The organism is Streptomyces sp. NPDC088124, assembly GCF_040685895.1.
Classification (GTDB): Bacteria; Actinomycetota; Actinomycetes; order Streptomycetales; family Streptomycetaceae; genus Streptomyces.
In genome coordinates, this window is the sequence record NZ_JBFBJB010000028.1 from 1 (window position 1) to 57,671 (window position 57,671).

The 57,671-nt window shown below is 70.6% G+C and carries 48 protein-coding genes and 4 tRNA genes; 5 read left to right on the top strand and 47 right to left on the bottom strand.

Translation table 11 applies throughout. From position 1 onward, the window contains the following. Positions 1-110 precede the first annotated feature (110 nt). From AB0P17_RS23215 to AB0P17_RS23255, 9 genes are all read right to left on the bottom strand, one after another. Positions 111-183: transfer RNA gene (locus AB0P17_RS23215), tRNA-Ala, on the bottom strand. Between the two features lie 139 nt (positions 184-322). After that, positions 323-505, bottom strand: a complete 183-nt coding sequence (locus tag AB0P17_RS23220; protein WP_365813875.1) for a hypothetical protein — start codon at positions 503-505, stop codon at positions 323-325. A 323-nt stretch (positions 506-828) separates the two neighbouring features. After that, positions 829-901, bottom strand: a tRNA-Ala gene (locus AB0P17_RS23225). Positions 902-1,045: 144 nt separating this feature from the next. After that, positions 1,046-1,699: a histidine phosphatase family protein gene (locus AB0P17_RS23230; RefSeq protein ID WP_365813876.1), complete on the bottom strand. Its 654-nt coding sequence runs from the start codon at positions 1,697-1,699 to the stop codon at positions 1,046-1,048. Beyond that, on the bottom strand, positions 1,696-2,178 hold the full coding sequence (gene rsfS / locus AB0P17_RS23235; protein ID WP_365813877.1) for a ribosome silencing factor: 483 nt from the start codon (positions 2,176-2,178) through the stop codon (positions 1,696-1,698). Before rsfS ends, AB0P17_RS23230 begins: the two co-directional genes overlap by 4 nt. 186 nt (positions 2,179-2,364) lie before the next feature. Then, positions 2,365-4,176 (bottom strand): LCP family protein, encoded by a 1,812-nt coding sequence (locus AB0P17_RS23240; RefSeq protein ID WP_365813793.1) that lies wholly within the window; start codon positions 4,174-4,176, stop codon positions 2,365-2,367. Positions 4,177-4,195: 19 nt separating this feature from the next. Further along, complete coding sequence (gene nadD / locus AB0P17_RS23245) at positions 4,196-4,762, bottom strand: nicotinate-nucleotide adenylyltransferase (RefSeq protein ID WP_365813878.1); 567 nt, start codon at positions 4,760-4,762, stop codon at positions 4,196-4,198. A gap of 143 nt (positions 4,763-4,905) precedes the next feature. Further along, entirely contained in the window at positions 4,906-5,067 is a 162-nt protein-coding gene (locus tag AB0P17_RS23250; protein ID WP_365813794.1) for a hypothetical protein, read from the bottom strand. Between the two features lie 116 nt (positions 5,068-5,183). Beyond that, positions 5,184-5,336 (bottom strand): hypothetical protein, encoded by a 153-nt coding sequence (locus tag AB0P17_RS23255; RefSeq protein ID WP_365813795.1) that lies wholly within the window; start codon positions 5,334-5,336, stop codon positions 5,184-5,186. Positions 5,337-5,496: 160 nt separating this feature from the next. On the opposite strand from AB0P17_RS23255, the gene AB0P17_RS23260 reads away from it, so the two are divergent. Further along, positions 5,497-6,663 (top strand): M48 family metallopeptidase, encoded by a 1,167-nt coding sequence (locus AB0P17_RS23260; protein WP_365813796.1) that lies wholly within the window; start codon positions 5,497-5,499, stop codon positions 6,661-6,663. A 34-nt stretch (positions 6,664-6,697) separates the two neighbouring features. Here AB0P17_RS23260 and AB0P17_RS23265 read toward each other — a convergent pair whose 3' ends face one another. The 5 genes from AB0P17_RS23265 to proB form a co-directional block, all read right to left on the bottom strand. Further along, positions 6,698-7,810: a hypothetical protein gene (locus AB0P17_RS23265; RefSeq protein WP_365813797.1), complete on the bottom strand. Its 1,113-nt coding sequence runs from the start codon at positions 7,808-7,810 to the stop codon at positions 6,698-6,700. A gap of 227 nt (positions 7,811-8,037) precedes the next feature. Next, positions 8,038-8,643, bottom strand: a complete 606-nt coding sequence (locus AB0P17_RS23270; RefSeq protein ID WP_365813798.1) for a hypothetical protein — start codon at positions 8,641-8,643, stop codon at positions 8,038-8,040. A 112-nt stretch (positions 8,644-8,755) separates the two neighbouring features. Next, positions 8,756-10,039, bottom strand: a complete 1,284-nt coding sequence (locus AB0P17_RS23275; RefSeq protein ID WP_365813799.1) for a glutamate-5-semialdehyde dehydrogenase — start codon at positions 10,037-10,039, stop codon at positions 8,756-8,758. Positions 10,040-10,242: 203 nt separating this feature from the next. Further along, complete coding sequence (locus tag AB0P17_RS23280; RefSeq protein ID WP_365813800.1) at positions 10,243-10,791, bottom strand: hypothetical protein; 549 nt, start codon at positions 10,789-10,791, stop codon at positions 10,243-10,245. A 152-nt stretch (positions 10,792-10,943) separates the two neighbouring features. After that, complete coding sequence (proB, locus tag AB0P17_RS23285) at positions 10,944-12,080, bottom strand: glutamate 5-kinase (protein WP_365813879.1); 1,137 nt, start codon at positions 12,078-12,080, stop codon at positions 10,944-10,946. A gap of 484 nt (positions 12,081-12,564) precedes the next feature. Between proB and AB0P17_RS23290 the strand changes: the two genes are divergently transcribed. Further along, a complete protein-coding gene (locus tag AB0P17_RS23290; RefSeq protein ID WP_365813801.1) occupies positions 12,565-14,607 on the top strand; it encodes a glycosyltransferase family 2 protein in 2,043 nt (680 codons plus the stop codon). 78 nt (positions 14,608-14,685) lie between these two features. After that, on the top strand, positions 14,686-15,285 hold the full coding sequence (gene rfbC, locus AB0P17_RS23295) for a dTDP-4-dehydrorhamnose 3,5-epimerase (RefSeq protein ID WP_365813802.1): 600 nt from the start codon (positions 14,686-14,688) through the stop codon (positions 15,283-15,285). Positions 15,286-15,381: 96 nt separating this feature from the next. Here the strand turns inward: rfbC and AB0P17_RS23300 are convergent, their stop codons facing one another. From AB0P17_RS23300 to AB0P17_RS23420, 25 genes are all read right to left on the bottom strand, one after another. Continuing rightward, positions 15,382-16,176, bottom strand: coding sequence for a class I SAM-dependent methyltransferase (locus AB0P17_RS23300; protein WP_365813803.1), 795 nt, complete (start codon positions 16,174-16,176; stop codon positions 15,382-15,384). A gap of 84 nt (positions 16,177-16,260) precedes the next feature. Then, positions 16,261-17,205, bottom strand: a complete 945-nt coding sequence (gene rfbD / locus AB0P17_RS23305) for a dTDP-4-dehydrorhamnose reductase (RefSeq protein ID WP_365813880.1) — start codon at positions 17,203-17,205, stop codon at positions 16,261-16,263. 26 nt (positions 17,206-17,231) lie between these two features. Further along, on the bottom strand, positions 17,232-18,218 hold the full coding sequence (gene rfbB, locus AB0P17_RS23310; RefSeq protein ID WP_365813804.1) for a dTDP-glucose 4,6-dehydratase: 987 nt from the start codon (positions 18,216-18,218) through the stop codon (positions 17,232-17,234). After that, the gene (locus AB0P17_RS23315) at positions 18,215-19,282 is read right to left on the bottom strand and encodes a glucose-1-phosphate thymidylyltransferase (RefSeq protein WP_365813805.1); all 1,068 of its coding nucleotides are present in this window, start codon (positions 19,280-19,282) and stop codon (positions 18,215-18,217) included. Before AB0P17_RS23315 ends, rfbB begins: the two co-directional genes overlap by 4 nt. Positions 19,283-19,540: 258 nt before the next feature. After that, complete coding sequence (locus AB0P17_RS23320; protein ID WP_365813806.1) at positions 19,541-20,779, bottom strand: glycosyltransferase family A protein; 1,239 nt, start codon at positions 20,777-20,779, stop codon at positions 19,541-19,543. 174 nt (positions 20,780-20,953) lie between these two features. Next, on the bottom strand, positions 20,954-23,017 hold the full coding sequence (locus AB0P17_RS23325) for a hypothetical protein (RefSeq protein ID WP_365813807.1): 2,064 nt from the start codon (positions 23,015-23,017) through the stop codon (positions 20,954-20,956). Between the two features lie 286 nt (positions 23,018-23,303). Beyond that, on the bottom strand, positions 23,304-24,809 hold the full coding sequence (locus AB0P17_RS23330; RefSeq protein ID WP_365813808.1) for a bifunctional cytidylyltransferase/SDR family oxidoreductase: 1,506 nt from the start codon (positions 24,807-24,809) through the stop codon (positions 23,304-23,306). A 329-nt stretch (positions 24,810-25,138) separates the two neighbouring features. Then, on the bottom strand, positions 25,139-26,575 hold the full coding sequence (gene obgE / locus AB0P17_RS23335) for a GTPase ObgE (protein ID WP_365813809.1): 1,437 nt from the start codon (positions 26,573-26,575) through the stop codon (positions 25,139-25,141). Between the two features lie 156 nt (positions 26,576-26,731). Next, complete coding sequence (rpmA, locus tag AB0P17_RS23340; protein WP_365813810.1) at positions 26,732-26,986, bottom strand: 50S ribosomal protein L27; 255 nt, start codon at positions 26,984-26,986, stop codon at positions 26,732-26,734. 14 nt (positions 26,987-27,000) lie between these two features. Beyond that, on the bottom strand, positions 27,001-27,321 hold the full coding sequence (gene rplU, locus AB0P17_RS23345; RefSeq protein ID WP_329827115.1) for a 50S ribosomal protein L21: 321 nt from the start codon (positions 27,319-27,321) through the stop codon (positions 27,001-27,003). Between the two features lie 262 nt (positions 27,322-27,583). Further along, positions 27,584-31,717, bottom strand: a complete 4,134-nt coding sequence (locus AB0P17_RS23350; RefSeq protein WP_365813811.1) for an Rne/Rng family ribonuclease — start codon at positions 31,715-31,717, stop codon at positions 27,584-27,586. Between the two features lie 233 nt (positions 31,718-31,950). Further along, complete coding sequence (locus AB0P17_RS23355; protein WP_365813812.1) at positions 31,951-32,733, bottom strand: TIGR03936 family radical SAM-associated protein; 783 nt, start codon at positions 32,731-32,733, stop codon at positions 31,951-31,953. 108 nt (positions 32,734-32,841) lie between these two features. Continuing rightward, complete coding sequence (locus tag AB0P17_RS23360; protein ID WP_365813813.1) at positions 32,842-34,017, bottom strand: hypothetical protein; 1,176 nt, start codon at positions 34,015-34,017, stop codon at positions 32,842-32,844. Positions 34,018-34,032: 15 nt separating this feature from the next. Further along, positions 34,033-34,566, bottom strand: a complete 534-nt coding sequence (locus AB0P17_RS23365; protein ID WP_365813814.1) for a GNAT family N-acetyltransferase — start codon at positions 34,564-34,566, stop codon at positions 34,033-34,035. Positions 34,567-34,684: 118 nt separating this feature from the next. After that, positions 34,685-36,610: a TIGR03960 family B12-binding radical SAM protein gene (locus tag AB0P17_RS23370; RefSeq protein ID WP_365813815.1), complete on the bottom strand. Its 1,926-nt coding sequence runs from the start codon at positions 36,608-36,610 to the stop codon at positions 34,685-34,687. A gap of 130 nt (positions 36,611-36,740) precedes the next feature. Beyond that, positions 36,741-38,327 (bottom strand): CYTH and CHAD domain-containing protein, encoded by a 1,587-nt coding sequence (locus AB0P17_RS23375; protein WP_365813816.1) that lies wholly within the window; start codon positions 38,325-38,327, stop codon positions 36,741-36,743. A 63-nt stretch (positions 38,328-38,390) separates the two neighbouring features. Next, positions 38,391-39,590, bottom strand: a complete 1,200-nt coding sequence (gene rodA / locus AB0P17_RS23380; protein ID WP_365813817.1) for a rod shape-determining protein RodA — start codon at positions 39,588-39,590, stop codon at positions 38,391-38,393. A gap of 3 nt (positions 39,591-39,593) precedes the next feature. After that, positions 39,594-41,768 carry a penicillin-binding protein 2 gene (mrdA, locus tag AB0P17_RS23385; RefSeq protein WP_365813818.1) on the bottom strand — a complete coding sequence of 725 codons (2,175 nt, stop codon included), beginning with the start codon at positions 41,766-41,768 and terminating at the stop codon, positions 39,594-39,596. A gap of 79 nt (positions 41,769-41,847) precedes the next feature. After that, entirely contained in the window at positions 41,848-42,516 is a 669-nt protein-coding gene (gene mreD, locus AB0P17_RS23390) for a rod shape-determining protein MreD (RefSeq protein WP_365813819.1), read from the bottom strand. Positions 42,517-42,527: 11 nt separating this feature from the next. Continuing rightward, a complete protein-coding gene (gene mreC / locus AB0P17_RS23395) occupies positions 42,528-43,610 on the bottom strand; it encodes a rod shape-determining protein MreC (protein WP_365813820.1) in 1,083 nt (360 codons plus the stop codon). Between the two features lie 168 nt (positions 43,611-43,778). Continuing rightward, entirely contained in the window at positions 43,779-44,798 is a 1,020-nt protein-coding gene (locus tag AB0P17_RS23400; RefSeq protein WP_329827104.1) for a rod shape-determining protein, read from the bottom strand. Positions 44,799-45,046: 248 nt separating this feature from the next. Beyond that, positions 45,047-45,460, bottom strand: coding sequence for a nucleoside-diphosphate kinase (gene ndk / locus AB0P17_RS23405; RefSeq protein ID WP_365813822.1), 414 nt, complete (start codon positions 45,458-45,460; stop codon positions 45,047-45,049). Between the two features lie 99 nt (positions 45,461-45,559). Next, positions 45,560-45,913: a DUF4233 domain-containing protein gene (locus AB0P17_RS23410; protein ID WP_365813823.1), complete on the bottom strand. Its 354-nt coding sequence runs from the start codon at positions 45,911-45,913 to the stop codon at positions 45,560-45,562. A 5-nt stretch (positions 45,914-45,918) separates the two neighbouring features. Continuing rightward, a complete protein-coding gene (locus AB0P17_RS23415) occupies positions 45,919-47,451 on the bottom strand; it encodes a Mur ligase family protein (RefSeq protein ID WP_365813824.1) in 1,533 nt (510 codons plus the stop codon). A gap of 149 nt (positions 47,452-47,600) precedes the next feature. Further along, entirely contained in the window at positions 47,601-50,222 is a 2,622-nt protein-coding gene (locus tag AB0P17_RS23420; RefSeq protein ID WP_365813825.1) for a valine--tRNA ligase, read from the bottom strand. A 134-nt stretch (positions 50,223-50,356) separates the two neighbouring features. Between AB0P17_RS23420 and AB0P17_RS23425 the strand changes: the two genes are divergently transcribed. After that, positions 50,357-51,340 carry a hypothetical protein gene (locus AB0P17_RS23425; RefSeq protein ID WP_365813826.1) on the top strand — a complete coding sequence of 328 codons (984 nt, stop codon included), beginning with the start codon at positions 50,357-50,359 and terminating at the stop codon, positions 51,338-51,340. Positions 51,341-51,364: 24 nt separating this feature from the next. Here AB0P17_RS23425 and AB0P17_RS23430 read toward each other — a convergent pair whose 3' ends face one another. From AB0P17_RS23430 to AB0P17_RS23460, 7 genes are all read right to left on the bottom strand, one after another. Next, positions 51,365-51,655: a helix-turn-helix transcriptional regulator gene (locus tag AB0P17_RS23430; RefSeq protein WP_365813827.1), complete on the bottom strand. Its 291-nt coding sequence runs from the start codon at positions 51,653-51,655 to the stop codon at positions 51,365-51,367. Positions 51,656-51,666: 11 nt separating this feature from the next. Next, positions 51,667-52,047 (bottom strand): type II toxin-antitoxin system RelE/ParE family toxin, encoded by a 381-nt coding sequence (locus AB0P17_RS23435; RefSeq protein WP_365813828.1) that lies wholly within the window; start codon positions 52,045-52,047, stop codon positions 51,667-51,669. Between the two features lie 102 nt (positions 52,048-52,149). Further along, positions 52,150-53,442, bottom strand: coding sequence for an ATP-dependent Clp protease ATP-binding subunit ClpX (gene clpX / locus AB0P17_RS23440; RefSeq protein ID WP_365813829.1), 1,293 nt, complete (start codon positions 53,440-53,442; stop codon positions 52,150-52,152). Between the two features lie 168 nt (positions 53,443-53,610). Continuing rightward, a complete protein-coding gene (locus tag AB0P17_RS23445; RefSeq protein ID WP_365813830.1) occupies positions 53,611-54,285 on the bottom strand; it encodes an ATP-dependent Clp protease proteolytic subunit in 675 nt (224 codons plus the stop codon). An 86-nt stretch (positions 54,286-54,371) separates the two neighbouring features. Then, the gene (locus AB0P17_RS23450) at positions 54,372-54,977 is read right to left on the bottom strand and encodes an ATP-dependent Clp protease proteolytic subunit (RefSeq protein ID WP_329827430.1); all 606 of its coding nucleotides are present in this window, start codon (positions 54,975-54,977) and stop codon (positions 54,372-54,374) included. A 394-nt stretch (positions 54,978-55,371) separates the two neighbouring features. After that, complete coding sequence (tig, locus tag AB0P17_RS23455) at positions 55,372-56,832, bottom strand: trigger factor (RefSeq protein WP_365813831.1); 1,461 nt, start codon at positions 56,830-56,832, stop codon at positions 55,372-55,374. A 180-nt stretch (positions 56,833-57,012) separates the two neighbouring features. Next, positions 57,013-57,089, bottom strand: a tRNA-Pro gene (locus AB0P17_RS23460). Positions 57,090-57,229: 140 nt separating this feature from the next. On the opposite strand from AB0P17_RS23460, the gene AB0P17_RS23465 reads away from it, so the two are divergent. Then, a tRNA-Gly gene (locus tag AB0P17_RS23465) sits at positions 57,230-57,303 on the top strand. An 87-nt stretch (positions 57,304-57,390) separates the two neighbouring features. On the opposite strand, the gene AB0P17_RS23470 is transcribed toward AB0P17_RS23465, so the two are convergent. Then, positions 57,391-57,585 (bottom strand): hypothetical protein, encoded by a 195-nt coding sequence (locus tag AB0P17_RS23470; protein ID WP_365813833.1) that lies wholly within the window; start codon positions 57,583-57,585, stop codon positions 57,391-57,393. Positions 57,586-57,671 lie beyond the last annotated feature (86 nt).

Sequence of the window (57,671 nt, forward strand, 5' to 3'; positions counted from 1 at the left end):
CGGGCCCCCCACCCTCACTTTCCGCTTAATGCGCAACACTTCCTTTCGGGGGGCCCCCCCCCCCCCCCCCCCCGCTTCTTGCGACCTTCTTGTGATCTTCTGAGAGCTTGTGGAGCTAAGGAGAATTGAACTCCTGACCTCCTGCATGCCATGCAGGCGCTCTACCAACTGAGCTATAGCCCCTTGCGGTCCGCCGCCCCGGGGTCTCCCCCTCGGCGGCATCGCCAACATTAACGGTCCCTGTGCCCCTCCGCCAAATCGATTCCGCCCGGGGGCCGCTCGGGGCCCTGGTGGCGGCCGACCGGGGGCCGACGGGCGCCCTTCAAGCGGTCGCGAAGGAGTAGAAGCGCTTGAGCGTGCAGTGCTCCTCCAGGAGCCGGCCGTAGATCGGCTCGCCCTCCAACTCCCGGTAGGTCTCGATGGGGTCGCCTTTTATGATCAGCGCCCGCGCGCACTCCTCGCACCAGTACTGGTACTCGGGGTTGAGCGGGTCCATGTCCCGCACAATCGGCGTACCGCTGCCGCACCAGTCGCATTTACGCCTGTGCGCACCCATCGATCAGCTCCAGATGTGGCCGCAGCAGGCCGTGCACACGTAGGAAAGTCCGGAATTGTCACCGGCCACGTGGTCAGCCGGGGACAGATGGTACGAGGGACAGCCGACACTACTGGCGGACATCGCGCTCTCCCTCCCGGTCCGGCCCCTGACCCCCATCCGGTCGTCCGATTCTGCCACGCCGGAGAGTGCTGGTCAGCCTGAAATGGCGTCCGTACAGCAGAAATCCCGCCCCCCAAGGGGGGACGGGATCGGGTTCGTGATGCTGATTGTGGAGCTAAGGAGAATTGAACTCCTGACCTCCTGCATGCCATGCAGGCGCTCTACCAACTGAGCTATAGCCCCTCGTGTTCCCCGCGCTTCGCGCTGCGAACAAGAAGAACTTTAGCCTGCGACCTGCCGGAAAGCGAAATCCGGTGGCTCCCCGTCCGGCGGCCCCGCCGCCGGACGTCCGGTCGCCGGGCCCCGGGACGCCGCGCCACAGGGGCCTCAGTCGTCGTCACCGAGGACCGGCTCGGGGAGGGTGCCCGCGTTGTGCTCCAGGAGCCGCCAGCCGCGCGCCCCCTCGCCCAGGACGGACCAGCAGCAGTTGGTGAGCCCGCCGAGCCCTTCCCAGTGGTGCGCCTCCAGGCCCAGCAGCCGGCCGATGGTGGTGCGGATCGTCCCGCCGTGGCTGACCACGACCAGGGTGCCGCCGTCGGGCAGCTTCTCGGCGTGGCGGAGCACCACGGGCGCGGCGCGGTCCGCGACCTCGGTCTCCAGCTCGCCGCCGCCGCGCCGCACGGGCTCGCCGCGCTTCCAGGCCGCGTACTGGTCGCCGTACCGCTCGACGATCTCCTCGTGGGTCAGGCCCTGCCAGGCGCCCGCGTACGTCTCGCGGAGCGCCGCCTCGTGTGTGATGCCGAGGCCGGTCAGCGCGGTCAGCTCGCGGGCCGTGGCGGCGGCCCGCCGCAGGTCGGAGGCTATGATCGCGGCCGGCTTGAGGGAGGCGAGCAGCCGGGCGGCCCTGCGGGCCTGTCCGGCGCCCTCCTCGGTCAGCTCGATGTCCGTGGAGCCCTGGAAGCGGCGCTCCAGGTTCCAGGCCGTCTGGCCGTGCCGCCACAGGACGATACGGCGGCCCCTGCCGCCCTTGGAGCCGTTCAGCTCAGCTCACCGTCCGGGTCACCGGCGATTCCGGCGTGCTCGCCCACCGTCGCGGCGTGCTCCTGGCCCTTGCCGCGCGTCTTGACGGCGTCCTCGGGCAGCTCCAGTTCGGGGCAGTCCTTCCAGAGCCGCTCCAGCGCGTAGAAGACCCGCTCCTCGCTGTGCTGGACGTGGATGACGATGTCGACGTAGTCGAGGAGGATCCAGCGCGCGTCACGGTCGCCCTCGCGGCGCACCGGCTTGGCGCCCAGCTCCTTCTGGAGGCGCTCCTCGATCTCGTCGACGATCGACTTCACCTGGCGGTCGTTGGGCGCCGAGGCGAGCAGGAAGGCGTCGGTGATGGACAGCACATCGCTCACGTCATACGCGATGATGTCGTGCGCGAGCCGGTCCGCGGCCGCCTGGGCGGCGGTCTTGACGAGCTCGATGGAACGATCAGTAGCGGTCACTGGCAGGCTTTCGTCGGCGGTGGTGGAGATGCCCAGGATCTCACGGACCACCGACAGCCCGCACAGCCGTTCTTCCGCCGCGCGGTCCTGCGCCCGGAAGACACCGCCTCGCCGGTCGGGCGGCGGAAGAACGGCTGTGCGGGCCGACCGTCGGCGCCGCGTGACCGGCCGGCCAGGGCCTGGTCGGCGGCCCAGGGCCGCTCGTGACGAAAGACCCTAGTCGGCCTTGTAGTCCTGCCCCAGGACGACGGAGACATCGGCGTTGGCCGCCGTCTTGCCCTTCTCGACCGCTCCGGCCGGCAGTTTGAGCGTCTTGGCGACCTCTTCCGCCTGCTCCTTCTTGGCGTCGTCCCCGTAGGTGACCCGCGAGGCCGTCAGGGCGTCGGCCGTACCGGCGTCCACGAAGCCGTAGCCGCCGTTGACCAGCGCGATCCTGGCGGACTCCGCCGCGTCCTGGTTCCCGCTCGCGTTCTTCACACCGACCCGTACGGCCGCGCCCTGCTCGGGAGCGGACACGGAGCCGCCCAGGATGTCCTTCACCACACTGTCGGCGGACTCCTCGCTGAGCCGGCCGTCGGTCTGGACGGGCAGGAGCATCGACCGGTAGTCGCCCACCTTGGCGTGCTCGGCGAGCTTGGCCAGGGCCGCGCCCAGGTCCTTCTCGGTCAGCGACGGGTCCAGGATCTGCGCCAGGGTCTCGACGGTGACCGTCGCGGCCTTCGGGTCGTCCGAGATCTTCCGCAGGACGCCCTGGAGCACCTGGCCGAAGCGCGTGAGCTGCTTGGCCTCCTCCTCGCCGGGAGCGCGGTACGTGGCGTAGCCGACGGCCGCCCGTCCGTTGAGGGTCTCCTTCTCGCCCTTGGGGACGAGCGGATCGTCGCCCTCCTTCGCCGCGGGCACCTCGACGTCCGTTGTCACTTCGATGCCGCCGACCAACTCGACGAGGTTCTCCAGGTAAGGCGTGTCGAGCCGCCACGTGCCGGAGATCTTGGTGCCGAGCAGGGTGCCGATACCCTCGCGGGTGCCGTCGGAGCCGTCGTCGTCGACGGACTTGCCGAGCGTGGTCGAGATGCCCTCGTCGCCCGCGATGGAGAGGATGTTGGGCAGCAGGACGGTGGTGCCCTTGCCGGTCGTGGCGTTGTTGACCAGCAGCGCGGTGGAGGTGTCCTTCTGCTTGGTGTTGTGCAGGTGCACGACGATCACGTCACGCTTCTGCGGGCCCGAGGAGGTGGTCTGCGGCGTGTCCGTCGAGGACATCCCGGGCAGCAGCCCCGCGAACCAGAGGTAGCCGACGCCGCCGGTGACCACCAGGGCGAGCGCGACGACGAGGGCCACGACGCGGCTGCGGCCGCGGCGCTTGGCCTCCTCACGCCGTTCGGAGCGGCTCTCGGTGAACTTGAGCCAGTCGATGACGTCCTCGGAGTCCTCGCTGGGCTCCTCTATGAACGAGAACTGCTCGGTCTTGTAGTCGCGTTCCTCGCCCTCGGGGCGCCGCTGTCCCGGTACGGCGGGCTGCTCGGGCTCGGCGGCCGGCTTCGCGTCCGGGGCCGGTCCCGGAGTCGGGGCCGGTCCGGGAGCCGGTGTCCGCGCGGCCGAAGGCTGTTCGACGGCGACGGGTGCCCCGGGCACGGGCTCCTGCCGTTGCTCCTGCTGCGGAATCGGCGACTGCTGCACCGGCGGCTGTCCGCCCGTGTCGTACCCGTACGGGTCGTAGCCGTACGCCTGTTGCTGTCCCTGCTGTCCCTGCTGCCCGTGTTGTTGACCCTGGTTCTGCGCGTACGGGTCGTACTGCTGCGGAATCTGTTGCTGTTGGGCGTACGGGTCGTAGCCGTACCCCTGTTGCTGCCGCACCGGCTGCCCGTAGGCGTCGTACTGCGGCGGGGACTGCTGCTGTGGCTGCTGCTGCGATTGCTGTGCCGACTGCTGGGGCTGCTGGTACACCGGCTGCCCGTACTCGTCGTACCCGACGATCTGGGGCTGCGGGTAGTAGGGGCCGTACGGGTCGTACGGCTGCTGCTGGTCGTTCACCGGTGCCCCTCTCCGTGGCTCAGGCGCCTCGGTACAACTGCCGCTTGTCGATGTAGCGCACCACGCCGTCCGGCACCAAATACCAGACGGGATCGCCCTTCGCGACCCTCTCACGGCAGTCGGTCGAGGAGATGGCGAGCGCGGGAACCTCCACCAGGGAGACCCCGCCCTTGGGCAGTCCGTCGTCCGTCAGATCATGGCCCGGCCGGGTCACCCCGATGAAATGGGCGAGGGAGAACAGCTCCTCGTGGTCCCGCCAGCTCAGAATCTGCGAGAGCGCGTCGGCCCCCGTGATGAAGAAGAGGTCGGCGTCGTCGTTGAGGGACCGCAGATCCCGCAGCGTGTCGATCGTGTACGTGGCGCCGCCGCGGTCGATGTCGATCCGGCTGACCGAGAACTGCGGGTTGGACGCCGTCGCGATGACCGTCATCAGATACCGGTCCTCGGCCGGTGACACCGCGCGCTGGCTCTTCTGCCACGGCTCACCGGTCGGTACGAACACCACCTCGTCGAGATGGAACAGCGCGGCGACCTCACTGGCCGCCACGAGGTGTCCGTGGTGAATCGGGTCGAAGGTGCCGCCCATGACCCCGAGTCGGCGTCTGCCGTGCTCGGATCCGGGGCCTGGCCCCTGCTCCGGTCTGCCCGGACCGGCCGGTCCGTGACCGCTGGCCGCTTGCTGGTCTCCCATACGCCCAGAGCCTACTGGCACACGCGTACGGCCAGGTGTCAGCGGTCGCGGTTGAAGCGCGTGGTGATCCACAGCAGCAGAAGCAGCGCGAAGAGGGCGCCGCCGCCGATGAGCTCCGGGCTCAGGCTTTCGTGGTTGCCGCCGTTCTCGGCGCCCTCGGCGAGCATGACCAGGTGGGCGGCGGTGCCGGTGAGGCTCATCTTCTACGGGCCCTTTTCCTCGGGGGTCTGGGTCCTCCGGAGAACTGGATTCTCCTGAGGTCTGCGGAGACTTCGGGCACATCGTATGCGGGGCCCTCGGGCACGCTCACGCCGACTCAGTCGTTGTGGTCGTTGTCGCGGTATCCGCGCAGCAGGAACCAGGCGAGCAGAGCGGCTCCGACGAGCGAGACGACCAGCACGATCCGCAACGTGTTGCCCGGCCCCTGCTGATCGGAGGCGGCGGCGAGCAGGGTGGCGGTTTCCGGCATGTCGGCTGTGCTCCTCGGTCTCTTTCCGGCTGAGTTCGGGACGCTTCGCCCCGGAACCTCATCCACAGGCCCCCGCCACACGGTAGCCCCAGCGCCTACGCTGGGGTCCGTCAGGGGGGACGAGCCTTGGACCTTGGACTCGTACGAACAGGGGATATCCATGACCGATGACCGCAACGAGGCGACGGGCGGCGAGAATGTGCCGAGCCGGCAGCGCACACGCTTCCCGGGGATTTCCTCCCGGGCGTACGAACACCCCGCGGACCGCTCGGCGCTGGTCGCCCTGCGCAAGCTCAGCGGTTTCGACACCGTGTTCAAGGCGCTCAGCGCGCTGCTGCCCGAGCGCAGTCTGAGACTGCTCTTCCTCTCCGACTCGGTGCGGGTGAGCGACGCCCAGTTCGCGCATCTGCACGCGATGCTGCGGGACGCCTGCTACATCCTGGACCTGGAGAAGGTCCCCGCGATGTACGTGGCGCAGGACCCGCGGCCCAACGCGATGTGCATCGGCCTGGACGAGCCGATCATCGTGGTCACCACGGGACTGGTGGAGCTGCTGGACGAGGAGGAGATGCGGGCCGTCGTGGGCCACGAGGTGGGCCACGCGCTCTCCGGGCACGCGGTCTACCGCACGATACTGCTCTTCCTCACGAACCTCGCGGTCAAGGTCGCGTGGATCCCGCTGGGCAATGTGGCGATCATGGCGATAGTGACGGCGCTGCGGGAGTGGTTCCGCAAGTCGGAGCTGTCGGCCGACCGGGCCGGACTCCTCGTCGGCCAGGACACGCGGGCGTCGATGCGCGGTCTGATGAAGATCGCCGGTGGCAACCACCTGCACGAGATGAACGTGGACGCGTTCCTGGAGCAGGCCAAGGAGTACGAGGAGGGCGGTGATCTGCGCGACTCCGTCCTCAAGATCCTCAATGTGCTCCCGCGCACGCATCCGTTCACGACGGTCCGGGCCGCCGAGCTGAAGAAGTGGTCCGAGAGCCGGGACTACCAGCGGATCATGGACGGCCACTACCCGCGCCGCGACGAGGACAAGGACACCTCGGTCACGGACTCGTTCCGCGACTCCGCCACGCACTACGCGGACACGGTCCGCAACAGCAAGGACCCGCTGATGAAGCTGGTCGGCGACATCGCGGGCGGTGCGGGCGACCTGGGCGGCAAGCTGCGCGACCGGTTCACGGGCGGCGGCAACAGCGGTGGGAACGGCAAGGGCGGCGGCAGCGGCAAGGACGGCGGCAGCGGTACGGCCACGGAGCGCGACGGCGGCACCGACGGTGACGGCGGCAGCGGCAGCGGCAAGGGACCGGCCCAGGACTGACCGACGTCCGTCCCGGGACCGACCGCTCCGGCCGTCAGGGTGACGGGCTCGGCTCGGCCGTGCGGGAGAGCGCACCGCAGAGCGCCGGGTGCACCGAGCCCCTCGCGTACGGATCGGTCGCGGCCGGTTCGTGCGGCCGGGCGCGCTCGCCCGCGAGCAGCGGGCGCAGCGTGCTCGGCGGCTCGGCCGAGCAGGACTGGGGTCCGGCCTGGACCTCGCTGCTCACCACCTGCGTCTGATGCCTGGGCAGGTCCTCCACGCCGAACCGGAAGCGCATCTCGCGCCGGACGGTGAACAGCGAGGCGTCCCGTACGGGGTGGCCGTCCGAGGCGGCGGGCCGCAGCGGATAGACGAAGACATGGTCCGAGCTGACCTCCAGCGTCCCGGGCCCGGTCTCCTCGTACCGCAGCGTGCCGTGGACACGTACCTGGTCGTCGGCGCGCGCCACCTTCGCCGGGTCGAAGCGGACCAGCCAGCCGATCGGGTCATGGTGCCCGTCGTCGGCCGGATCGGTGAAGCTGCGGTCGAACTGCGTGAGCTGTTCGGGGTCGAGGAGGACCCGTACGGGGCGCAGGGTGCGCCCCGCGAGGACGTCGGGGTCGAGCGAGGACGCCACGAGGTAGTCCTTGACGATGCCCAGCGCGGCCATCACCTGTCCCTCCGCGAAGTCCCCGGCGTCCCGGGCGGCGGGCAGGGTGATACCCGCCGCCCCCGACCGGAACGGCGCGGCGGGGCTGCGGGCGAGGAGATCGGCGGGCGCGCCGCCCGGCACGGGGCCCTGCGGGGCGAGCGGGACCACCGATATCCGGGCGGGTTCGACGGCCCTGATCGCGGGCGGGCGGTACGGGTTGCGCAGCCCCAGATAGATAGCGGTGCCGAAGGCGACCACGAGGATCATGAGGAGGAGCAGAAACTGCCGGGGGCCGTTCCTGAACCCCCGTCGGCGTCCGGGGGCGGGCGGCGGGACGGGCGGGATCCTGCGGACGGCGTGGGCGTGATCGCCCATGCGCTCCCGCGCGGAGTACTCCTGGAGTCGGGCCGCCCGGATGAACGACTCGTCGAAGACGACCGAGCGGTACTCGTCGTCCTCGCCTCCGGGGAGCCCCTCAGGATGCTCTCCTTCGGGTGGGTCTCCACGCCCTGCCATGGTTTCCCCGATCTCCGCGACACCGACCGTAGCCAGTGCGCTACGCTCAGCCGTGCACCGCGAGGCGCCGGGCAGGGCCTGTCCGTCATGAGGTCGCGTACGCGGCCGAGTGAGAAGCCCCCTCCGGGGGGAGGGGTCACATGTTGAGGGTAGGTCTTTTCCTCAAGGTCGGCGCCCTGGTACGTGACCAACTCTCGGGAGTTCTCACGTACCAGGGCGCCTGTGCGTCAAGGGGTGCGTGGCACGGCCGAGACCGCCGGGACGGTCCCTGTCACGGAGGTCGCGGACGTCGCGGAGGCCGAGGGCCCGATCGCGCCCGGCTTGTCGATCCCGGTCGTGGCAGGCTGCGGCACCTGGTCCTCGCGGCTGTCGGAAGCACCCCGGTAGACGGCCGCGAAGGCGAGCGCCACCATCCCGACACCCATCAGCACGGCGAGCAGCCAGGCGACGGGCCGGTGCCAGCGCGCGGTGCTCCGGTAGGGCCGGAGGCTGCCGCCGTGACGTCCGTACGGGCCGGTGTACGCGTCGGGGTCGTCCGGGTCGTACTCCCCGTAGCCGGGGTCCGGGCCGTACGCGCCGTCCCGGCCGTACAGCTCCTCGTAGAGCTCGTCCTCGGGCGCTCCGCCACCGGAGCGGGCGCGGGCCGCCTCGGCCTCGGCGCGGGCCTGGGCCGCCGACAGCAGCCGCTCCACGGCGGAGGGTTCGTGGATGGTGGCGGCCTTGACGAAGTCCTCGTCGAACACCACGGAGGCGAAGTCCTGATCCGCGCCTCCGCGGTCGTCGTCGGGCTCCCAGCCGTCCGGGAACGGCTTGCCCCCCACGTCGTCCGGCACCTCTTCAGGGTAGACCTGGGACATGGTTTTGGGCAGGCGGAGTCCGAACTATCCCGCTTCGTATTTACCCGGCCCTACCCAGCCGCGCGCAGCCGCGCCGCCGTCCCGGTCCTCAGCGGGTGTGCCCGTCCCCGGTCACGATGTACTTCGTGGAGGTCAACTCCGGCAGCCCCATCGGCCCGCGCGCGTGCAGCTTCTGCGTGGAGATCCCGATCTCGGCGCCGAAGCCGAACTGGCCCCCGTCAGTGAACCGGGTGGACGCGTTCACGGCGACGGTCGTCGAATCGACCAACTGGGTGAACCTGCGGGCGGCGGCCTGCGAGGTGGTGACGATCGCCTCCGTGTGCCCCGACGACCAGAGCCGGATGTGGGCGACGGCCGCGTCCAGCGAGTCCACCACCGCGGCGGCGATGTCGTACGAGAGGTACTCGGTCTCCCAGTCGTCCTCGGTGGCCGCCACGACCGTGGCCTTGGTTCCGGCCGCGTACGCCTGTACCCGCTCGTCGGCGTGGACGGTGACACCGGACTCCGCCAGCGCGTCCAGCGCGCGCGGCAGGAACGCGGCGGCGACGTCCTGGTGGACGAGGAGCGTCTCGGCGGCGTTGCAGACGCTCGGGCGCTGCGCCTTGGAGTTGATGAGGATGTCGACGGCCATGTCGAGGTCGGTGTCGGCGTCCACGTACACATGGCAGTTGCCGGTGCCGGTCTCGATGACGGGGACGGTGGAGCCCTCGACGACCGTACGGATGAGGGAGGCGCCGCCGCGCGGGATCAGCACGTCGACCAGGCCGCGCGCCCGCATCAGCTCCTGTACGGCGTCGCGGCCCTCGCCGGGCACGAGCTGTACGGCGTCGGCGGGCAGCCCGGCGCCGCCCACGGCGTCGCGCACCACCCGCACCAGCGCGGTGTTGGAGGAGAGCGCCGAGGAGGAGCCGCGCAGCAGTACGGCGTTGCCCGACTTCAGACAGAGCGCGGCGGCGTCCACGGTGACGTTGGGGCGCGCTTCGTAGATGATCCCGACGACGCCGAGCGGGACGCGCACCTGGCGCAGGTCGATGCCGTTGGGGAGGGTCGAACCGCGGACGACCTCGCCGACCGGGTCGGGCAGCGCGGCCACGTCCCGTACGTCGGCGGCGATGGCCCGCATCCGCTCCGGGGTCAGCGTCAGCCGGTCGATGACGGACTCGGCGGTGCCGGCCTCCCTGGCGCGCGCGACGTCCTCGGCGTTGGCCGTCACGATCTCGTGCGTACGGACCTCCAGCGCGTCCGCGATCGCCAGCAGCGCGTCGTCCTTGGCCGCGCGCGGCAGTGGCGCGATGTCGGCGGCGGCGGAGCGGGCCCGGTAGGCGGCCCTGACGACCGGGGAGAGATTGTCGTACGGCGAAAGCGAGGTCATGCCCGCAGGGTAATGCGCCCCCTGGGGGCATTCCGCACGTATTCCGCACTCCGAGACGCCCCCGGGCCGGACGGCCGGGCCCGCACGAGGCCCCGCAATGCCCCCGGCACCGCGTCGGGGAACGCCCTCGGAGCACCCACGGAACGGCCACGGACCGCCATGGACCTGCCACTGAGCGCCCGCACGACGCCCGCGGAACCGCCTCAGAACGGGTGGACGCCCACCGGAGCCGCCGGCGGCGGACCGTACCCCTCCGCGATGCGCTGGTGGTACGTCTCCCGGTCGATGACCTCCAGCCCGACGATCAGCCACGGCGGGAGCTGGGCGCTCGACCGGTGCTCGCCCCACAGCCGCAGCGCCACCGCGGCGGCGTCGTGCAGGTCCCTGGCCTCCTCCCAGTAGCGGATCTCCGCGTGGTCGGTGGCGTACCGGCTCGTCAGCAGGAAGGGGTGGTCGTGGGCGAGCTGTTCCAGGCCGCGCCTGACCTCGGTCAGCGGGGTCTCCGGGCCCGAGACGCTGAGGGTGATGTGCCAGAGCTTGGACACCTGGCGCGCGGTCGCCGTCGCCGCGGTGTCCCCCTGCCGCCGGTCACCGGCCGCGCCGTCGGTACCGTCGGTACCGGCGCCGTCCGGGGTGTCGGCGGGGTCCCCCGCGCCGACGCTGGTCAGGGCTCGTTGCCCGCCGGTGGCCCGCCGGGCCTGGGCGCTTCCCCCGGCCCCTCGGGGCACCGCCCCCGGGCCCGCTCGTCTCACCAGCGGCCTCCTGTTTGCTGCGTCGTCGTGCTGTTCCCCGTCATAACCCCGTCGTCCCCCTGACAAAGTTGACCAGTCCCGGGCGGAAGATGGGGCGGTTTTGGTAAAGGTCCCTGTTCAAAGGCCGGAGTTTCAGCCGTTTCAGGAGCGGGTCAGGGGTGCAGGATGACCAAATCGTCCCGGTGTACGACTTCCCGCTCATAGGCGGGCCCCAGCGCGCGGGCCAGTTCGCGGGTGGAGCGGCCGAGGAGCTGGGGGATCTCCTTGGCGTCGAAGTTGACCAGACCGCGGGCGACCGCGCGCCCCTCCGTGTCCCGCAGCTCCACGGGGTCGCCCGCGCTGAACTCGCCCTCGACGGCGGCGATCCCGGCCGGCAGGAGCGACGTACGGCGCTCGACCACGGCCCGTACGGCACCGTCGTCGAGGGTGAGGGCGCCCCGGGGCGTGGAGGCGTGCGCGAGCCACAGGAGCCGGTCGGCGGAGCGGCGTCCGGTGCGGTGGAAGTACGTGCCGGTGTCGCGCCCCGCGAGCGCGTCGGCGGCGCGGCTGGCGGAGGTCAGGACGACGGGGATGCCGGCCGCGGCGGCGATCCTGGCGGCCTCCACCTTGGTGACCATGCCGCCGGTGCCGACCCCGGCCCGGCCGGCGCTGCCGATGGTGACGCCCGCCAGATCGGCGGGGCCGCGCACCTCGGCGATCCGGGAGGTGTCCGCCCTGCTCGGGTCGCCGTCGTACAGCCCGTCGACGTCGGAGAGCAGGACGAGCAGGTCGGCCCGTACGAGATGGGCGACGAGCGCCGCCAGCCGGTCGTTGTCGCCGAAGCGGATCTCGTCGGTGGCGACGGTGTCGTTCTCGTTGACGACGGGGAGGGCGCCCATGCCGAGGAGCTGGTCGAGGGTGCGGTAGGCGTTGCGGTAGGAGGCGCGCCTGCTGGTGTCGTCCGTGGTGAGGAGGACCTGGCCGACGCGTACGCCGTACCGGGCGAAGGAGGCGGTGTAACGGGCGACGAGCAGCCCCTGGCCCACACTGGCGGCGGCCTGTTGCCGGGCCAGGTCCCGGGGGCGGCGGTCGAGGCCGAGCGGCGCGAGCCCGGCGGCGATGGCGCCGCTGGACACCAGCACGATCTCCCGGCCGCCGGTCGCGCGTACGGCGGCGAGCACGTCGACCAGGGCGTCGACCCGGTCGGCGTCGAGGCCGCCCGCGGCGGTGGTGAGCGAGGAGGAGCCGACCTTGACGACGATTCTGCGGGCCTGCCCGACCACGTCCTGCCGTGCCGTCGCGTCCTGCAGTGCCGTCGCCTGCTCCCGTCCTGCCGCCTGCTCCCGTGCCGCCGCCTGCTGCCGTGCCGCCGCTTGCCGCCCTGCCGCTGCCACGTGCTCTGCCTCTGCTCTCGCCACCGGGGCGTGTTCCCGTGATCCCGTGATCCCGCCGCTCCCGCCGCTCCCGCCACCGAACGTGAAAAGTCCGCACGTCCGCAAGTCCGCGCGCGGTGCGTCCCGGCCGGCCAGCCTACGCGGGGGCGGCCCGCGACGGTGGATCATTTCAGTGGCTGGAACACCCGGACGGCTCGCCCGTGCAACCAGAGACCCGTGACAGCAGTCTGTCAGGGGGAGGAACGGGCGGGAAACAGCCGCGGGCCCCTCGGAGATAAGCTGGCAGCCCGGCGCCGTACCCACCGCCGACGGCAGCGATCACCTGCTTGCTCCGCACCCTGGTCAGCCACCCCCCGCGCACCGACAACACGAGATGGGCCTTCAAGTAATGCCAGTAAAAGTGAGCGTCGTCATTCCGGTGTACAACCCGGGGAAGTACATCGATCCGTGCATCGATTCACTGCTGGCCCAGACGCTGCCGGCCGCGGACTTCGAGGTGCTCTTCGTCAACGACGGCTCGACCGACGACACCCCCGCGCGGCTGGACAAGCTGGCCACCGAGCACCCCCACTTCCGGGTGATCCACATCCCCAACTCGGGGTGGCCGGGGAAGCCCAGAAACATCGGCGTGGCGGAGGCGAAGGGCGAGTACGTCCAATTCGTCGACCAGGACGACCACATGGCCTCCGACGCGCTGCGGCGGCTCTACGAGATGGGCCACCGCAACGGCTCCGACATCGTGATCGGAAAGGTCGCCTCCAACTTCCGCGGCGTCCCGCACGGCGTGTTCAAGACGAACCGCGAGAAGTGCGACCTCAGCAACGCTCCGCTGTACGACAGCCTCACCCCGCACAAGATGTTCCGCACGGAGTTCCTGCGCGAGAACAACATCGCGTACCCCGAGGGCAAGCGGCGCCTTGAGGACCAGCTCTACATGATGCAGACGTATTTCCCCGCGAAGGTCGTGTCGATCCTGGGGACGTACACCTGCTACTACTACTCGAAGCGGGACGACGGCCAGAACGCCGGCTCCGCGAAGCTCGTACCGTCCGGCTACTACGGCAACCTCCGCGAGGTGCTCGACGTCGTCGTGGACAACACCGAGCCTGGCGAGTTCCGGGACCGGCTGCTGCGCCGCTTCTACCGGGTCGAGATGCTGGGCCGGCTGAGCGAGCCCTCGGTCCTCAAGTACGAGCCCGAGCACCTGAACGACATGGTCGACGCGATCCAGCCGCTCGTGAAGGACTTCATCACCGACGGCGTGCACGACGGGCTCGGCGCGCTGGTCCGGCTCCGCTCCACGCTGCTGCGCACCGACGACCGCCAGGGACTGGTGAAGCTCGCCCGGTTCGCCAAGTCGGTGAAGGCCACGGCGCGCCTGGAGGAGTTCGACTGGCAGCCGGACGGCAGGATCGCGCTCTCCGTGACCGGCCGCCTGGTGCACGGCGAGGACCAGCAGCCGCTGCGCCTGGTCCGCCGGGACAAGCGGTACTTCGTGCATCCGGAGATCACCGAGGGGCTGCTGCCCGAGGGTGAACTCCTCGACGTCACCGACGACATGGACACCTACAAGGGTGAACTCTCCCTGCGCAACCGGGAGACCGCCGTCGAGTGGCCGTGCCCCGCCGACTTCACCGCGAAGGTCGAGAAGGCCGCGCCGCCGGCCGGCGCCCCGGCGGACGCCGAGGAGACGTACGAGGTCGTGCTCCACGGCACCGGCACGGTGACCAGCGAGGCGGTCAAGGGACGCGGCCGGGTCTCCCGGGGCTTCTGGGACATCTGGGTCCCGATGCGCGGCCTCGGGATCGTCCGCAAGGCCCGGCTCGGCGCCGACCGCGCGCCCGGGGTGGACGCCAAGTGCCTCCCGGCGGTGCTCGGTTCGCCGGCCCGCCCGGTCATCCCGTACTTCACCGACCCGGGCGCCAACCTCACGCTCGATGTGGCGGGCCGCGCCAAGAAGATGGCGACGTATCTCGCGGAGAGCCCCGCGCTGCGGATGCCCGGCTCCCGCTCCGAGCTGCGGTTCGAGATCTTCACCGGCACGAAGTCCGCCTCCCTCGCCGTCGAGCTGGTGCTGACCGGCTCGGACGGTACGAAGCTCACGCACCCGGCGACGCTCCGCCCCGACCACGGCAGGGCGCACCTGGAGGTGCCGGGCCGGGTGGCCGGGCTGCCGGAGGGCCAGGCGCGTCTTTCGGTCAAGTTGGACGGCCCGAAGGGGCCCGAGCTGGACATCTGCGAGCTGCCGGTGGCCGCGGGCGGGCGGCTCCGGCTCGACCAGAGCGGGCTCGGGGAGGTCGACCCCCTGCTGGTGCGGGTGGTGACGGTGAAGCGCCGCAGGGCCACGCTGCGCAAGGTGCTCCGCTCGGCCGGCGGCCCGATCGTCCGCAGGCTGCCCGCCTCGGCGCGGAAGAGGGTGCGCCGCCTCGCGGCCCGCATCTGACCTCCGACGGTGCCCGCTGCCCCGCGGCGCATTCGCCCCCACCCTGAACTCCGAACAGAACAACAAGGACGTGATCACATGCGGCAGCTCTCCGTCGAAGGCGCCTGGGTCCATGAGCCGAAGGTCTTCCCGGACAGCCGTGGCAGCTTCCACGAGTGGTTCAAGGCCCCCGACTTCGCCGAGGCGGCCGGCCACCCGCTGAACCTCGCGCAGGCCAACTGCTCGGTCTCCAGCCGGGGCACGCTGCGGGGCGTCCACTTCGCCGATGTGCCGCCCGGCCAGGCCAAGTACGTGAAGTGCGTGCGCGGCGCGGTGCTCGACGTGATCGTGGACATCCGGGTGGGCTCGCCGACGTACCGGAAGTGGGAGGCCGTGCGCCTCGACGACACGGACCACCACTCGGTCTATCTCGCGGAGGGGCTCGGGCACGCCTTCATGGCGCTGACCGACGACGCCACGGTCGTCTACCTCTGCTCCGAGGGATACTCCCCCGGCCGTGAGCACGGTCTGAACCCGCTGGACCCGGAGCTCGGCATCGAGTGGCCCGAGTCGATCACGCCGCTGCTCTCCGAGAAGGACGCGGCGGCCCCGACCCTCGCGGAGGCCGAGGCCCAGGGCCTGCTGCCGTCGTACGAGGAGTGCCGGGCGTATTACGCGGAGCTGGCCGCGCGCGCCTGACGGCGTCCCGCCGGGCGGTGCACGAGGGAAGGGCCGGAGCGTGTGCTCCGGCCCTTCCTCATGTGCTCGTGACCCGTGAAGGCCAGCCGGTGACGGTCAGCCGGTGACGGCCTCGATCTGCCGGCGCAGCGGCGTGAACGCCGAGCGCGGACGGCGCAGGTTACGGGCGCGGTTCAGCGCGGGCCAGAAGCCCGCCCCGAGCAGCGCCTCGGGCCGCACGGCGTTCTTGCGGACGAGGATCTCGTCCGGCACGTCCTGCGGGTCCGGTACGACGTACTCCTCGATGATCTTGTCGTACGCGTTCTTCAGCACCGTCGACTCGGGGTTGGCGCCGAAGATCGCCACCACCCCGGTCGGCTCGGTGTCGATGTCGACGACGAGCAGGTCGGGGCGGTAGCGCCGGAGCACCTGGGCCACCTTGTAGACGTCGCCCGCCCAGAACTTCGTGTGGCGGTCGCGCGCCGCCTCGTCGACGTCCCGGGGCAGCATGTCGTCCAGGACGATCACGCTGGACCAGCGCGAGTGCTTCTCGACGTTCATGAAGTCGCGCAGCGCGAACTCGAAGAGGTGCATGCCGTCGATGAACGACAGCTCCAGCTTCGGGTCCCCGCCGAGCAGGTTGACCGGGTCGCGGCGGGCGAGCGCGCGGAACGGGTTGCGGCCGTTGCGCAGATGGATCAGCGGGTCCTTGCGTGCGAAGAAGTCGTCACTGGTCGCCCGGACCAGGTGGACGTCGCAGCTGATGTCCGTGATCACCCGGAAGGCCGGGTCGACGGCGACGGACGGAACCCGGGAGAGCGCCAGGCTTCGCCCGTCGTTGACCCCGATCTCCAGATAGGTGCGGGGCTTGTACACACGGTGCAGCTGGCGCAGGAAGCCGTGGCGATCCACGTAAGGGGCCCTTCACTGAGAATCAACAATCCATAGGTTTGATTCTCAGTGAACTTAGTGGGCCCACAGGTTGCACGTAAACATCTACTGGCCGGTAACACCCGTTTGGCGCTCGGCCGCCAGCACTGCCGGGAAGGCTTCGGCAAGCGCCGCCCGCCAGTCACGGATGGGTTCGATTTCGGCTGATTTCCATCGGTCGTGACCGAGGATGCTGTACGCGGGCCGGGGGGCCGGCCGGACGAACGCCTCGCTGGTCGTCGGACGGACCCGCGCCGGATCCGCGCCGAGCAGCCGGAAGATCTCCTGGGTGAAGCCGAACCAGGTCGTCCCGCCGCCGCTGGTGCCGTGGTAAACGCCCGCGGGCGCCGTTCCGTCCAGCGCCGCCGCGCCGAGCCGGACCAGCCGGTCGGCGAGATCGCCGGTCCAGGTGGGCTGTCCGCGCTGGTCGTCCACCACGTCCAGGGTGTCCTTGACGGCCTCCAGCTTGATCATCGTGCGGACGAAGTTGGGCCCGCCCGCGCCGTACAGCCACGCCGTACGGACCACGTAACCCCGCTCGGGGAGGGTGTCGAGCACCGCCCGCTCCCCCGCCAGCTTCGTCCGCCCGTAGGCGCTGCGCGGCGCGGTCGGGGCGTCCTCCGCGTACGGCGTCTCCCCGTCCCCGGCGAAGACGTAGTCCGTGGAGACCTGGAGCAGGATCGCGCCCGACTCCCGGCAGGCCTCGGCGAGGACCCGGGGGCCCGTGCCGTTGACCGCGAGCGCGTCGTCCTCCTTGGACTCGGCGTCGTCCACAGCCGTCCAGGCCGCGCAGTTGACCACGACCGCCGGCGCGTGCTCCGCGAAGGCGGCGCGCACCGCGACGGGGTCGGTGATGTCCAGCGCGGCGCGGTCCAGGCCGGCCGCGGGCCGCCCGGCGGCGGCGAGCCGGGCCAGCAGGTCCCGGCCGAGCATGCCGCCGGCGCCGGTGACGAGCCAGGTGCCCGCCGCGCCGCCGCCCGCCGCGCCGCCGCCCGCCGCGCCGCCGGTCACGGAGCCGGTGTTCACGGAGCCGGTGCTCACAGGGCCGCACGCTCCTTCAGCGGCTCCCACCAGGCGCGGTTCTCGCGGTACCACTCCACGGTCTCCGCGAGGCCCGCCGCGAAGTCCTTGCGGGGCTCGTACCCCAGCTCCTCGCGGATCTTGGAGCAGTCGACGGAGTAGCGGCGGTCGTGTCCCTTGCGGTCGGTGACGTACTCGACGCTGGTCTCCCAGTCCGCCCCGCACGCCTCCAGGAGGAGGCCGGTCAGCTCCTTGTTGGAGAGCTCCGTGCCGCCGCCGATGTTGTAGACCTCGCCCGCGCGGCCCTTCGTACGGACCAGCTCGATGCCCTGGACGTGGTCGTCGATGTGCAGCCAGTCGCGGATGTTGCCGCCGTCGCCGTACAGGGGCACCTTCTTGCCGTCCAGCAGGTTCGTGATGAACAGCGGGATGACCTTCTCGGGGAAGTGGTGGTGCCCGTAGTTGTTGGAGCAGCGGGTCACCCGCACGTCGAGGCCGTGGGTGCGGTGGTACGAGAGCGCGATCAGGTCGCTGGACGCCTTCGCCGAGGAGTAGGGCGAGTTGGGCTCCAGCGGGTGCGTCTCGGGCCAGGAGCCCTCGTCGATCGAGCCGTAGACCTCGTCCGTGGAGATGTGCACGAAGGTCTTGACGCCCGCGCGGTGGGCGGCGTCGATCAGCGTGTGCGTGCCGACCACGTTCGTACGGACGAACTCGGCGCCGCCGTCGATGGAGCGGTCCACGTGCGACTCGGCGGCGAAGTGCACCACCTGGTCGTGCTCGGCCATCAGCTTGCCGACCAGCTCGGGGTCGCAGATGTCGCCCTGGACGAAGCGGAATCCGGGGTGCTCGCGGACCGGGTCGAGGTTGGCCGGGTTCCCCGCGTAGGTGAGCTTGTCGAGGACGGTGATCTCGACGTCGCCGGGGCCCTGCGGGCCGAGCACCGTACGGACGTAGTGCGAGCCGATGAAGCCGGCACCGCCGGTCACGAGAATCCTGTGCGTCATGAGGAGATCTGCACCTTGCTGTGGTCACCGAGGACGAGTCGGTGGGCGGACGGGTTACGGGGGGCGGGGGTGATCTCGACGTCACGGCCGATCAGCGACGCCTCCACGCGGCGGACGCCGGTGAGCGAGGACCCGCGCAGGACGATGGAGTACTCGATCTCGCTGTCCTGGATGGTGCATCCCTCGGAGACCGAGGTGAAGGGACCGATGTACGCGTCACTGATCACGGTGTCCGCGCCGATGATCACGGGGCCGAGGATGCGGCTGCCGGTGACCTTCGCGCCCTTCTCGATCCTCACCCGCCCTATGATCTCGCTGCCCTCGTCCACGGTGCCCTCGCAGTGCGGCTCGACGGTCTCCAGCACCGAGCGGTTGACCTCCAGCATGTCGGTGACGTTGCCGGTGTCCTTCCAGTACCCGGAGATGGTCGTGGAGCGGACATCGCGCTGCTGGTCGATCAGCCACTGGATGGCGTGGGTGATCTCCAGCTCGCCGCGCCAGGACGGCTCGATGGAGCGCACGGCCTCATGGACGGCCGGGGTGAAGAGGTAGACACCGACGAGCGCGAGGTCGCTCTTGGGCTTCTTCGGCTTCTCCTCCAGGGCCACCACGCGTCCCTCGCCGTCCAGTTCGGCGACGCCGAAGGAGGTCGGGTTGGGGACCTTCGTGAGCAGGATCTGCGCGGCGGGGCGCTCCTCGCGGAAGCCGTCCACCAGGCCGCTGATGCCGCCGACGATGAAGTTGTCGCCGAGGTACATCACGAAGTCGTCGTCACCGAGGAACTCACGGGCGATGAGGACGGCGTGCGCCAGGCCGAGCGGGGCGTCCTGCTGGAGGTACGTCACCTTGATGCCGAACTGCGAGCCGTCGCCCACGGCGGCGCGGATCTCGTCCGCGGTGTCACCGACGATCACGCCGACCTCGGTGATGCCCGCCTCCGCGATGGCTTCGAGGCCGTAGAAGAGCACCGGCTTGTTCGCCACGGGGACGAGCTGCTTCGCCGATGTGTGCGTAATGGGCCGCAGTCGGGTGCCTGCCCCACCGGACAGTACGAGAGCCTTCACTGTTCTTGTTTTCCCCTGCTGTGATTGCGATGCTGTCCGGGGGTCGCCCGACAGTCCGATTTTACCTACGCTTCGCGGTGTCGTCTGCTGCCGGTCACCACGGAAGGGTGATCCGGCCCGCTCCGGGGGCGCGAAAGAGTGCGTTCCGGAGCCCGTACGCGCACGGGCGCGGCCCGATACCACCGGCCACGCCCCTCCCGGCCTCCGCCCCGGCGCCGTACGCCCTCACGCCGGGCGCTCGAATTCTGCGCAACTCCCTTACGCCACACGGTTCTTCATCGGCGCGAGGGCCCGTACGCGGGTACGCAGCCGACGTGCCACCCGGCGCGCCAGCGACCTCCGCCGGCGGACCGCCCGGGGCGGCTCGATGGGGCGCAGCCCCGGCTTGCCCACCCAGTCCCGGATGGTCACCTCGAACGCCGCGTCGGTGAGCCCCGAACGGCGGTCTCCGAAGTGCGGGAAGGCGAGGTACGGCGTCCGGGCGCGGCCCCGGTGGACCACTTCGGGCACCGTCTCCGCCTTGATGAACGCCAGCATGTCGGCGAGCAGATCGAGCCGTCCGAGCGCCACGCACTCCAGCCGCAGCCGCTCGTTGACCTTGATGTGGCGCGCCACACCCGGGTTCCAGTACCGCGCCATCAGCGGGGCGACCAGCTCCAGCTTGTGGCGTCGTACCTCCTCGGCCTCCTTGACGATGCCGTGCGCGAACTGCTGCATCAGCCCGACCGTGAAGGGTCTGACCATCAGTCTGTCGCGCCGGGGACCCGCCGGCTCCAGTTCGGCGATGAGCGTCATCAGAGCCGTCACGGCGGCGAACCGGTGCGTGTAGTCACCGGCCTTGGTCACATGCTTGCCGTCGTCCCTGCCGACCAGGTAGTAGCAGGTGTAGTCGGAGATCACCGAGACACCGCCGCCCCGGAGGTAGGCCGCCATGGTGAAGAGGGCGTCCTCGCCGGTCCTGAGCCGCTCGTCGAAGCGCAGCCCCAGCCGCTCGACCATGTCGCGCCGGAAGAGCTTCTGCGCGCTCAGGGTGTAGATGACCTGCGAGTTGTGGACATCGACGCGGTCGGCCGTACGCCGCCACATCGAGCTCGGAGCGCCCCGGTTGACCCCTACCACCTTGCCGAGCACCACGTCCGTGCCGGCGCGGTCGGCCACGGTGACCATGCGCTCCAGTGCTTCGTCCCCCAAGTAGTCGTCCGCGTCGAGGAAGAACACGTACCGCCCCCGGGCCAGGCCGAGGCCGACGTTGCGCGGGCCGCTGGGGCCACCCGAGTTGGCCTGGCGCACCACCCTGGTCGGGATGGCCGTCCGGGCCGCGAACTCTTCCAGGTAGTCACCCGTGCCGTCGGTCGAGCCGTCGTCGACGGCGACGAGCTCGATCCGGTGGGCGCCCAGCGTCTGGGCCTCCACCGATTCCAGGCAGCGGACTAAGTAGGGCATGGCTTCGTAAGCCCCGACGATCACGCTCACAACAGGAACAGTCATATTGTTCATCAGAATTCAAGACAAGCTGCATCGAACGTTGGTTGTGTGACCCCGAACGCCAGTGTGCGTGATGCCCGTCACACGCGCGAGTCGGCCCGATGGACCGTCACGCGGACACGGAAAGGCCCGGTGGGGCGCTCCCTGGAGAGCGCCCCACCGGGCCTTCCGCCGTGTTCTCCCCGGTCAGCCGCGTACGGGCGAGTCCAGGTCGTTGATCTCAGCGTCCCCGGCGTCCCCGGCGTCCCCGGCGTTCCTCGCGTTCTCCGCGCTCGGTGCCGAGTCGTCCGGCGCGGCCGCCGCCTCCGGCTCCCCGAGCCGCTGCTCGACGCCCGCGTTCCGCGCCAGCGACTTCGCGGACAGCGCCTGCGTCGCCGCCTCGAACTGCTCCATCGACGTCGGCTCGTCGGGGCCCAGCAGATACCGCTTCAGCTCCCGGCGCTCGTCCGCGAGACGGTCGGCGGCCGGGTCGGCGACCGCGGCGAGCAGTTCGTCCAGCTCCCGCGCGCTGTTGGTGAGGATCACGGCGGCCCGTACGGCGGTGTTCTGCCGCTTGAACTCCTCCGCGCCCAGCTCCGCCGAGTCCGTGACGGCGTACGGCTTGCCGCTCGCGATGAAGTCGGACACCACGCTGGAGATGTCGGAGACCATGGCGTCCGACTCGTTGAAGCAGTCGTACAGCGCGGGCTCGGAGCCGCTGATGACCCGGTGCTCCCACCAGCCGAAGGAACGCCAGTACGCGCCGTTCCACTCGCGCCGCAGCCGCGTCAGCTCCTCCTGACGGGCCGGGTCCGCCTGGGAGTCACGCGACTGTTCCGCCTCGTCACGCCCCGTGTCCGCGGCGCCCATCAGCTCGCCGAGGCGCGCGGAGATCCGGGCCAGCTCGGCCTTGGCCGCGGTCCGGTCCGCGCTCAGTCCGGCGCTCTCCTTCGCCCAGCGGGCGTCGGTGGCCCGCTCGGCGGCGGCCTTCTCCACCAGCGCGATGATCCGCTCGTGCACGGCCTTCGCCTTGGCGCTGCGGGTCCCGGTGAAGGGGTGCGGCTTGTAGAGCACCCGGACCGGGCTGTCGGCCTTCAGGAGCCGCTTGACGATGTTCTCGCCGGCCAGCAGCAGCGAGGTGTTCCCGGGGTTGTCGTCCCAGCCCTCCCAGGTCGGGGCGTACAGCACGGTGGGCACGGGGTGACGCTGGGCGCCGCCGTACGGCTGGATCGGGGCGAGCTGCGGGCGGCCGACCTCCACGATGTCCTCGTCGCGCACCCCGACGTCGGCGAGCGCGTACCGGTCGCGCCCGGCCCGGCCCGCGGTCCACACCTCGTCGTACGCCTTGCTGTACGGGTTGACGCTGGCCAGCTTGTCGCTGTCGCCGTGGCCGATGAAGACGTGCTTCATGGTGGGCACGCGCAGCATGTGGATGTTCTTGCCGACATTGGCCGCGTAGAGCGCCACCCGGACGGTCGACAGGTCCAGGTTCATCAGGTGCACCCCGCCGGGGACGCAGAGCACCGGCACGTCCGTCGTCCCGAGCTGCTGGGCGATGGCCCGCTCCCGCAGCACGATCAGCGGCCGGCCCTCCAGCCGGTCCATCGTGTCCAGCCACATGTTGACCTGGTACGCGGACTCCTTGGAGCCCGAGAAGTACAGCATCACGGTCGGCCGGTACTCGGCCAGCCAGCCGTCGACCGCCGTGAGCACCTTCTCGGCGTTGGGTACGAGCCGGCTCGGCCGCAGGTAGGGCAGGAGCGCGGCGATGTAGCCGACGGCGAGGAGCAGGCTGAGGCCGAGGCCCACGAAGCCGTAGATGTTGTCACGCGTCTGGAGGGTGATGATCACGCCCACCATGGCGAAGACGTCGAGATGGAGCATCTTCTCGGCGGAGCGGTTGAGCAGCCCGCGCGGCGGCGCGTCCGGGATCCGGATGCCGGTCAGGTCGATGTTGCGGGTGACGACGGGCAGCCTGCGGCGCAGCCGGAGCAGGGTGACGATCGCGCCGTGCGGCGCCTGGAGCCCGTAGAACATCAGGACCATGACCACGGTCACGTAGAAGATCCGGTCCTCACCGAGGCCCGACCTGGCGACCAGCAGCACCAGCAGCATCTGCCGGATCAGGAACCGGATCGAGAGGCCGGCACGCACCTTGGCGAGCCGGTTCACCAGATAGCTGCCGCGCTGGTGCAGGTAGGTGTCCGCGAGATAGGTCACGGCTGCGGCCGCCGCGAAGAACCAGAGGTTGGGGATTATCGCGGCGAGCATGACGCACGGGAAACTGATACCCAGAAGAAGTGCGGCTGCCAGCTCTGATCCGCTGCCCACGCGGGCCAGGCGGATAGCTGTGGAAATCACGGAAAACCTGCTCCAGACCGTGCCGGCTGATGACCTTGCAAGGGATGCGTGAACAAGCGACTTCACGACATCACGTCGTGACGGATTCGCGATTTCGCGATTTCGCGACTCACGACTCACGACTTCACGAACTCGGGCCTCCGCGGTTCGCGCGGAGGCGACCCACAGAGGCCCTGTCAAAGATTGTCAAGAAGTATTACACATCTTCCTGACGGTCCAGTACGGCGGCGAGCGCCTGCTCGAAGTCGGATGTCTCCGAGGCGCCGCGCGTCGGGTCCTGCTGGCGTACGTCGATCACATGGCCGGTCAGCTCGGAGAGCAGCACGTCGAGGGAGGTCTTCGCGACCGCCTCGGAGGAGAGCAGCGAGCCCTCCGGCTCCTGGCCGAACGCCTTGGTGCGCATGGGGGTGGCGGTCCGCTCCGGGTTCACGCAGTTGACCCGGATCCCCTCGCCCGCCCACTCGTCGGAGAGCGCCTGGGTCAGATTGACCATGGCGGCCTTCGTGGACGAGTACAGGCTGTACTCGGCTCGGCCCCGGGTGTAGCTGCTGGAGGTGTAGAGCATCAGCTGGCCCTTGGTCTCCGCCAGGTACTTGTACGAGGCGCGCGCGATCTGCACCGGCGCCAGGTAGTTGACGTTCAGCGCCTCCTGGATCGTGGTGTTGTCCGTCTCGGCCAGCTTGCCGATGCGCAGCACACCCGCGGTGTTGATCACGTAGTCGATCCGGCCGGTCTCGCCGTAGGCCCGGGAGAGCGCGTCGTCCACGTGCTCCGGGTTCTCCACGTGCGTACCGGTGGTGGAGCGGCCCAGCGCGTACACCGTGGCGCCGTACGACTCGGCGAGCTGGGCGATGTCGGCGCCGATGCCGTACGAACCGCCGAAGACGACGAGCGTCTTGCCGGTGAGCAGCTCACGGTAGGAGTCCTCGGACGGCTGCTCGGGCGCGCTCGCGGAGGCGAGCTGGAAGAGCTTGTCGGCGATGAAGACGTCGACCGGCTGCGTCACCTTCATGTTGTACTCGTCGCCCGCCACGACGTAGATCGGCACGTCCGGCAGGTACTTGAGCACGACGGAACAGTCGTCGGTGGCCTGGAAGTTGGGGTCGCTCGCCGCGACCTCGTACGCCGTGCGGATCGTGGAGAGCTTGAACGCTTGCGGGGTCTGGCCGCGGCGCAGCCGGGACCGGTCGGGGACGTCCGTGATGAACTCGCCGTCGCCGCCGTGCGTACGGGTCACGATGATCGTGTCCGCGGACGGGATGGCCACGTCCACCGCCTGGTAACGCTCCAGCGCGTCCACGCAGTCCTTGATCACGCGCTGCGAGAGCAGCGGCCGCACCGCGTCGTGGAAGAGCACGTTACGGTCCTCGCCCGGCGCCAGCCCCTCGCCCAGCGCGGCGATGGCGCGCTCGGTGGTCTCGTTGCGCGTCGTGCCGCCCTCGATGACCCGGGTGACCTTGGTCAGCCCGGCCTTCGCGACGATCTTCTCCACGTCGGGCACATAGCCGGGGGCCATCAGCACGATCACGTCGTCGATCGAGTCGCTCTGCTCGAAGATCCACAGGGTGTGCTCGATGACCGCCTTCCCCGCGATCTTCAGCAACTGCTTCGGGATCGACAGGCCCACACGCTGACCGGTACCGCCCGCCAGGACGACAGCGGTGGTGCGGGGCTTCGCGGGCGACGCGGAAGTTGCAGACACAGGACAGACCTACCTTGCGGGCTCAGAGGATGTAGCGATGGTCCCACCCGCGGCAATCGTCGTGCAAGGTGGAGCACAGGCGCCCGCCACCGGCCCGCAACCCCTGATTCACCTGGGAGGACAGGTGCGTCCGCGGTGCGTGGCCGACAGGTGTACGTGAAGGAGACCACAAAAGATTCACGTCGGAGCACGGGGGCTCACAGATGAGAGGGGTACGGAGCGGGGGCGCCGATCGCCGCCGATCACCGCGGGCGGCCGCCTCCGGCGGAGACGGCCGCCCCTCGGAAGGTCCGGGAGGCCGGGAAAGCCGACCAGAAGGACCGGGAGGGTCAGAAGGGCTTGAACTCCTCGTACTCCCGCTGCGCCTCGTCGCGCTCGGCCTCGCGGTCCCGGCGCCGCTGCGCCGCCGGACGCGGCTCCTCCAGGCGGTGGTCCTCGCCGCGGCGGCCCAGCATCTCGGCGCCGGCCATCATCGTGGGCTCCCAGTCGAAGACGACCGCGTCGTCCTCGTCGCCGATGGCGACCCCGTCGCCCGCCCGCGCGCCGGCCTTCATCAGCTCGTCCTCGACACCGAGCCGGTTCAGCCGGTCCGCGAGGTAGCCCACGGCCTCGTCGTTGCTGAAGTCGGTCTGGCGGACCCAGCGTTCGGGCTTGTCGCCGCGCACCCGGTAGATGCCGTCCTCCTCCAGGATGACGGTGAAACCGGCGTCGTCGACGGCCCTCGGACGGATGACGATCCGGGTCGCCTCCTCCTTCGGCTTCTCGGCGCGCGCCGTGGCGATGATCTCCGCGAGCGCGAAGGACAGCTCCTTGAGCCCCAGGTGCGCCACGGCCGACACCTCGAAGACGCGGTAGCCGCGCGCTTCGAGATCGGGCCTGATCATCTCGGCGAGGTCCTTGCCGTCCGGGATGTCGACCTTGTTGAGGACGACGACGCGCGGCCGGTCGCCGAGGCCGCCGTACTGCGCGAGTTCCGCCTCGATGACATCGAGGTCGGTGACCGGGTCGCGGTCCGACTCCAGCGTCGCCGTGTCCAGGACATGGACGAGTACGGAGCAGCGCTCGACGTGGCGCAGGAACTCCAGGCCGAGACCCCGGCCCTGGCTGGCTCCCGGGATCAGCCCGGGGACGTCCGCGATGGTGTAGACGGTCGAACCGGCGGTGACCACGCCCAGGTTGGGGACGAGCGTCGTGAACGGGTAGTCCGCGATCTTCGGCTTGGCGGCGGAGAGCACCGAGATCAGCGAGGACTTGCCCGCGCTCGGGTAGCCGACGAGCGCCACGTCCGCGACCGTCTTCAGCTCCAGGACGATGTCGCCGCCGCGGCCGGGCTCGCCGAGCAGCGCGAAGCCGGGGGCCTTGCGGCGGGCCGAGGCCAGCGCCGCGTTGCCGAGGCCGCCGCGGCCGCCGTCGGCGGCGACGAAGGTGGTGCCCTCACCGACGAGGTCGGCGAGGACGTTGCCCCGCTTGTCGAGCACGACGGTGCCGTCGGGCACCGGCAGCACCAGGTCCTGGCCGTCCTTGCCGGAGCGGTTGCCGCCCTCGCCGGGCTTGCCGTTGGTGGCCTTGCGGTGCGGCGAGTGGTGGTAGTCGAGCAGCGTCGTCACCGACTGGTCGACGACGAGGACGACATCGCCGCCCCGGCCGCCGTTGCCGCCGTCGGGGCCGCCGAGCGGCTTGAACTTCTCACGGTGTACGGAGGCGCAGCCGTGGCCTCCGTTACCCGCGGCGACGTGCAGCTCGACGCGGTCCACGAAGGTGGTCATGGGGATTGCCTCCAGTACATACGGAATTGTCTTACCTGTAACGCGCGAAAGGCGGACCCGCTTCCCGTCTCCGGGAAGTGAGGTCCGCCCTCGCGAAGAACCGTTCTACAGGCGCCCTGCCTGCCCGCCGGTACCGGGAGAGGTACCGAGGGGTTACTAGGCGGCGGGAACGATGTTGACGACCTTGCGGCCACGGTGGGTGCCGAACTCCACCGCGCCGGGGTTCAGCGCGAACAGCGTGTCGTCGCCGCCACGGCCGACGCCGGTGCCCGGGTGGAAGTGCGTGCCGCGCTGGCGGACCAGGATCTCACCGGCGCTGACGAGCTGACCGCCGAAGCGCTTCACGCCGAGCCGCTGAGCATTGGAGTCGCGCCCGTTCCGAGTGGACGATGCGCCCTTCTTGTGTGCCATGTCTCCTCAGTCCCTTACTTCGCAGCCGCGGGGATACCGGTGACCTTGATCGCCGTGTACTGCTGGCGGTGACCCTGGCGGCGGCGGTAACCCGTCTTGTTCTTGTAGCGAAGGATGTCGATCTTCGCGCCCTTGTGGTGGTCCACGATCTCGGCCTGAACCTTGATGCCGTCCAGCACCCACGGGTCGCTGGTGACCGCGTCACCGTCGACCACGAGCAGCGTCTTGAGTTCGACGGTGTCGCCGACCTTGCCGGTGGAAATCTTGTCAACCTCAACGATGTCGCCGACAGCAACCTTGTGCTGGCGACCACCGCTGCGCACGATGGCGTACACGCGGAACTCACTCTCGCTCGGAACGGAACCCCTGAAGCCAGCCGCCCGCACGGGCCGGGGCCCGTGGCAGTCCTGACAGGACGAGCGGCCTCCCCCGGAGATCCGGGAGGTGGGTGCTCAGAGGTGGGCGCGCATAGGAACACACCGAAGGTTTAGAGTACGGGGCCCCTGTACAGGGGGTCAAACCGGCTCCCCCCGTGCCGCACCGGCGCCCCGTGCCGCACCGCCCGGGGAGGGCGGCGCGGCACGGGGACCGCGCGGATCAGTCCTCGGTGGAGGCCGTGACGCCGACGGGCGCCGTCTGCTCCGCCGCGGCGGTCTTCTTCGACGTCTTGGCCGCGGTCTTCGCGGTCTTGGCCGTGTTGGTCGTCTTGGTTGCCGACTTCTTGGCCGTCGTCTTCTTCGCGACGGTCTTCTTCGCCGTCGTCTTCTTGGCGGCCGCCTTCTTCGCCGGGGCCTTCTTGGCCGCCGTCTTACGGACCGCCTTCTTGGCCGGCGCGGGCGCCTCGGCCCCGGCCGCCGGTTCCGGCGCCGCTTCGGCCTCGGCCTCGGCGGGCGCCTCGGCCTTCGCCGGAGCGTCCACGACGACGATCGCAGCCTCGTCCGCGCCCGACGGCGAACCGGCGGGGGCGGTGACCTTACGGGTCGCCCTGCGGCGCGCCCGCGGCGGCGCCGCCACCGGCGCCTCCTCGGCGACCGGCTCCGCGGCCGGCTCGGCGACCGGCTCCGCGGGGGCCGGCTCGGCCTCCGGGGTCACGGGGACGACCACCTCGGCCGCCGCCTCCGCGTCGGCCACCTTCGGCGAACCGGCCGGAGCCGACGCCTTACGGGTGGCGCGGCGGCGCGGGCGCCCCTGAGGAGCCGCGTCCGCGACGGGCGCCTCAACGGCCTCCACGGGCGCCTCGGCCACCGGGGCCGCCTCGGTCTCGGGGGCCTCAGGGGCCACCGGAACCTCGGGGGCGACTGGAGCCTCAGGGGCCACAGTGCGTGCCTCCGGCTCCGCCGCCCGGGGCGCGCCGGCCGGGGCGGACGCCTTGCGCGACGCACGGCGCCGCGAACGGCCCCGTACGGCGGCCTCGGCCTCCGCGACGCTGCTGTACAGCTCCTCGTCCGGGACGAACTCGGGCCCGGCGAGCGCGACCGGAACCGCCACCTCCGCCGCGAGCTCGGCCTCCGACTCGGTCCCGGCTTCGGCTTCGGCGGACTCCGCCGCCGTACCCGTCACCTCGTGGTCGTGCTCGTGGTCGTGGTCCGCACCGGCACCGCCGCGACCGCGCTTCTTGGCCCGCTTGCCGTTGCCGCCGCCACCGGCGGCCACCGGCTGCTCCATGTGGACGATCACACCGCGGCCGTTGCAGTGGACACAGGTCTCGGAGAAGGACTCCAGCAGACCCTGGCCCACCCGCTTGCGGGTCATCTGCACCAGGCCCAGCGAGGTGACCTCGGCGACCTGGTGCTTCGTACGGTCACGGCCCAGGCACTCCAGCAGACGCCGCAGCACCAGGTCCCGGTTGGACTCCAGCACCATGTCGATGAAGTCGATGACGACGATGCCGCCGAGGTCGCGCAGCCGGAGCTGGCGGACGATCTCCTCGGCCGCCTCCAGGTTGTTCCTGGTGACGGTCTCCTCCAGGTTGCCGCCCTGGCCGGTGAACTTCCCGGTGTTGACGTCGACCACGATCATGGCCTCGGTCTTGTCGATGACCAGCGAGCCGCCGCTCGGCAGCCAGACCTTGCGGTCCAGCGCCTTCATGAGCTGCTCGTCGATGCGGTACGTCGCGAAGACGTCCACCTCGCTGGTCCAGCGCGACAGCCGGTCGGAGAGATCCGGCGCGACGTGCGCGACATAGCCGCTGATCGTCTGCCACGCGTCGGCGCCGCTGACGATGACCTTCGAGAAGTCCTCGTTGAAGATGTCGCGGACCACCCGGACGGTCATGTCGGGCTCGCCGTAGAGCAGCGTCGGGGCGTTGCCGCTCTTCGACTTCTTCTTGATGTCCTCCCACTGCGCCTGCAGCCGCTCGACGTCACGGCGCAGCTCGTCCTCGCTGGCGCCCTCGGCGGCCGTACGGACGATGACGCCCGCGTCCTCGGGGACGATCTTCTTGAGGATGGTCTTCAGCCGGGCGCGCTCGGTGTCCGGGAGCTTGCGGCTGATGCCGGTCATCGACCCCTCGGGCACGTACACGAGGTAGCGGCCCGGCAGCGAGACCTGGCTGGTCAGGCGGGCGCCCTTGTGACCGATCGGGTCCTTCGTCACCTGGACGAGCACCGACTGGCCGGACTTGAGGGCGGTCTCGATCCGGCGCGGGCCGTTGGCCATGCCCAGCGCCTCGAAGTTGACCTCACCGGCGTACAGGACGGCGTTGCGTCCCTTGCCGATGTCGACGAAGGCGGCCTCCATGGACGGCAGTACGTTCTGCACCTTGCCCAGGTAGACGTTGCCGACGTAGCTGGTCGCCTGCTCCTTGTTGACGTAGTGCTCGACCAGGACGTTGTCCTCCAGGACACCGATCTGGGTGCGCTCGCCGTGCTGGCGGACGACCATCACGCGCTCGACGGCCTCACGGCGGGCGAGGAACTCCGCCTCCGTGATGATCGGCACGCGGCGGCGGCCCTGCTCGCGCCCCTCGCGGCGGCGCTGCTTCTTGGCCTCCAGACGGGTCGAGCCCTTGATGGACTGGACCTCGTCGGCGCCGGTGCCGGGCTCGCGCCCGTCGTCCTTCGTCCGGCGTTCGCGCGGCTCGCGGACCTTGACGACCGTACGCTCCGGGTCGTCACCGCCTCCGGCACCCTGCTCGGCGTCGGAACCGCCGTCGGCGCTCCGGCGCCGCCTGCGCCGACGCCGTCGGCTGCTGGAGGAACCGCCGCCCGAGGACGCCTCGTGGTCGTCCTGCTCGCCGTCGTCGAACACGTCGGCGCCGTCCTGGCCGCTCTGGTCGCCGTCCTCCTCGTCGGTGTGCTCGGCAGCGGTCTCCTCCCGCTGCTCGTCCGTGCTGTCCTCACTGTCGGCGGCCTCACCGCGGCGACGGCGACGGCCACCCCGGCGGCGGCGCCGCGAGGGACGGTCCCCGTACTCGTCCGACTCGTCGACGGACTCGGCGGACTCCGCGGAGTCGGCCGCCTCATCGCCGGAGGCCTCGTCGTCGGTCTCGCTCGCGGACTCCCCGACGGGCGCGCGCGGCGTCTCCGGCGCGGCCTCGGCGGCCGGCTCCGCGGCCTCGCCACGGCGACGGCGCCTGCTCCGGCGGCCCGACGGCTCGGGCGCGGCGACCGGCTCGGGCGCGGTGGCGGTGGCCTCCTCGTCCTCGTCCGGTTCGTCCACGGCGTCGATCCGCCCACCGGCGGCCGCCGCCGCGGCGGCGGTCTCGGGGGTCTGGAACATCGGCTCGGTGAAGACGGGCGCCTGGAAGACGGCCACCGCGGGCCGCGCGGTACGGCGGCGCGAGGCGCGCTCGGGCTCACGCTGTACGGGCTTCTCGACAGCGGGCTGGTCGGCGGCGGGCTTCTCGGCAGCGGGACTCTCAGCCACAGGCTGCTCGGCGGCGGGCTCGGGCGCGGCGGCCGGTGCGGTGGCCCTGCGGCGCGTACGGCCCCGGGTGGCGGCCTTCTCCGCTGCCTGGACCTCGGGCTCGTCGGCGGCGATCCGGGCGACCGTGTCCCCCGGCAGGCTCTCGCCGCCAGCGTCGGTGCCGTTCCCGTCCTGGGCCGTCCCGGCCTCCGGCGAACCGGCGGGCGCGGTGGCCCTGCGGGTGGCGCGCCGGCGGGGACGCGCGGCGGGCGCGGGCTCCTCGGCCGGGGCCGGTGCGACGGCGGCGCCGTCGGCGGGCGCGGGGGTCTCCTCGACGACGGCCGTCTCGACCGGCTCCGTGGTGGTCTCGGGCGCCGTGACCTTACGGGTGGCACGGCGGCGGGCGCGCGGCGGCGCGGCGGGCTCCTCGGCAGCAGCCTCATCCGCCACAACAGCCTCGGCCACCGGCTCGGCGACCGGCTCCGGCGCGGCGGTCTTCCGGGTGGCGCGACGGCGGGCGCGCGGCGGCGCGGCGGGCTCCTCGGCAGCAGCCTCATCCGCCACAACAGCCTCGGCCACCGGCTCGGCGACCGGCTCCGGCGTGGCCGTCTTGCGGGTGGCGCGACGGCGGGCGCGCGGCGGCGCCGCCTCCTCGACCGGAGCGTCCGGGGTCACGGACTCGGCGGCCGGTATGGCCGGCGCGACGGTCTCCGCGACGCTCGTCGCAGCGGTGTCCGACGCGGCGGTGCCTTCGGCCGCGGTGGGCGGCCCCGCCGGGCGCGACGCGGCCCGGCGCCTGCGGCGCGGCGGCAGCGTGTCGCTGGGCGAGTTGTTCTCTTCGTTGTTGGTGTCCCCGGGGGTACCGGGTTCGGTGGACTCGAGCATGCGGGCGGTTCTCCCGTCACGCTCCCGGGCGCCACGCCTGGTTCCGGTCCGGCCGCGGCCCGCGCTGTGCGCGATGCGCCGCCGTCCGGGGCGCGGGCGCCGCACGGGAGCTGTTATGTCTGGGTCGCCGGTTCCGTACGCGATGTACGTACGGCCTGGCGAAAGTCTTCTGGTCAGTACGCCGCCCGACCCAGGTGGCTCCCGAGTCCCAGGGCTGCGCTACAACGACCGCCTTACGCGGAACCTGCACCTTCCGGCGCCGTCGCGGCGGCGGGTCCGGCGGCCATGGGTGCGGCGGGCCGGGCTGCCTCGCGGTCGGGCGCGAGCGGGTCGGTCACCGTGCCGGACTCCTCGTCGAAGAGCCCCTGCGCCAGCCTGGTCACCGCTGCGGGGACCGGCGGCGCCAGGTCGGCCACAGCTCGGAGACCGGACAGGACGTCGTCGGGTCGTACGGCAGGTGTCACGTGCCGAACCACCAGCCGCAGTATCGCACAGGGCCCGTCCCCCGGCCTATCAGGCTGTGGACGAGCCACCTCCAGGCCGGCCACGGCGGCCCGTGCGTCGAAGGTCCGCAGACCGTTCTTCGCACGGCGTTCCACCTCGACGGTGCCTGCGGCGAGGAAGGCGGAGACGGCGTCTTCCGCCTCCTCCTCGGTCACGCCGTCCAGCCGCAGCTCCCACACGGAGGCGGTCAGCCGGTCGGCGAGTCCCGAGGTACGGGCCTCGACGGCGTCGATGATGTCAAGACCCGCCGGCAGCGACTCGTCGAGCAGCTCACGCAGCTTGTCGGGGTCGCGCGCCTCCACCAGGGCGATCTCCAGGAACTCGGCCTCGCTGCCCGTGCCGGTGGGTGCGGCATTGGCGTACGACACCTTCGGGTGCGGGGTGAACCCCGCCGAGTACGCCATGGGCACCTCGGCACGGCGCAGCGCCCGCTCGAAGGCGCGCTGGAAGTCTCGGTGGCTGGTGAACCGGAGGCGGCCGCGCTTGGTGTAGCGCAGTCGGATGCGCTGCACCGCCGGTGCGGGAGGCGGGCCTTCGGGCTGTCGCTTGCCCAGTGGTTCTTCTCCTCGGTGCGAGCGGTACGCGGTGACGCGCCGCCCATGGACGTGACTTCGGCGGGATCACCCCGAGTCCCGGACCCTCCCCACGCTGTGCGGGGAGATCTCGGGTGCGGGCGCCGCGCCGGGGACGATCGTTGTACTACCCAGAGTACGCGCCCGGTGCTCCGGCGGTTCCACAGGCCGCGACACCCGAACCCCGCCCACCAGCACACGCCACGCCTCCCGGCGCGCGGCACGGACGGTTTCCACCGCCTCCCGGAAGGCGCGGCGCACGCTCCTGCCCACCGCGGCCGCGGCCGTCCTGGCCGGGACCCAGACGCTGTCGCGCGCCCAGTGCCCGACCGGGGTGCAGATCCGCCGGTAGGTCCAGCTCGCCGGTCGCCCCACGAGCTGCCACGCGAGCCATCCGAGCCCCCGCCAGGCGGCGCGCGAAAGGTGTCCGGCGACCCGCCAGGCGACGCCGAACGCGGCCCCGATCTCCCGCCCGACCGGGGCGAGGATCCTGCGGTACACCCAGATCACGGGGGTCACCACCAGGAACAGCAGCAGCCACATCAGCGCGGCGAGCAGAGCCCGTCCGGTCGCGGCGGCGCCGCGCAGGAGGACGGCCGACAGCCGGGCGATCCCCTCCCCCAGCGGCGTAAGCAGCCGCCGGTACACCCACGCGGCGGGCCGCGCGAGCCCGTACGTCAGCGCGGGCACTGCCACGTACCGCCACAGCGCCGCCCACGGCCACACGAACAGCGCCTTTCCCAGCCACCCCAGCGAGACGCCCAGGCCGTGGCCGAGCGGGGTGAGCAAGGTCTCGTACAGCCAACGGATCCCGTGGCCGAGCGGGGTGAGCAGCCGGCGGTAGCTCCACACCGCCGGCACCACCACCCCGAACCGCACCACCGGCACCACGGTCCACTGCCACACCGCCGTCACCAGCCACCCCACCGCGACCGCGACACCCCACGCGGCCGGGGCGAGCACCGAGGCGTACAGCCAGGAGAGCGCCCCGCCCAGCGGGCGCAGCACGATCCGGTCGAGACCGCGCGCGACGGCGACGAGGACGTCCCACACCATCCGTACGGGCACGACGACCACCAGCACGACGACGCGCACCGGGATCCTGACGACCATGGCGAGGCGCCCGGCGCTTTCCACGCCTTTCACGCCTTTCACGCCTTCCGTGGCCTCCGCGCCTGTCCTGGCTTCCGGGCCGGGCTCGTGGCCGGGCTTGTCCAGCTTCATGCCGCTCAGGACGCCTCAGCCGTCCGTTCGGATCCAGAACCGGAGCTTTCCCCCGCGCTCGTCCTCCAGCCTCCCGCCGGCCGACTCGATCACCTTGCGCGAGGCGGTGTTGGTGGTGTCGCACGTGACGAGGACCGGGTCGACGCCGAGCGCGCGGGCGACCGGCAGCGCGGCGAGCAGCATGGCCGTCGCGTGTCCCTGCCGGCGGGCGGTGGGGCGTACGGCGTAGCCGATGTGGCCGCCGATCTCGCGCAGGAACGGGTTGAGCCGGTGGCGGATGCTGAGGCGGCCGAGGAAGGTGTCGCCGTCGACGTACCAGAGGGTGGTGCTCGGCACCCAGCCCGCGATGCGCGGGGTCTCCTCCAGCGGCTCGGCGTTCAGCCGCGCGCAGTAGGCGGCGAAGACGTCCGGCCGGTGCCAGCTCCCCGCGTACCGCTCCATCTCGTGGACGAGCAGTGACCGTTCGCCCTCGTCCTCCTCGACGAACTCCTTCATGGCGTCGAGGAAGGAGGCGTGGACGCGGACGTCGGGTGCGATGAACTCCGGCATCGCCCCATTGTGCCGTCGGCACACGCGGACCCGGCCAGGGTTTTCGTCCCCGGCCGGGTCCGTGTCGTTCACCGTGCCGTGCGGCTCACCCGCCCGGGCGGCTCACCTGCCCGTGCGTTCACTTGACCACGGTCAGCGGCAGCAGCTTCTTGCCGGTCGGGCCGATCTGGATCTCCGTGTCCATCTGCGGGCAGACCCCGCAGTCGAAGCACGGCGTCCAGCGGCAGTCCTCGACCTCGGTCTCGTCCAGCGAGTCCTGCCAGTCCTCCCAGAGCCAGTCCTTGTCGAGCCCCGAGTCCAGGTGGTCCCAGGGCAGGACCTCCTCGTAGGTGCGCTCGCGCGTCGTGTACCAGTCGACGTCCACGCCGGACTCCGGCAGCGTCTTGTCCGCGCACGCGATCCAGCGGTCGTACGAGAAGTGCTCACGCCAGCCGTCGAACCGGCCGCCGTCCTCGTACACCGCCCGGATGACCGCGCCGACGCGGCGGTCGCCGCGGGAGAGCAGGCCCTCGACGATGCCGGGCTTGCCGTCGTGGTAGCGGAAGCCGATCGAGCGGCCGTACTTCTTGTCACCGCGGATCTTGTCGCGCAGCTTGACCAGCCGGGCGTCGGTCTCCTCGGCGCTGAGCTGCGGCGCCCACTGGAACGGGGTGTGCGGCTTGGGGACGAAGCCGCCGATGGAGACGGTGCAGCGGATGTCGTTCTGGCCGGAGACCCGGCGCCCCTCGGCGATGACATTGACGGCCATGTCGCCGATCTGGAGGACATCCTCGTCGGTCTCGGTGGGCAGTCCGCACATGAAGTACAGCTTCACCTGGCGCCAGCCGTTGCCGTACGCCGTGGAGACCGTACGGATCAGGTCCTCCTCCGAGACCATCTTGTTGATGACCTTGCGCAGCCGCTCGGAGCCGCCCTCGGGGGCGAAGGTCAGGCCCGACCTGCGGCCGTTCCTGGTCAGCTCGTTGGCCAGGTCGACGTTGAACGCGTCGACGCGGGTGGAGGGCAGCGAGAGCCCGATCTTGTCGGCCTCGTAGCGGTCCGCGAGGCCCTTGGCGACGTCCGCGATCTCGCTGTGGTCGGCGGAGGAGAGGGAGAGCAGTCCGACCTCCTCGAAGCCGGTGGCCTTCAGCCCCTTGTCGACCATCTCGCCGATGCCGGTGATGGAGCGCTCGCGCACCGGACGGGTGATCATGCCGGCCTGGCAGAAGCGGCAGCCGCGGGTGCAGCCGCGGAAGATCTCCACGGACATCCGCTCGTGCACGGTCTCGGCGAGCGGCACCAGCGGCTGCTTGGGGTACGGCCACTCGTCGAGGTCCATGACGGTGTGCTTGGAGACCCGCCACGGGACACCGGAGCGGTTCGGTACGACGCGGCCGATGCGGCCGTCCGGGAGGTACTCGACGTCGTAGAAGCCCGGTACGTAGACACCGCCGGTCCGCGCGAGCCGGAAGAGGAGCTCCTCGCGGCCGCCGGGGCGGTCCTCGGCCTTCCAGGCGCGGATGATCTCGGTGATCTCCAGGACCGCCTGCTCGCCGTCGCCGATGACCGCGCAGTCGATGAACTCCGCGATCGGCTCGGGGTTGAAGGCCGCGTGGCCGCCCGCGAGCACGATGGGGTGGTCGACGGTACGGTCCTTCGCGGCCAGCGGGATCCCGGCCAGGTCGAGGGCGGTGAGCATGTTCGTGTAGCCCAGCTCCGTGGAGAAGCTCAGCCCGAAGACGTCGAACGCGGAGACGGGGCGGTGCGCGTCGACGGTGAACTGCGGCACCCCGTGCTCGCGCATCAGCGCTTCGAGGTCCGGCCAGACGCTGTAGGTGCGCTCGGCGAGGACGCGCTCGCGCTCGTTCAGCACCTCGTACAGGATCATGACGCCCTGGTTGGGCAGTCCGACCTCGTACGCGTCCGGGTACATCAGCGCCCAGCGGACATCGGTGTCGTCCCACTCCTTGACGGTGGAGTTGAGCTCACCCCCGACGTACTGGATCGGCTTCTGCACATGCGGGAGCAGAGCTTCGAGCTGCGGGAAGACCGATGTGACAGGCATCACGGAATCTTTCGTGGGCTGACAGGTGTGGACCGGCAGGAGGGGGCGGACAGGGGCGGCCTCCCAGCCTAACGCGGCCGGAAGCACCCTCCGCTCGCCCACCCGGGCGGCCGTCCTGCCGGAGCCCGGCTCAGCGGCCCAGCCGGGCGCGGAGTGCCGGTTCCGACGCCTCCGCCCACACCTGCGGCAGCTCGCGCTCCCGCCGGTCGGCCAGCGCCTCCTCCTGCCCGTACAGCAGCCCCCAGGCGAACGCGGACTCGCCCGCCGCGTGCGCCCGGACCGCGAGATCGCGCAGCACCTCGCGGGCCACGACGCTGTCCTGGTGGTCGCCGAGGAGCGTCTGTACGGCCTTGATCCGCCGTACGAACCGTTTGGCGGGCTTCCCCAGGGCGGGGGTGGCCGCCTCCGCCGCGTACCGGGCCCGTTTGGCGGCCTTGCGGGCGTTGTGCAGCGCCAGGTCGCGTTCCGGTCCCCGCGGCAGCGCGAACGCGGCCTCGATCCGGGCCGCGAGGCGGTCGTACGCCCGGTTGATCCGCTCCGGCAGCGCCTTCTCCGGCGCCTTCGCCGCGCCCGGCCGCAGGGGCGGGGCCGCGAGCAGCGCGTCGAGGGTGGCGAGGAGGGTCAGATAGCGCTCGCTGTCGAGTACGGCGACGGTCCTGGCCCGGGAGCCGGTGCGTCCGCCGGCCGTCCAGATCCGCAGCCGGGCGCGGACCGGCCCGAGCAGCAGGGTGCCGGGCACGGCGTCGACGCGGGCGGCCAGCCGCTCGCTCAGGACCTCGTGGTCGCGGTCGACGCCCAGCTCCGCGGCGAGCCACTTCAGCTCCTCGCCGACGGGGTCGGTGACGGCCCGGTCGAGGACCGTGCGGTACGTGCGGAACGCGGAGCGCAGCCGGCGGGTGGCGACGCGGAGCTGGTGGACGGAGTCCGGCAGGTCGCGGCGGACGGCGGGGTCCTGCGCGACGATCGCGGTGACCTGGTCGCGCAGATAGCCGAGGACGTGGTCCCCGGCGGTGACCGGCGCGGCCGGGGGCCCGGCCCCCGCCGCCCGTCCGCCCGTCGCGAGCGCCCTGCCGAGTTTCGAGGCGGCGGTGGACGGGCGCAGTCCCGCCTTGCGGAGCTTCTTCTCGACGGCGTCGAGGACGGCGGGGTCCGCGCCGTCGGCCAGCTCCACCTCGACCTCGGTCCAGGTGGTGGCGGCGGGCTCGCGGCCGGTTCCGGGCAGGCGCCGGGCCCGTACGGTGTCGACGGCGACCTCGGCGAGCGGCGCGCCGTCCGCGTCGAGCAGCACGGTCACCGCGCGTGCGGTGCGCAGCCGTACGACGGGGATCAGCTCGGCGTCCCGGACGCGGGAGCGGACGAGCCCGGCGAGCTCGGGCGGGAGGGTCTCGGAGAGCGGCGCCCTGATCTCGTCGCGGATGCCGGCGGCGACGGGGAATTTCAGGTGCCAGCCCGCGTCGTCGCCGCCGGTTCTGTGGCGCAGGGTGAGGGCGTCGGCGTAGAGCCGCAGGCCGGGGGTGTCGTAGTAGACGGCGTCGAGGTCCTGGACGCCGTGGTCGCGGGCGGTGGCGACGCCTCGGGCGCGGGTGAGGTCCGGGAGTACGGACGCCCCCTCGGCGTCCTGGCCCGCCGGGCCCGCGTCGGTGTCCGGGGGCTCCGCGTGGTCCGGCCGCTCGGGGAGTTCGTACTTTCGCTCGATCTCGCGCTTGCTGTCCGCCATGTACCGAATTTAGCCGTCAGGGGTGCCTTCGGGCACCCCCACGACCGGACCGGGCGGCTCGGGTCATGCCGTTATGGGCCGCTGGACCCGGATGGACTGGAGCAGGCCGATCGCCATCCAGACGGCGAACATGGAGGTGCCTCCGTAGGACACGAAGGGCAGCGGCAGTCCGGCGACGGGCATGATGCCGAGCGTCATCCCGATGTTCTCGAAGGACTGGAAGGCGAACCAGGCGATGATCCCGGCGGCCACGACCGTCCCGTACAGCTCGGTCGTCTCGCGGGCGATCCGGCAGGCGCGCCAGAGGATCACACCGAGGAGGACGAGGATCAGCCCGGCGCCGAGGAAGCCCAGCTCCTCGCCCGCGACCGTGAAGACGAAGTCGGTCTGCTGTTCGGGGACGAACTGGCCGGTGGTCTGCGAGCCGTTGAAGAGCCCGGTGCCGGTGAGTCCGCCGGAGCCGATGGCGATGCGTGCCTGGTTGGTGTTGTAGCCGACGCCCGCCGGGTCCAGCTCGGGGTTGGCGAAGGCGGCGAAGCGGTTGATCTGGTACTCGTCCAGCACCCCGAGCGCGGCGACCGCGACGGCGCCGGCCACGCCCGCGCCGACCAGGCCGATGATCCACCGGTTGGAGGCGCCGGAGGCGAGCAGGACGCCGAGCACGATGACCGCCATGACCATCACCGAGCCGAGGTCCGGCATGAGCATGACGATGGCCATCGGCACCACCGCGAGGCCGAGGGATTTCGCGACGGTGCGGTGGTCCGGATGGAGCTGGTCCCCCGCGTCCACCCGTTCCGCGAGCATCATCGCCATGCCCAGGATGATCGTGATCTTCACGAACTCGGAGGGCTGGAGGGTGAAGCCGCCGCCGATCACGATCCACGAGTGGGCACCGTTGATGGTCGCGCCGAGCGGGGTGAGGACCAGCAGGACCAGCGCCACGGAGAGCGCGTACAGCACGGGGACCGCGCCGCGCAGGGTGCGGTGCCCGAGCCAGATCGTGCCGATCATCAGGGCGACCCCGATGCCGGCGTTGAGGAGGTGACGGAAGAGGAAGTAGTACGGGTCGCCCTGGTTGAGCTGGGTCCGGTTGCGGGTCGCGGACCAGACCAGCAGGGAGCCGAGGACCGACAGGGCGAGCGCGGAGAAGAGCAGCGGCCAGTCGAGCCGCCGCACCATCGAGTCACGGGCCGAGAGCTTCGCCCAGGTCCCGCGCTCCGGCCCGTAACCGGAGACGGAGAAGCCGCTTGTACCGGCCATCGCTCAGTCCCTCCGGCCCGGCGCGGCGGGCGGTCCCGCCAGCGCCTGTTCGTCGGCCGGGAGTTCGGGCTCCGGCTCGTACGGCGCGACCTTCGGGGCGTCGATCGAGCCGTCCGGCTGGATCGTCGGCAGTGCGGTGCGCGGGGTGGGCATGAGCGCCTTCGTGAGGTTCTGATCGCCCTTCTCGTTCAGTCCGTACATCGCCTCGTAGATCTTCCGGACGGCCGGCCCGGAGGCTCCGGACCCCGTACCACCCTGGGCGATCGTCATGACGATCGTGTAGTCCTCGGTGTACGAGGCGAACCACGAGGTCGTCTGCTTGCCGTAGACCTCGGCCGTACCCGTCTTGGCGTGCATCGGGATCTTGTCCTGCGGCCAGCCGCCGAACCGCCAGGCGGCGGAGCCGCGGGTCGCGACGCCCGCGAGGGCCTCGTCGATCTCGTCGCGTGTCTTCTTGTTCATGGGCAGCTTGCCGTGCGACTTCGGCGCGATCTCCTCGACATGCTTGCCGTCGGGGCTGATGACGGCCTTGCCGACGGTGGGGTCGTAGAGGGTGCCGCCGTTGGCGATGGCCGAGTAGATGGTGGCCATCTGGATCGGGGTGACGAGCGTGTCTCCCTGTCCGATCGAGTAGTTGACGGAGTCACCGGCGCGCATCAGGTTGCCTTCGAGGCAGCCTTCGTAGGCGATTTGCTCGACGTAGGTGCCGCCCTTCTTGCCCTGCTTGCACCAGCCTGCCTTGTTGGCCTCCCAGAACTTCTGCTTCCACTGGCGGTCCGGGACCCGTCCGCTGACCTCGTTGGGGAGGTCGATGCCGGTCTCCTTGCCGAGGCCGAACTGGTGGGCGGTCTTGTAGAACCAGTCGTTGGCGTTCTTCTTCGGCTTGGTGCCGCCGTCCTTCTGCCACTCCTTGTGGGCGAGGCCGTAGTACACGGTGTCGCAGGAGACCTCCAGGGCCCGGCCGATGGTGATCGCGCCGTACCCCTTGGACTCGAAGTTCTTGAAGACCTGGCTGCCGACGCTGTACGAGCTGGGGCACGGGTAGTTGCCGTTGAAGGGGTAGCCCGCGTTGACGGCGGCGGTCGACGACACGACCTTGAAGATCGAGCCGGGGGCGGCCTGGCCCTGGATCGCGCGGTTCAGCAGCGGGAAGTTGGAGTCCTTGCCGGTGAGCCGCTCGTAGTCCTTGACGGAGATGCCGCCGACCCAGGCGTTGGGGTCGTACGTCGGCTGGGAGGCCATCGCGACGACCCGGCCGGTCTTGGCCTCCATGACGACGACAGCGCCGGAGTCGGCCTTGTAGTTCTCGTTGGTGTTGCGGTCCATCTCCTTGCGGGCGGCCTTCATCGCCTCGTTCAGCTCGTACTCGGCGACGGCCTGGACGCGGGCGTCTATCGAGGTGACGACATTGGCGCCGGGTTCGGCCCGGTCGCTCCGCGCCTGGCCGATGACCCGGCCGAGGTTGTCGACCTCGTACCGGGTGACACCGGCCTTGCCGCGCAGCTGCTTGTCGTACGTGCGCTCCAGCCCGGAGCGGCCGACCTGGTCGGAACGGAGGTACGGCGAGGCGGTGTTCCGCGCCTTGGTGATCTCCTCGTCGGTGACGGGCGAGAGGTAGCCGAGGACCTGGGCGGTGTTGGCGAGTCCCGGCGCGGGGTAGCGGCGCACGGCGGTGGGCTCCGCGGTGATGCCGGGGAAGTCCTCGGCGCGCTCGCGGATCTGGAGCGCCTGCTGGGTGGTGGCCTTGTCGGTGACGGGGATCGGCTGGTAGGGCGAACCGTTCCAGCAGGGCTTGGGGGTCTTCGCGTCGCAGAGCCGGACCTTGTCCATGACGTCCTGCGGCTTCATGTCGAGGACTTCGGCGAGGGCGGCCAGGACGCCCTTGCCGTCGTCCGTCATCTTCATCATCTCGGTGCGGCTGACGGAGACGACGAGGCGGGTCTCGTTGTCCGCGAGCGGGACCCCGCGCGTGTCGAGGATCGAGCCGCGGACGGCGGGCTGGATGACCTGCTGGACGTGGTTGTTCTTGGCCTCGTCCGTGTACTCCTGGCCGTTGCGGACCTGGAGGTACCAGAGCCGGCCGCCGAGGGTGAGCAGGAGCGAGAAGACGAGGACCTGGATGATGACGAGCCTGATCTGGACCCGGGGGGTCCGCCCGGTCTCCGGGATATTGCTCACTGCGACCCCCCACGGGCGCGACGGACGGTGCGGGCGCTACGGGCGGTGCGGGCCCTGCGGATGAACGGTGCTGTCGCTGTCACAGCCGCTTGACCCCCTTGATCCGTCCGGCTCGCGCCGCGCGGTTACGGGCGCTGCGCAGCCGCAGTCCGCCGCGCTGGCCGCCGATGCGCAGCCCGGTGCCGGAGGTGGCCCAGCCGGAGGCCATGTCGCCGGCCCCGCTGTCCCGGGACTCCGCGAGCGGGTCGTTGTCGGCGCGTCTGGCGAGCGCCATGACGAGCGGGACGACGAACGGGGCGAGCAGCAGGTCGTAGATCGCGGCGGTGAGGATCAGCCCGCCGAGGCCGACATGGCGGGCGGCGGTGTCACCGACGAGGGCGCCGACGCCCGCGTACAGCAGGGTGGAGCAGATCGCCGCGGCGACGACCGCGGTCATCGGGGCGAGCGCCGAGCGGATCTGGCCCTTCTCGGGGCGCACCAGTCCGGCCGCGTAGCCGATGACGCAGAGGACGAGGGCGTACCGTCCGGCGGCGTGGTCGGCGGGCGGCGCGAGGTCGGAGAGCAGACCGGCGCCGAAGCCGATGAACGCGCCGCCGACGTGCCCGTACACGAAGGCCAGGGCGAGGACGACGAGGAGCATCAGGTCGGGTACGGCGCCAGGGAGCTGGAGCCGGGCGAGGACGGAGACCTGAACGACGAGGGCGACCACGACCAGGGTGGTCGAGAGCAGAATCCGGTTGAAGCGCATGGGGATCAGCCCTACTCCTGGTCGTCTGCCGCTTGGCCGTTGCCGTTGCCCGTGTCACCCGCGTCGGGATCGGGGGCGGCGTCGGGATTGGCGCCGGGGGTGGCTCCGGTGATGGGGGTGGCGTTCCCGTTGACGTCGAGATTGCCGTCGGCCTCGGCGTTGACGTCCATGTTCGCGTCGCCCTCCGGCGAGGGGGTGACCGTCACGGTGACGGTGGGCGTCGGGACGGGCTTGGACTTGGGCGGCAGCACCGTGTCCCGCGGGTCCTCGCGGGGCGCCTCGACGACGACGCCGACGATGTCCAGCTTGGTGAAGCCGACGAAGGGCCGCACCGAGAGCGTACGGGTGAGGTCGCCGCCGGAGGGGTCGACGCGGACGACCTCGCCGACCGGCACGCCGGGCACGAACGGCTTGTCCTTGCTGGATCCGAAGGTGACGAGACGGTCGCCCTTGCGGATCTTCGCCTTGCCGTTGAGCAGTTGTACGGAGAGCGGCCGGTCGCCCTGGCCGGTGGCGAAGCCGAGTTCGTCGGAGCCCTCCATCCGGGTGCCGACGGTGAACCCGGGGTCGTTGGCGAGCAGGACGGTGGCGGTGTTCGGGCCGACGGTGGTGACCCGGCCGACCAGGCCGTCACCGTTGAGTACGGTCATGTCGCGTGCGATGCCGTCGTCCCGGCCCATGTCGATGGTGACCGTCCAGGAGAAGCCCTGGGCCGCTCCTATGGCGATGACCTGGGCGCCCTTGATGCCGTACTGTCCCGCGCCGGCCCGCTGGAGCATCTTGTCCAGCTCGCGGACCTGGCTGCGGTTGCGGGCGTCGCTGCCGAGCCGCTGCTTCAGCTCGGTGTTCTCCCGTTCCAGGGCGGCGATCCGGGTGTGCCGCGAGCCGGAGTCCCGCACGGCTCCTATGGCGTTGCCCACCGGGTTCACCGCCGCCGCGACACCGTTCTCCACCGGACCGAACACCGTGGCGGCGGCCTGGCGCGCGCCGTCGACGGGGGAATCCTCACCGCCGCGGATGTCCACCGTGATCAAAGCGAACGCGATGGCGATCAGCAGCACCAAGAGCAGACGGCTCTCTCGTGTGTCCCTCACGTGCGGCGGCCGTGCCTTCCTCGTAGGAATTGGGTGGTATCTGTCGGTCGGTGGCGCGTGGATGTCGGTGTACGACTGCGTATCTCTGCGTATCTCAACGAATGGCCGGAATCAACGATCCGCCGGACGGGAGGTCCTGCACCCGTTCGGCGGATCGTGGCGGTTCCGTCACCGGCGGGGCTGAGCGTCCAGTACCTGCTGGAGCGCCTCGAACTCCTCGACACACTTGCCGGATCCCAGCGCGACGGAGTCCAGCGGATCCTCCGCGATGTGGATCGGCATGCCGGTCTCCCGGCGCAGCCGCTCGTCGAGACCGCGCAGCAGGGCGCCGCCACCGGTGAGCACGATCCCGCGGTCCATCACATCGCCGGACAGCTCGGGCGGGCACTTGTCGAGCGTCGTCTTCACGGCGTCGACGATCGCGTTGACCGGCTCCTCGATGGCCTTGCGGACCTCGGCAGCGGAGATGACGACGGTCTTCGGCAGGCCGGAGACCAGGTCACGGCCGCGGATCTCGGTGTGCTCGTCCTTGTCGAGGTCGTACGCGGACCCGATGGTGATCTTGATGCTCTCGGCGGTCCGCTCACCGAGGAGAAGCGAGTACTCCTTCTTGATGTGCTGGATGATCGCGTTGTCCAGCTCGTCACCGGCGACGCGGATGGACTGCGCCGTGACGATTCCGCCGAGCGAGATGACGGCGACCTCGGTGGTGCCGCCACCGATGTCGACGACCATGTTGCCGGTCGCCTCGTGGACGGGGAGTCCCGAGCCGATGGCCGCGGCCATCGGCTCCTCGATGATGTGCACCTGCCGCGCGCCCGCCTGCGTGGACGCCTCGATGACCGCGCGGCGCTCGACCCCGGTGATGCCCGAGGGCACGCAGACGACGACGCGCGGGCGGGCCAGGTAGCGGCGCTTGTGGATCTTGAGGATGAAGTAGCGCAGCATGCGCTCGGTGATCTCGAAGTCGGCGATCACGCCGTCCTTCAGCGGCCGGACGGCAACGATGTTGCCCGGTGTCCGGCCGATCATCTTCTTGGCTTCGGAGCCGACCGCGAGAATGCCGCCCGTGTTGGTGTTGATGGCGACCACGGACGGCTCGTTGAGTACGATCCCGCGGCCCCTGACGTACACCAGCGTGTTGGCGGTCCCGAGGTCGACAGCCATGTCACGGCCGATGAACGACATGTGGTTCCCCATGAGGATGCGTCTGGCCTTCCCAAGCGTTGACGGCTTATCAGGACGGCGAGGTGGGTGCTGTGGCGTGGAGGCTTCCATCGTAGTGCCGTCGGAGCGACGGCGGCGCGCTGGCCCACCTCTGTAACGGTGACGAATTGTCGGAGCGACTCGTTCCCGGAAGTGGCCTGGATATACCCAAAGGCGACCGAATTCCTTCGGTCGCCCCAGGTCGTCAGCGCCGTTTGGCTGACACCCGGTCAGGAAAGACCCGGGAAAAAGATCTTCAGTTCCCGAATGGCGGACTCCTCGGAGTCCGAGGCGTGGATCAGGTTCTCCCGGACGATGGTCCCGAAGTCCCCCCGGATGGACCCAGGAGCCGCGGCGATCGGGTCAGTGGGACCGGAGAGCGCGCGGACCCCCTCGATGACCCGCTCGCCCTCGACGACGAGCGCGACGACGGGGCCCGACGCCATGAACGCGACCAGCGGCTCGTAGAACGGCTTGCCCTTGTGCTCGCCGTAGTGCTGCTCCAGCGTGTCCTGGTCGAGCGTGCGCAGCTCCAGCGCGATCAGGGTCCAGTCCGCCTTGCGCTCGATCCGGCCGATGATCTCGCCGACGAGATGACGGCGTACGGCGTCGGGCTTGAGCAGGACGAGCGTGCGCTGGCTCACAGTACGGGCTCCTTCTGTGGGAATGCGGGGTGCCGGAATCCCGGCCTCGCGGGCCGGATCCCAGGTCCTCAGAGGCTACAGGGCACCCCGCACCACCGGTTACGCAGCGTCAGCCTCTGCTGATGCCTGCGCGGCCCAGCGGGCCTTCGCCTCGTCGATCACCCGGCCGTAGTGCACCGAGGCCCACCACAGCGCCGCGAACAGCACCCCCAGCACGAACATCGCCGGGACCACGAAACCGCTCGCGACCAGGCCCACCTGGAGCGCCCAGCCGAGCTGGACCCCGCCGGGGCGGGTGATCATCCCGCAGAGCAGCAGCGAGAACAGCATGGCGATGCCGCAGACCGTCCAGACCGTCCCCACCGACAGGTCGTCCGACTTCATGGCGACCAGGCCGGCGAACCCGATCACGAAGAACTCACCGATCAACGTCGACGCGCAGAGTGTTCGCAACGAATTCAGCCCCTCTTCAGCAGCAGCCGGGCCTCGCCGACCGTGATCACGGACCCGGTCACCAGCACCCCGGCGCCGGAGAACTCGGACTCCTCCTCCGCGAGCGTGATCGCCGCCTCCAGCGCGTCGTCCAGGCGCGTCTCCACCTGGACGCGGTCCTCACCGAAGACCTCGACGGCGACGCCCGCCAGCTCGTCCACGTCCATCGCGCGATGGCTGGAGTTACGTGTCACCACGATCTCCGTGCAGATCGGCTCCAGCGCCTCCAGCACCCCGCGGATGTCCTTGTCGTCGCTCGCCCCCACCACACCGATCAGCCGGCTGAAACCGAACGACTCGGTGACCGCGTCGGCCGCGGCGCGCGCGCCCGCCGGGTTGTGCGCCGCGTCCAGCACCACCGTCGGCGAGCTCCGTACGACCTCCATCCGCCCCGGCGAGGACACCGACGCGAACGCCTTGCGGACCGTGTCGAGGTCGAGCCGCCGCGCGTGCCGGGCACCGATCCCGAAGAACGCCTCCACCGCCGCGAGCGCCACCGCCGCGTTGTGCGCCTGGTGCGCCCCGTACAGCGGGAGGAAGACCTCCTCGTACTCCCCGCCGAGGCCGCGCAGCGTCAGCAGCTGGCCGCCGACCGCGATCTCCCGGGCGGCCACCCCGAACTCCATGCCCGCGCGGGCCACCGTCGCGTCCATGTCGACGGCCTTCTTCAGCATCACCTGGGCGGCGTCCACCGGCTGCTGCGCCAGGACGACCGTCGCGCCGTCCTTGATGATCCCGGCCTTCTCCGCGGCGATCTCACCGGGCGTGGAGCCGAGCCGGTCCGTGTGGTCCAGGTCGATCGGGGTGACGACGGCGACCGACGCGTCGATGACGTTCGTCGCGTCCCAGGTGCCGCCCATGCCGACCTCGACGACACCGACGTCCACCGGGGCGTCCGCGAAGGCCGCGTACGCCATCGCCGTCAGCACCTCGAAGAACGAGAGCCGGTACTCCTGCGTGGAGTCGACCATCTCGACGTACGCCTTGATGTCCTCGTACGTCTCGATGAAGCGCTCGGCGGAGATCGGGGCCCCGTCCAGGCTGATCCGTTCGGTGATCGACTGGACGTGGGGGCTGGTGTAGCGGCCGGTGCGCAGATCGAACGCGCCGAGCAGCGCCTCGATCATCCGGGCCGTGGACGTCTTGCCGTTGGTGCCGGTGATGTGGATCGTCGGGTAGGCGCGCTGGGGGTCGCCCAGCACGTTCATCAACGCCTCGATCCTGGCGCGCGACGGGTCGAGCTTCGTCTCGCCCCAGCGCCCCGCCAGCTCCTGCTCGACGGCGCGCAGGGCGCGGTCGACCTCGGGGTCCTCGGGGCGGGCCGGAACGCCGTCGCCCTGCGGGGGCCCTCCTTGGGTGCGCAGCGTACGGCTGCCGGCCTCGATCACCGCGAGGTCGGGATCTCGGTCGGTCGCGGCGGTGGTGATCTCGTCGAACGCGTCGGACTCGTCGAAATCGCTGTCGTCGCCGGGCTGGTCGGAAGGACGGTGCTCGCTCACGGGGCCAGTCTACGGAGGACCACCGACACCGGCTCCGGCGCGCCCCTCCCCCGGCGGCCCGGACGCCCCCGCAGGACGACGGATCCCCCCGACCGGTGCCGGTCAGGGGGATCCGTGCCATGCCGTACGGGAACGTACGAGCGAGGGCGTCAGCCCTGGGGCAGGGCGGCCACCTGCGCGGTGAGGCGCTCGATGTCCGCCTCCGCCTTGGCGAGCCGGCCGCGGATCTTGTCGACCACGTTGTCCGGCGCCTTGGCGAGGAACGCCTCGTTGCCGAGCTTCGCGAGCGCCTGTGCCTTCTCCTTCTCGGCCGCGCCGAGGTCCTTCGTCAGCCGCTTGCGCTCCGCCTCCACGTCGATGGTGCCGGAGAGGTCCAGCGCGACCGTGGCGCCCGCGACCGGCAGGGTCGCCGTGGCCTGGAAGCCGTCCTCCTCGGGCTGGAGCCGGAGGAGCTGGCGGATGGCCGCCTCGTGCGCGGCGAGCGGGGTGCCGGACAGGTCGAGCCGGGCCGGGACCTTCTGGCCGGGCTGGAGGCCCTGGTCTGCGCGGAACCTGCGGACCTCGGTGATCACCTGCTGGAGGTGCTCGATCTCCCGCTCGGCGTCCGCGTCGCGGAACCCGCTGTCGGCCGGCCAGTCGGCGACGACGACGGACTCCTTGCCGGTGAGCGTGGTCCACAGCGTCTCGGTGACGAACGGGATGACCGGGTGGAGCAGGCGCAGCGTGGTGTCCAGGACCTCGCCGAGGACGCGCCCGGAGACCTTGGCGGCCTCGCCGCCCTCGAAGAACGCGGTCTTGGACAGTTCCACGTACCAGTCGAAGACCTCGTCCCACGCGAAGTGGAAGAGGGCGTCGGAGAGCTTCGCGAACTGGTAGTCCTCGTAGTACGCGTCGACCTCGGCGACCACGGCGCCGAGCCGGGAGAGGATCCACCGGTCGGTGGCGGACATGTCGGCCGCGTCGGGCAGCGGGCCCTCGACGGTCGCGCCGTTCATCATCGCGAAACGGGTCGCGTTCCAGAGCTTGTTGGCGAAGTTGCGGGAGCCCTGGACCCAGTCCTCGCCGATCGGGACGTCGACACCCGGGTTGGCGCCGCGCGCGAGCGTGAAGCGGACCGCGTCGGAGCCGTACGCGTCCATCCAGTCGAGCGGGTTGACCGCGTTCCCGAAGGACTTCGACATCTTCTTGCCGAACTGGTCGCGGACCATGCCGTGCAGCACGATCGTGCTGAACGGCGGGGTGCCGTCCATCGCGTACAGACCGAACATCATCATCCGGGCGACCCAGAAGAAGAGGATGTCGTAGCCGGTGATCAGGATGGAGTTCGGATAGAACTTCTCCAGGCTCTCGGTCTGTTCGGGCCACCCGAGGGTGGAGAACGGCCACAGCCCGGACGAGAACCAGGTGTCGAGGACGTCGGTGTCCTGCGTCCACCCCTCGCCGGTCGGCGCCTCGTCGTCGGGTCCGACGCAGACCATCTCGCCGTTCGGCCCGTACCAGACGGGGATGCGGTGGCCCCACCAGAGCTGGCGCGAGATGCACCAGTCGCGGAGGTTGTCGACCCACGCGAAGTAGCGCGGCTCCATCTCCTTGGGATGGATCGCGACCTGGCCGTCGCGGACCGCGTCACCGGCGGCCTGCGCCAGCGGACCGACCTTGACCCACCACTGCATGGAGAGCCGGGGCTCGATGGTCGTCTTGCAGCGCGAGCAGTGCCCGACGGAGTGGCTGTACGGGCGCTTCTCGGCGACGATCCGGCCCTCGGCCCGCAGCGCGGCGACGATGGCGCTGCGCGCCTCCATCCGGTCCAGGCCCTGGAAGGGGCCGGGGACGGTGATGACGGCGCGCTCGTCCATGACGGTGATGTTCGGCAGGTCGTGGCGGCGGCCGATCTCGAAGTCGTTCGGGTCGTGCGCCGGGGTCACCTTGACGGCGCCCGTGCCGAACTCCGGGTCGACGTGCTCGTCCGCGACGACCGGGATCGTACGGTCGGTGAGCGGCAGCTTGATGCGCTTGCCGATGAGATGCGCGTACCGGGCGTCGTCCGGGTGGACGGCGACGGCCGTGTCCCCGAGCATCGTCTCGGCGCGGGTGGTCGCGACGACGACGGAGTCCTCGCCGTCGCCGTACTTGAGCGAGACCAGCTCGCCGTCGTCGTCCTGGTACTCGACCTCGATGTCGGAGATCGCGGTGAGGCAGCGCGGGCACCAGTTGATGATGCGCTCGGCGCGGTAGATCAGCTCGTCGTCGTAGAGCTTCTTGAAGATCGTCTGGACGGCCTGGGAGAGCCCTTCGTCCATGGTGAAGCGCTCACGCGACCAGTCGACGCCGTCGCCGAGGCGGCGCATCTGGCCGGAGATCTGCCCGCCGGACTCGGCCTTCCACCGCCAGACCCGCTCGACGAACGCCTCACGTCCCAGGTCGTGCCGGGACTTGCCGTCCTTGGCCAGTTCGCGCTCGACGACGTTCTGGGTGGCGATGCCCGCGTGGTCCATGCCGGGCTGCCACAGCGTCTCGTACCCCTGCATACGCTTGCGGCGCGTGACGGCGTCGATGAGCGTGTGCTCGAAGGCGTGGCCCAGGTGCAGGCTGCCGGTGACATTGGGCGGCGGGATGACGACGGTGAAGGGGGGCTTCTCGCTCTTCGCGTCCGCCTCGAAGTAACCGCGGTCCACCCAGCGCTCGTACAGCTTCCCCTCTACCTCGGCCGGGACGTACTGGGTCGGGAGTTCGGGGTTGCTGGCTGGCTGCTGCTGTGGGTTCTCGGTCACGGGGCTCAGTTTAGAGGTGTCACAGCCCGGTACTGAAACGAGTTGTCATGTAACGGTGCAGCCCCCGATGGCCCGCGCGACGGCCTCTTCCGTCAGGATGTCGGTAAAGCATAAAAATCGAGGGGACAGCGCACATGAGCTACAACCAGCCGGGCCCGTACGGCGGGCAGCCTCAGCAGCCCGGACCGTACGGCCAGCCGGGCCCGTACGGCCAGCAGCCGCCGCAGGGACCTCCGCAGCCCGGCTACGGTTACCCGCCGCAGGCCCCCCAGGGCGTCCCGCCCCAGCAGCCGCCGTACGGCTACCCGCAGCAGGGCGGGCCGAACCCGTACGCCCAGCAGCCCCCGGGCCCGTACGGTCAGCAGACCGGCCAGCAGCCCCCGTACGGCGGCGGCGCCTACCCGCCTCCGCCGGAGGCCCCGAAGAAGAAGACCGGGCTGATCATCGGGGTCTCCGTGGTGGCGCTCGCGGTGATAGCGGGCGGGGCGTACTTCCTGACCTCGGGCGGGGGCGGGGGCTCGGTCGCGGACGACGGGAAGAAGTACGAGCTGACGACGCCGGCGACGGTGCTGAACGGGGAGTTCTCGAAGGACGGGGACAAGTCCGGCAACACCTCCTTCACCGACAGCGACAAGAAGGAAGCCGAGGGGTGGGGCATCTCCGCCCCGGAGAACGTCACCGGCGCGTACAAGGCCGGCGAGGGCACCACGACGAAGCAGCTCCAGTTCAGCGGTGTTTACGGCACCATCGACGACCCTGCGGCGGTCGTCGACAAGATGTTCGCCAAGTCGACGGAGAAGTCGAAGAGCGGCGGCGGCGACAGCAGCGGCGCCGGGAAGGTCGAACTCGTCGGCGAGCCGAAGGAGTTCACGCCCGACGGGTTCGAGAACGGCATCATGAAGTGCCAGGAGATGAAGATCGACCTGGGCTCGGCCGCCACGACGGGCGCCCCCAGCAGTATCACCACGCCGGTGTGCGTCTGGGGCGACCACAGCACCGTCGCGTACGTGGCCTACAGCGACGCGGCCGCCGTACTCACCGGCAAGAGCATGCCCCTGGAGGACGCGGCGACGCAGGCCGCGAAGCTGCGCAACGAGGTCCGCACCGAGATCAAGTAGCGGAGCCGGTTCCTCGGCGGCCCGTCAGAGCTTCACCGACACATTGCCGACCGTGGCCAGTATCGTCAGCTCTCCGCCGATAGCCTGGAGGTAGGCCGCCATGGTGGAGGTGTCCAGACGGACACCTCCACGCTCGATCTGACTGACACGCCCCTGGGTCACGCCCATCGCCTCCGCGACGCTGGATTGCGTCATCCCCTGTGCCTTGCGGAGCGCGGCAAGTTCGTGCCCCCTCTCCGCGTCCAGCAGCTCCCGCTTGATCCGATCGATACGAGCACGCTTTTCCGGGGTGATGTCGGCGGTCAGGTCAGCCATGCTTCCCAGGTTCACGCTTCGTCCTCCTCCTTCAGCGCTTCAAGGTATGCGCTGTACTTGGCGTCAGCCATTTTGATCGCTTTCGGATACCACGCCGACCATTGACGCCCACTGGCCTTGTCCCCCGCGACGAGGAACACCGCGCGCCGTACCGGATCGAAAACGAACAGCATCCTGATGCTGACCGATCCCCCACTCCGCGGACGGAGTTCTCGCATGTTGCGGAACTGACTGTTGTCCACCGTCCCCACGGTCGGACGGCGGAGCGCCGGCCCCGTCTCCTGTAATCGCTCAAGAGCAGCGATGACATGGTCGTGACTGTCCGGATCCTCTTTCGCCAGCACCTGAATCCACTCCAGAACATCGGCGAAGAACCTCAACTCGTACGGCACGATATTAGCAGTGGCTAGTATCCCGCGCCAGCGGAGCCGCCCGGAACAGAGAGGAGGGGCCCGGTCGGCAAGCGACCGGGCCCCTCCTCTTGCCGCCGGAAGCTACGCGGACTTCTCGTGGCGGCCGTCGTTCTTCACGATCCTCGGCTCGCGCGGGACCAGCGTCGGGTTGACGTGGGAGTGGACCACGTCCTCCGTGATCACCACACGCGCCACGTCCTTGCGGGACGGGACCTCGTACATCACCGACTGGAGGACCTCCTCCAGGATGGCGCGCAGACCGCGCGCGCCGGTGCCGCGCAGGATCGCCTGGTCGGCGATGGCCTCCAGGGCCGGACGGTCGAAGTCCAGCTCCACACCGTCGAGTTCGAAGAGCCGCTGGTACTGCTTGACCAGCGCGTTGCGCGGCTCGACCAGGATCTGGAGGAGGGCGGCGCGGTCCAGGTTGTGGACCGAGGTGAGGACCGGGAGACGGCCGATGAACTCCGGGATCATCCCGAACTTCACCAGGTCCTCCGGCATGACCTCCTGGAACTGGTCGCTCTCCTCGATCTCCCGCTTCGAGCGGATCGTGGCGCCGAAGCCGATGCCCTTGGCGCCCGCGCGCGACTCGATGATCTTCTCCAGGCCGGCGAAGGCGCCGCCCACGATGAAGAGCACATTGGTCGTGTCGATCTGGATGAACTCCTGGTGCGGGTGTTTCCGGCCGCCCTGCGGCGGGACGGAGGCCGTGGTGCCCTCCAGGATCTTCAGCAGGGCCTGCTGGACGCCCTCGCCGGAGACGTCACGCGTGATCGACGGGTTCTCGCTCTTGCGGGCGACCTTGTCGATCTCGTCGATGTAGATGATCCCGGTCTCGGCCTTCTTGACGTCGTAGTCCGCCGCCTGGATCAGCTTGAGCAGGATGTTCTCGACGTCCTCGCCGACATAGCCGGCCTCCGTCAGCGCCGTCGCGTCGGCGATGGCGAACGGGACGTTGAGCATGCGCGCCAGCGTCTGCGCGAGGAGTGTCTTGCCGGAGCCGGTCGGGCCCAGCAGCAGAATGTTGGACTTCGCCAGCTCGATCGCGTCGTCACGGCCCGACGCGCCGCCGTTCTCACCGGCCTGGACCCGCTTGTAGTGGTTGTAGACCGCCACCGAGAGGGCCTTCTTCGCGGGCTCCTGCCCGACGACGTACCCCTCGAGGAACTCGTAGATCTCGCGTGGCTTGGGCAGTTCCTCCCAGCGGACCTCGGAGGTCTCCGCGAGCTCTTCCTCGATGATCTCGTTGCAGAGATCGATGCACTCGTCGCAGATGTACACACCGGGACCCGCGATGAGCTTCTTCACCTGCTTCTGGCTCTTCCCGCAGAACGAGCACTTGAGCAGGTCGCCACCATCACCGATGCGTGCCACGAGGTTGCTTCCCCTTCGCCTGGGAGCAGCTTTGGTTCAGCGGCTCCTGTGCCTCATATCCGACGGTACCTTGCCCGGGCCCGGGTTCGGGCCCACCTTGGCGCGGTTCACATGGCCGCGGGCGTTCACCCGCGGCCGTCACGAGCCGCGCCAAGGGCGCCGGGTGTGTCAGGCGGCCGCTGCGGCCGTGGTCTTGCGGGTCGACACGATCTGGTCGACGAGGCCGTACGCGAGCGCGTCCTCGGCGGTCAGGATCTTGTCGCGCTCGATGTCGTCGCGGACCTTCTCGATCGGCGTCGTCGAGTGCTTGGCCAGCATCTCCTCCAGCTGGGCGCGCATCCGGAGGATCTCGTTGGCGGCGATCTCCAGGTCGGAGAGCTGCTCCCGGCCGGTCTGGCTGGACGGCTGGTGGATCAGCACCCGCGCGTTCGGCAGGGCGAGGCGCTTGCCCGGGGTGCCGGCGGCGAGCAGCACGGCGGCGGCCGAGGCGGCCTGGCCCATGCAGACCGTCTGGATGTCCGGCTTCACGAACTGCATCGTGTCGTAGATGGCCGTCAGGGCCGTCATCGAACCGCCGGGGCTGTTGATGTAGATGGAGATGTCACGGTCCGGGTCCATCGACTCCAGGCACAGGAGCTGCGCCATGACGTCGTTGGCGGAGGCGTCGTCGATCTGCACGCCGAGGAAGATGACCCGCTCCTCGAAGAGCTTCGCGTACGGGTCGTACTCGCGCACGCCCTGCGAGGTGCGCTCCACGAAGCGCGGGACGACGTAACGGTTGTCCACCTGCGGGCCGGTGTAGAGGCCGCTCGTGGGGAAGTTGTTCATGTGGGTGTTCACCATCCTGTGGCGTTCGGTGGGCTGGGCCGGGGTCGGAAAGGGCGTCGGGGCGGGTGCCCTCAAGGTGTGTGTCCTCGGGGCGCCTGCCCTCAGGCCCCGGTGCCGCCGCCGCCCGGAACGCCCGAGGCCGCGGTGATGATCTCGTCGATCAGGCCGTAGTCCTTGGCCTCCTGGACGGTGAACCAGCGGTCGCGGTCGCCGTCGCGGATGATCGTCTCTTCGGTCTGGCCGGAGTGGAAGGCGGTGATCTCCGCCATCCGCTTCTTCGTACGGAGCAGGTACTCCGCCTGGATCTTGATGTCCGAGGCGGTGCCGCCGATGCCGGCGGAGCCCTGGTGCATCAGGATGTCGGTGTTGGGGAGCGCGAAGCGCTTGCCCGCGGTGCCGCCGGTGAGCAGGAACTGCCCCATGGAGGCGGCCATGCCCATACCGATGGTGACCACGTCGTTGGGGATGTACTGCATGGTGTCGTACACGGCCATGCCGGCCGTCACGGAGCCACCGGGGCTGTTGATGTAGAGGAAGATGTCCTTGTCCGGTTCGGCGGCAAGGAGCAGCATCTGGGCCGTGATCTTGTTCGCGATGTCGTCGTCGACCTGCTGGCCGAGGAAGATGATCCGCTCTCCGAGCAGCCGGCTGTAGACCTGGTCGCCGAGGCCACCACCGAGGGACGGCTCACCGGCGGCGTAAGGCATCAGATTCGTCACGTATACACCTGCTCGTCTCTGACGGCTGCGGCCGTCTCAGCGTCTTCGTACCGGGGACGGGAGACTCCCCTGCCCTCGTATTCATGGACCCTAACGCGCTGGTCGGCGCGGGCCATCCCGCTTCCGTTGCTGTTCGCTGGGAGCGCAAGGTAGTTGAGGCTCCGAGCGGCCGCCACCGGGTCCTGTACGGGCCTGGGCGGGCCCGTGGGCCCCTCTCCCCGCCCTGGAGCGTCCCCGGGGGCGCGGGGGCGTCACGGGGGCTCCGGGCGGCCATGGAGCGGTCCCCGGCGGCCGAGGGTCCGGTGGGCGGACAGGGCGGGCCCCGGGCGCGTGTCGCGTCCGGGGCCCGTTCCGTCGGTTCCGTCGGTCAGAGCGTGACCGCTCAGGCGCCGGGCTTGTCGGCCTTCTCGTCGTCGGCCTGCTCGGCGTCCGCCTTCTCGGCGGCGTCTGCCTTCTTCTCCTCGGCGGCGTCCGCCGCGGGGGCCTCGGCCGTCTCGGTGGCCTCGGCGGCGGCGGCCTCGGCCGCCTCCTCCTCGTCCTCCAGGTCGACCGGGTCGCCGTTGGTGTCGGTGACCGTGGCGGCCTCGACGACCACCGCGAGCGCCTTGCCGCGGGCGACCTCGCCGACGAGCATCGGCACCTGGCCGCCCTCGACGACGGCCTGCGCGAACTGGTCGGGGGACATGCCGGAGGACTGCGCGCGCCGCATGAGGTGCTCGGTGAGCTCCTCCTGGTTGACGTTCAGCTTCTCCTTGTTGACCAGCTCGTCGAGGATGAACTGGGTCTTGATGCCCTTGACCGCCTGCTCCTTGGTCTCGGCGTCGAACTCCTCCTCGGTCTTGCCCTGGATCTCCAGGTACTTCGCGAGGTCGAGGCCCATCTGGCCGAGCTGGTGGTGCTCCAGGTTGTGCTTGCGGGTGTTGATCTCCTCCGCGAGCAGCTTCTCCGGGATCGGCACCTCGGCGAGCTTCAGCAGCTCGTCGAGGACGCGCTCCTGGGCCTGGGTGGCCTGGTCGTACTGCTTGCTGCTCTCCAGGCGCTTGCGACTGTCGGCCTTCAGCTCGTCGAGGGTGTCGAACTCGCTCGCCATCTGCGCGAACTCGTCGTCCAGCTCGGGGAGCTCGCGGGCGGCGACCTGCGTCACCTTGACGGTGACCTCGGCGGCCTTGCCCTCGGCGGTGCCGCCCTTCAGCTCGGAGGTGAAGGTGGCCTCGCCACCGGCCTCCAGGCCGGTCACGGCCTCGTCGATGCCGTCGAGGAGCTCTCCGGAGCCGATGGTGTACTGGACACCGCTCGCCACTCCGTCGGGCAGGACCTCGCCGTCGACCTTGGCCTCCAGGTCGATCGTGACGACGTCACCCTCGGCGGCGGCGCGCTCGACCGGGTTGGTGGACGCGAAGCGGTCGCGGAGCTGCTCGACCGACTTCTCGACGTCCTCGTCGCTGACCTCCACGGCGTCGACCGTGACCGCGATGCCGGAGTAGTCCGGGATCTCGATGACCGGGCGGACGTCCACCTCGGCGGTGAAGGAGAGCAGTTCGCCGTCCTTCAGCTCCGTGATGTCGACGTCGGGCTGGCCGAGGACGTTGAGCTCACCCTCGTTGACCGCGTCGGTGTAGAACTTCGGGAGGGCGTCGTTGACGGCCTCCTCCAGCACAGCACCACGCCCGAACCGCTGGTCGATGATCCGGGCCGGGATCTTGCCCTTGCGGAAGCCCTTCACCGTGACCTGCTGGTTGATCTTCTTGTACGCCGCGTCGAGGCTGTCCTTGAGCTCCTCGAAGGGCACCTCGACAGTGAGCCGAACCCGAGTCGGGTTCAGGGTCTCCACGGCGCTCTTCACGGTTCGGTCTCCTTGGTGGCTGATTCTGGGGTTCTGCCGGATTCGCCGCACACGCGGCGCGGCCCGGCGGATTCGGCCCGGGTCTTCAGAGACTCTGCAGACACACGGGCACGCAGCTTGCATAGTAACCGCAAGCGGGAAGAGCCCCACAATGTGACCGTGCGACGTGATCTTGAACGATGGTCGGGGTGGCCGGATTCGAACCGACGACCTTCCGCTCCCAAAGCGGACGCGCTACCAAGCTGCGCCACACCCCGTCGGTGCGACACGAAGGGTACATCCCCGCAGGGGCTCCTCCGTCATCCTTGACCGGCGCTTTACGGGTGTGCGGCGAACGCCCGGGACCCGCTACGATGTTGTGCGTGCCCGGGTCATGCGGACCTGCGGCGCGCGCTGTGCGGGCGTAGCTCAATGGTAGAGCCCTAGTCTTCCAAACTAGCTACGCGGGTTCGATTCCCGTCGCCCGCTCCATGGCCCCGGCCCGATCAGGTGCGTACGTCACCGGTCGGGCCGGCGGCGTTTCCGGGACCGGCCGGACCCTACGGCCGGGCGGGCCGGTCAGAAGCTGATCTGATTGATGGTGTCGGCTATCGAGTTGAGGAACCGGTTGACCGACGGCGCCATGTTGGTGGACGCGAGGAAGAAACCGAAGAGGATCGCGACGATCGCCGGACCCGCCTTGATCGAGCCACCGCGGATGAGCACCACGAGGATGACCGCCAACAGAAGCACCACAGACAGTGAGATGGCCACAACTGATCACACCCTCGGTCGGTCCGCCTAGCCCAGCCCCGCGGGGTCGCGTGCGACACCACGTACCCCGTACATCCTGCTCGGAC

Coding starts and splice junctions, on each gene's coding strand:
- AB0P17_RS23430 (WP_365813827.1), bottom strand. CDS start 51,655: ATGGCTGACCTGACCGCCGACATCACCCCGGAAAAGCGTGCTCGTATC.
- AB0P17_RS23400 (WP_329827104.1), bottom strand. CDS start 44,798: ATGTCGTTCATCGGCCGTGACATGGCTGTCGACCTCGGGACCGCCAAC.
- AB0P17_RS23450 (WP_329827430.1), bottom strand. CDS start 54,977: ATGCCTTACGCCGCCGGTGAGCCGTCCCTCGGTGGTGGCCTCGGCGAC.
- rfbC (WP_365813802.1), top strand. CDS start 14,686: ATGCGGCAGCTCTCCGTCGAAGGCGCCTGGGTCCATGAGCCGAAGGTC.
- rfbB (WP_365813804.1), bottom strand. CDS start 18,218: ATGACGCACAGGATTCTCGTGACCGGCGGTGCCGGCTTCATCGGCTCG.
- AB0P17_RS23365 (WP_365813814.1), bottom strand. CDS start 34,566: ATGCCGGAGTTCATCGCACCCGACGTCCGCGTCCACGCCTCCTTCCTC.
- mreD (WP_365813819.1), bottom strand. CDS start 42,516: ATGCGCTTCAACCGGATTCTGCTCTCGACCACCCTGGTCGTGGTCGCC.
- AB0P17_RS23375 (WP_365813816.1), bottom strand. CDS start 38,327: ATGGCGGACAGCAAGCGCGAGATCGAGCGAAAGTACGAACTCCCCGAG.
- rodA (WP_365813817.1), bottom strand. CDS start 39,590: ATGGCCGGTACAAGCGGCTTCTCCGTCTCCGGTTACGGGCCGGAGCGC.
- obgE (WP_365813809.1), bottom strand. CDS start 26,575: ATGACCACCTTCGTGGACCGCGTCGAGCTGCACGTCGCCGCGGGTAAC.
- AB0P17_RS23250 (WP_365813794.1), bottom strand. CDS start 5,067: ATGAGCCTCACCGGCACCGCCGCCCACCTGGTCATGCTCGCCGAGGGC.
- AB0P17_RS23425 (WP_365813826.1), top strand. CDS start 50,357: ATGAGCTACAACCAGCCGGGCCCGTACGGCGGGCAGCCTCAGCAGCCC.
- AB0P17_RS23360 (WP_365813813.1), bottom strand. CDS start 34,017: ATGAAGCTGGACAAGCCCGGCCACGAGCCCGGCCCGGAAGCCAGGACA.
- AB0P17_RS23320 (WP_365813806.1), bottom strand. CDS start 20,779: ATGAACAATATGACTGTTCCTGTTGTGAGCGTGATCGTCGGGGCTTAC.
- AB0P17_RS23350 (WP_365813811.1), bottom strand. CDS start 31,717: ATGCTCGAGTCCACCGAACCCGGTACCCCCGGGGACACCAACAACGAA.
- AB0P17_RS23265 (WP_365813797.1), bottom strand. CDS start 7,810: ATGGCAGGGCGTGGAGACCCACCCGAAGGAGAGCATCCTGAGGGGCTC.
- AB0P17_RS23445 (WP_365813830.1), bottom strand. CDS start 54,285: ATGGTGAACACCCACATGAACAACTTCCCCACGAGCGGCCTCTACACC.
- nadD (WP_365813878.1), bottom strand. CDS start 4,762: ATGGGCGGCACCTTCGACCCGATTCACCACGGACACCTCGTGGCGGCC.
- AB0P17_RS23275 (WP_365813799.1), bottom strand. CDS start 10,039: ATGACCTCGCTTTCGCCGTACGACAATCTCTCCCCGGTCGTCAGGGCC.
- AB0P17_RS23260 (WP_365813796.1), top strand. CDS start 5,497: ATGACCGATGACCGCAACGAGGCGACGGGCGGCGAGAATGTGCCGAGC.
- AB0P17_RS23370 (WP_365813815.1), bottom strand. CDS start 36,610: ATGCCTGTCACATCGGTCTTCCCGCAGCTCGAAGCTCTGCTCCCGCAT.
- rpmA (WP_365813810.1), bottom strand. CDS start 26,986: ATGGCACACAAGAAGGGCGCATCGTCCACTCGGAACGGGCGCGACTCC.
- AB0P17_RS23255 (WP_365813795.1), bottom strand. CDS start 5,336: ATGCCGGAAACCGCCACCCTGCTCGCCGCCGCCTCCGATCAGCAGGGG.
- AB0P17_RS23325 (WP_365813807.1), bottom strand. CDS start 23,017: ATGCTCGCCGCGATAATCCCCAACCTCTGGTTCTTCGCGGCGGCCGCA.